We start from the raw sequence: 56,799 nt of genomic DNA on the forward strand, positions 1-56,799 counted from the left end.
GCGAAAGAAAACAAACGCCGCGCAGTATTTGAACTACATCAAGCTGTCGAATCGGCCTATTCCTGCGTGCTCCTCACCCTGACCAACTACAGCCCGCCGTCGCACAACCTCAAATTTCTACGCGGTCTCGCCGAGGATCGTGATCAGCGGCTGGTCGAGGCCTGGCCGCGGGATCAGCATCGCTTTACCGCCTGGTACAACGTTCTCAACGAAGCCTATGTGAAGGCACGCTATTCGAAGCACTTCGATGTCACCGAAGAAGCGCTCGCTTGGCTTATCGAGCGAACCGAACACCTCCACCGCCTCGTCGAGATGATCTGTCAGGAGCGGCTGGCGGAATTGGAATAGGGCTCAGCCCAGCTCCCACATGCCTACAGCTCGGCACGGCATGCGTTGAAATGAGATCAGGGCGCGATCAACCTCGGGATCGTGCCGCCCGAAGGCGCCCTCGACCATGCCCGAGACGTCCCTGCCGTCGGCGCCCCATCTTTGTGCAGTGTCTATGTTGCCGCGCTTCAGGGCTTCGTCAGCGACGACGAGGTCTGATAGACGTCCTGTTTGCAGGATGCATCAATTAGCGATCCGCCTGGTGCACTGGTTCTCTCGTTTGATGCAGGCGATCTCCGCCGTCGAGCATTCGGCAACTCCATTGACGACTGCGCAGTGCGAGCACTGGTCGGTGAATTCCAGGCAATCCGGATTGGCCCTGATGAAGGCCTGCAGGCTGCTATCCTGGGCCTGTTCCGGTTGGGCTGGAGCGTCAGCGCCGGGCGTATCCGCCGCGTGAGCAGCGGTGATCCCCGCGATGGCAAGCGCCAGGCAAAGCGCGACACGAATGCTGGACTGCCTCATCGCCTGCTCCTCCTCTAAGCACATCCGACGCGACGTGAAACGGCTCTCGGCCGAAACTGCGCAATGTCGGAGAGTGCCGCCACGACGCCCGCCGTGCAAGCGATCGCCAGCCGCCCTCACCCCAGTTCGTTGCGGATCGCCCGCATGAACACCTTGGCGCCGATGCCGATCAGATCGTCTGGAAAGTCATAGTCCGGATTGTGCAACCGCGCATGGTTTTCGCCGGCGCCGAGGAAGAACATCGCCGCTGGCGCCACCCGGCCGAAAAGCCCGAAATCCTCCGATCCCTTCATCGGCAGCACGCCCTCGCCCTTGTCATGGCTGACGCCCTCCTCGTCCATGGCGCGCTCGAGCGCGGTCACCGCAGCCTCCGCATTGCTGCACTGGTGGAACACGTCCTCGTAGCCGATCGTCACCTTCAGCCCCGCAGCCTCCGCCTCCCTGTGCCTCTAGTTCATCACGGTCGATCAGAAACATTCACGCCCCTCAGGTTCTTTATCCGGACAGAAACGCCAGTTTCCGGCTCCACTGCTCACGCCTCTGGACAACGCATAATCCTGGACTCCAAAAGTCTCCCAACCACGACCTTAGATTTCATTCGAGGAGCCTCAAGATCTACACAACCTACGGCTACATTTCGAAGTCGGCAATGGGCCCGAAGCGGAAGCCCGTAGTTAGCAAACAAGTCATTCCGCCAACGGTTCCATATAGCAGAGTTCCACCCTCGCGACCTGCGAGGAACGTAAAAGGTCGACCCGAAGCGGCCTTTAGCGGATTCGCAGTTAGCTGAAACTGAATAAACTGTCGCTACGGCCAAGTTCTCTCGACGAGAGGGCAACTATTGGTAACAGAGTCTGTAGCCGGGTCACTCCGCCAAGCTTGCTTTTCGCAAGCCAGCGATGAACTTCTCGGCATCCGCGGGGTCCCGGAATGGCAGGCGGCCGATATGCTCTACGGGGGAGTATCTCGGATTGATTCCTTTGAGCTCCCGCCAAACCTCGCGGGCCTCATCCAGTTTGCCCAGATGGCCCAACGCTGAGGCGAGGAAAGCGCGCGACAGGTCTGTGGTCGGACTGACGGCGATCCGATCCCTGAACAGGGCTGCCGCTTTTTCGTACTCGCCCATCACGAAATGGGCCGTGCCGAGAAAGTGCACGTACTGGTGCCCGAAGGCCGGATCGAGGCGCATCGCCCGTTCAGTGTACGGGATCGCCTTCGCCGGCGCTCCCGTATAGAGGTGTACGAGGCCCGCGAGGTTGAGCGCGGGCGCGTAATTGGGGTTGAACGACAAGGACCGATCGGCCTCATCAGCCCATTGCTCGTAATTTTTCTGGAAGAAGGCAACTAAAGCAGCGACATAGTGGCTGAAAGGGTCCTTGTCGTCCCTGGCGATCGCCTCGCTGGCGAAGCGCTCGGCCTGGTCGAGCGACGTCTCGGGCGTGTCGCTCCAGCGGTTTTGAAAATCCAGGACATACGCCATGCTCTGACCCGCATAAGGGGCGGCGTAGTTCGGATCGAGCTCGATCGCCCGGCGGAAGCACGCGGTCGCCTGATCGAACATCTCACGGTCTTTTTTGACGCCGCGGATCAGCTCACGCCCTCTCAAGAATAGATCATGGGCATCCATGTCCTTTGTGCCGCTATCAATGTTGCGCGATTTTTCCGCTTCGCTGAGCGTGACCTTCAAAGCAGCCACGATCTGCTCCGTAATATCGTCCTGGACCTCGAAGATATCGGTGAGTTCGCGGTCATAGCGCTCTGCCCAGATGTGGCCGCCGGTCGAACCGTCAATTAGCTGGGCGGTGACGCGAACCCGGTTGCCGGCCTTGCGAATGCTGCCTTCGAGAGCGAACTTGACGCCGAGCTCGCGGCAAACCTGAAGGACGCTGAACGCCCGGTTCTTGTAGACGAATGCCGAATTGCGCGCGATGACGAAGAGACCGGAGACCTTGCTGAGGTCAGTGATGATGTCCTCCGTGATGCCGTCACTGAAATATTCCTGATCGGCGTCGCGGCTCATGTTGTTGAAGGGGAGAACTATGATCGACGGTCTCTCCGGCAATGGCTGCTCCGCCTGAGCTGCCTTGGGCGTCGGCGTGATGCCGTCCCGCAGCCAGCGCCAGACGAGCACCGGCCGGTCGATGTTTTTGAGCTGCTGCTTTCCCAGGTCTTCGAAGCGCAACTCGAGTCGATCACGCACTTGGTCATACACCGCCTCCGAAACGTAGACGCCGCCTGCTTCAGCCAGCGCCTCCAGGCGGGCGGCGACATTGACGCCGTCGCCATAGATGTCCTCGCCATCAATGGCCACATCGCCCAAATTGATGCCGATGCGGAATTCGATGCGTTGCTCTTCCGGCACGGCGGCGTTGCGCTCAGCCATCGCCTGCTGCATCTCGGCAGCGGCGCGCACCGCCTCCACGACGCTGGCGAATTCGACCAGCAATCCGTCCCCCATGAGCTTGACGACGCGACCATGGTGATCCGCGATCCTCGGACCAATCAGGTCAGTCCGCAGCGCCTTGAGCGCCGCGAGTGTGCCGTCCTCATCAGTCCGGATCAGACGCGAGTAGCCAACTACGTCAGCGGCCATAATGGCGGCGAGGCGGCGTTCCACATCGATTTCCTCCCACCTGAGAGAGTAGTGGATCGCTAGCCGAGAATCCACGAAAGTGTTGAGCCGGAGCGTTCCGCAGACCCGAAGCGGCGTTCTCGGCGAAGCGCTGCTGGCTGGCCAATGTGAAGGCCAAAGTTCGACCCTGTGCAGCCGTCTGATATGCAAGGGGGCAAAGACTGCTTCGAGCCCGTCCCTGTCGTTGCGAACCGGCGAGGAAGATCGGCACTGGGTCGGATAAGGACGCTATGCAGAAGGGTCGAATCCGGATTGTCCCACTCCCCGCTTGTTAGGCGATCGGGACATGCAGGATGAGATGGGTTTTGATGAGTGAGCGCGAATTCAATTGGATTGTGGTTTTGTCGGAGGTTCATTAACTGTCGTCATTGCCCGGCGCGGCTCGATGGAAAGCCTTCCATTCACCTCCGTGTGGCAAGCCCTGTTCATCGGACGCTATAGTCGGCTGAGCAACTCCGACTTCTTGGCCTCGAATTCCTGATCCGTGAGAATGCCTTTCGCATGAAGTGCAGCGAGGCGTTCGATCTTGTCGAAGATGTCCTCATCCGACCGAACCGCCTCCGGCGCTGGATGTGCCGCTTGTTGTGGCTCGGCGGGTTCGGACGCGGGCGATGCGAATATCGACGGCGCAGCCGTGGCGGCGGATGTTCTTGTACCCGGCGTGTCCGCCGGTTCCTTGCCGCCCTGCCGCACCACATCCAGCTCCGAAATTTTCACCAGCCCATACTGAGACGTAAAGCTCAGCGACTGGTCGCCGCTTTGCTGCTGCGAGAACCCGCCAATGTGATGGTCCTTCGTGTCATAGACCATAACCCGGCCGCCGACATCGATCGCCAGCCGGCGGGTTGTCGGGAAAAAGGCATAGCGTAGGTCATTCTGCGCCCCGGTCGAGGCAGGATGTCCGAGCTCCTCGGGCCACCAGTTCCCAGCCGACAGCGCGCCAGGCACAAACAGGCTGACGCCGCCGCCCTGACCTTGATATTGGGACTGGCGCGACGTCTGCGGGCCCAGCAAATCCATGCCGTGCACCAAGGCCGCAAGCTCGGAACAAATTCCTGCCACGTTCGCCTTCAGCGCATTGTTGAACATGTCGCCGACCATGATCATGCCGCCCTGCGACCATTGCCCCATCCCACCCAGATCGGGATGGTTGAACTGGGCCTGCGTCCCCTGTCCGGCAATAATCGCCATCAGAAGGTGCTCTACCGCGCCGAAGCTTACCCCGTACCGCTCTGCAATCCCTCCCAGGGTTCGTCGGCCCGCTTCACTGAGATGCTTCATCGCAATCGCTTCCTTACTCCTCTCCGCAGAGGACGCATGTCTGTCGGTTTCGTCTTTAGATGGAGACCCCAGCGCCGCGGAGTCCGTCCATCAGTCGATCGAGCAGATTGGGACGCCGATAATACCCGTGCCAGCGGCCAAGCGGTAGCATGCATCGGGCGATATTCGAAATGACCGCTTAGGGTCGAAGGACTAACGAACCTCTCGCCTTGGTGGGCTTACGAGCCCTCAATTACTGGCGGTCTACCTTGCCCGCCAACACCTCGCTTGAGCATCTCGTTGCCGCGGCAAAACTGCACTGGCGCATCGAGCGCGATTATCAGGAGCTCAAGCAGGAACTCGGCCTCGGCCATTACGAGGGGCGAGGCTGGCGAGGCTTCCATCATCATGCCAGCCTCTGCATCGCCGCCTACGGGTTCCTCATCTCCCAAAGGGAGGCGATTCCCCCTCAGCGCCGACCGAAGCCAAAAACCGCCCGCAACCTGCCGTTCCCGAAGGTTATCGGCCCCGCGGCTCCCCCCATCTGAAGGCGTACCACACCCAATTGCTGCGATCTCCAACTTCCCCTACATTGACCAAGTGGTAAAAAGACGCGCGAAACGCGCAATCAATCAGAGGGGAACTTAATGCATAGCGATTCCTTCAATTTTGCCATTTCCAGAAGAACCCTGATCAAAGCTGTCGGCGCATCCGCCGTGGTGACCGCAGCGGGTCTGCCGAACCGTCTGCTCGCTGCGGACCCGATAAAGGTCGCGGCCATCTACACCGTTCCGGTCGAGCAGCAGTGGGTCAGCCGTATCCACAAGGCGGCGAATGCAGCCAAAGATCGTGGCGACATCGAATATGTCTATTCGGAAAACACCGCGAACAACGATTACGAGCGCGTCATGCGTGAGTATTGCGAGGCGGGTCACAAGTTGATCCTGGGCGAGGTCTTCGGCGTCGAGGATGCTGCCCGCGCGGTTGCCAAAGACTATCCGGATGTCGCCTTCCTGATGGGCTCGAGCTTCAAGCCCGATGCCGCCGTTCCGAACTTCTCGGTTTTCGACAACTATATCCAGGACGCATCCTATCTGTCCGGCCTTGTCGCCGGCGCAATGACGAAGTCCAAGAACATCGGCATGGTGGGAGGTTATCCGATCCCGGAGGTCAACCGGCTGATGAACGCATTCATGGCCGGCGTGAAGGAAGTGGCCCCGGATACCAAATTCCAGGTCGCCTTCATCGGCTCATGGTTCGATCCGCCAAAGGCCAAAGAGACCGCATTCGCCCAGATCGATGGGGGTGCGGACTTGCTCTATGCCGAACGTTTCGGTGTGTCCGACGCCGCCAAGGAGAAGAAGGTCTTGGCCATCGGCAATGTTATCGATACCCAGGCGGACTACCCGGACACCGTTATCGCCTCCGCACTGTGGCATTTCGAACCGACGCTGGACAAGGCGATCAGCGAAGTGAAGGCAGGCGCGTTCAAGGCTGACGACTACGGAATCTATTCCTTCATGAAGAACGGCGGCTGTTCGCTGGCGCCTCTCGGCACCTTCGACAGCAAGGTTCCGGACGCCATCAAGGCCAAGGTCGCGGAGAAGGAAAAAATGATCAAGGACGGTTCGTTCACGGTCGAGATCAACGACGCCGAGCCGAAGTCGTCCTAACCATTTCCTCGCGTTCATCGGAGAGATGGTCGGTAGTGCCGGACGAGGGATCACCCCTCGCCGACAGCGACCATTCTCTCCTTGGACGAGAAAGGAAGCCCCCCACAACTCGTCTTCCGGTCGCCGACGTGTCTAGCAAACCCGCTCTTCGTCTTTCCCGCATTAGCAAGCGTTTCGGCCCGCTCAGGGCCAACGACGCCATATCCTTCGACCTCGAGCAGAGCGAAGTCATCGCACTTCTCGGGGAGAACGGTGCCGGCAAGACGACTCTGATGAACATTCTCTTCGGCCACTATGTCGCCGACGAGGGAACTGTCGAGGCCTTTGGCAAGCCGCTTCCACCGGGAGATCCGCGTGCAGCCATTGACGCCGGCATTGGCATGGTCCACCAGCACTTCACCCTTGCTGACAACATGACCGTGCTGGAAAACATTGCGCTTGGTACGCAGAGCCTTTGGCGCCTGCGCCTTGACCGGACCGCAGCGCGACGGCGCATCGAGCAATTGTCCGCTGATTTCGGCCTCTCCGTCGATCCCGCGGCTACCATCTCCAGCCTTTCGGTCGGCGAGCGCCAACGCGTCGAGATCCTAAAAGCCCTTTATCGCGAGGCCCGCATCCTGATCCTGGACGAACCGACGGCCGTTTTAACCCCCGTCGAGACTGAGGCATTGTTCCGGACGCTGAAGCTGCTCGTCGCGAAAGGCCTGTCGATCATCTTTATCTCTCATAAATTACACGAAGTGATGGCTGTTAGCGATCGTGTGCTGGTTCTGCGTTCCGGCCAGCTCGTCGGCGAGCGCGAAACAAGGTCGACCGATCGCAAAGAATTGGCGGCACTCATGGTTGGCCGGGAGGTCAAGCCAACGACGGTCAGCCCGCTGAGACTGGGAGGGCCGCTGCTGGCACTCGAACAGGTCTCCGCAACGCCCTACAATGGGGCGGGCCTCGACCAATTGTCGCTCACGCTTACAGCCGGAGAAATCACCGGCGTTGCCGGTGTTGCCGGCAATGGTCAGGCTGTCCTTGCCGCCCTCATCGCCGGCATACGGCGTCCAACCAACGGCAGGATTTCCATCGCGGGGCAGGAAGTCTCCGACTGGTCGCCACGCGCGGCGCTCGCCCATGGCGTCGCCCGCATTCCGGAAGATCGCCACGCTGTCGGCAGCATCGGCGACATGAGTGTGACGGAGAATGTCATCGCCGAACGCTACCGAAGCCCTCGGTTCAGCCACATGGGCTTCCTAAAGTGGAAAGCCGCCGGCCGCTTTGCCGAGAAACTCATTGCCGACTACGACGTCAAATGCCCTTCGCCCGAAGCACGCATACGCCTACTCTCAGGCGGCAACATGCAGAAGCTCATCCTCGGCCGGGCCCTTGATGGCGACCCGGCGGTCATCCTGGCAAGCCAGCCGACACGCGGCCTCGATGTCGGGGCCGTCGCCTATGTTCACCGCATGCTGCTCTCAGCGCGAGATCGGGGCGCCGCGATATTACTCATTTCGGAAGACCTCGAGGAGGTCCTGGCATTGTCCGACCGCATCTTCGTTATGTTCAAGGGGCGCCTTTCCACGCCCTCTGCAAGGGGCGAACGCAGCATTCGGGAACTGGGGGAACTGATGGCAGGCCACAGCGGGGAGCGCGGCGATCATGCGGCTTGAACCGAAACCCGCGCCGTCCTTGGCGATCACCTTGCTGTTTCCGCTGGCGGCCATAGGCACCACGCTGGTGCTGACGTCGATACTGGTTCTCGCCGCCGGCGCTTCCCCACTGTCCGTCTTCTATCTTGTGGCGAAAGGGGCGGCCGGCTCACAGTTCGCCTTCCTGGAGACCTTGACCCGGGCGACGCCACTGATCTTCACGGGTTTGGCGATCGCCGTCGCCTTTCGGGCAAAGCTCTGGAACATCGGCGCAGAAGCCCAACTCTACATCGGTGGCGTCGTCACCGTGGCGCTGGGAACCGGCGCACTGTCCCTACCTTCGGTCGTTCTCATCCCGGTAATCATGGTCGCCGTCATGGCCGCAGGCGCGTTGCTTCTGCTCGGCCCCGCCGTGCTGAAGACGCGTTTCGGCGTCGACGAGGTGGTCACCACGTTGCTGCTCAACTTCATCGTCCTGCTGTTCGTATCTATGCTACTCGAAGGTATACTCAAGGATCCGATGGGGCTCGGCTGGCCGCAATCGCAGAAGGTCATTGCCGAAGCGCAACTGCCGCGCCTCATCCAGGGCAAGCGCCTGCACTATGGCTTCGTCATCGCCCTTGCTTCGGCCGTCCTCATCTGGGTCGTCATGAAAAAGACGGTTCTCGGCTACGAGATGCGCGCCGTCGGCCTCAATCCCGAGGGCGCTCGTTTTGTTGGCATTCTGGTTGACCGCACTCTGATGAAAACGGCGTTGCTTTCGGGGGGATTGGCCGCTCTTGCGGGTTTTTCCGAAGTCTCTGGGCTCAAAGGCAACCTGACGCTCGACCTGTCGCCGGGCTACGGCTACACCGGCATCGTCGTCGCTATGCTGGCCATGCTGAATCCGCTCGGCGTCATCGCCTCTGCCATTTTCGTCGCCGGCATCTTCGTCGGCGCCGATGCCATGAGCCGAGCGTCCAAGGTACCGAGTTACATAGCCGACGTCATGGTCGCCACCTCGCTACTGACGATGGTTGTCGCGATCCTTCTGACGCGTTTCCGGATCAGGTGGAGGTGACATGGACGCGCTCGAAATCCTCTTCACCGCCTCTTTCTGGGTTGCCGCAATCCGCATAGCATCCCCACTGATCTTCGCGACCATGGGCGAGTTGATCTGCGAGCGCGCGGGCGTTCTTAACCTCGGCATCGAGGGGATCATGACGGCAGGCGCTTTCGCCGGCTGGTTTACCGTATATTCCGGCGGCGATCTTTGGGCCGGCTTGCTGGTCGCTGCCCTTTTCGGTGCCATGTTCGGCCTGCTGCATGCGACGCTCACGGTACCACTCGGCCTGTCGCAACACGTCGTCGGCATCGGTGTTACGCTGCTTGCCACGAGTCTTACCTATTTCGTCTATCGCCTTGCGCTGCCCGAGGTGACGTCGCCGCCCAAAATCGAGCCGTTCCAGCCCCTGCCGATCCCGGGCCTGTCCAGCATCCCGGTCGTTGGCGAGGCGCTGTTTACCCAGACGCCACTGACCTATCTCGCATTCATCTCGGTTGCAGCCGTTGCCTGGATCCTCTATCGCACGCCCATCGGTCTAGCCGTTCGTGCTGCCGGCGAAAATCCGTCAGCGGTCGAAGCGCAGGGCATTTCGGTCACTGGCATCCGCATGGGCGCCGTTGTCGTCGGCAGCGCGTTGATGGCGGTCGGCGGCGCCTTTCTCACCACCTCGGCTTTCAACTCGTTCTTCTTCCAGATGATCAATGGACGCGGCTGGATTTGCATCGCACTGGTCGTCTTTGGCTCCTGGCGGCCAGGAAAGGCGCTGATCGGCGCCGTCCTCTTCGCCGCCTTCGATGCCTATCAGGTTCGCCTGCAGCAGATGTCGGGTGGCATCGTGCCCTATCAGCTTTTCCTGATGATGCCCTATGCGCTGTCGATCCTGGCGCTGATCCTGGTCGCACGTCGTGCCACATATCCCAAAGCTTTGATGATCCCGTACCAGAAAGGCGAAAGATGAGTTTTGACCTAATCGTAAAAGGTGGCACGCTGCCCGACGGAAACGTCGCCGACATCGGCATCAAGGGCGATAGGATCGCCGCGATCGAGCCACGCATCGATGCCGAGGCTGGTCGTGTCGTCGATGCCTCGGGCGACCTCGTCAGTCAGCCCTTTGTCGATCCGCATTTCCATATGGATGCAACGTTGTCCTACGGCCTGCCACGTATCAATGCCTCAGGTACGCTGCTCGAAGGCATCGCGCTGTGGGGCGAACTCAAGCCGCTCCTGACACACGCGGCCGTCAAGCAGCGGGCGCTAGCTTATTGCGACTGGGCGGTCTCGATGGGCCTCCTCGCCATCCGCACCCATGTCGATACATGCGACGACCGCCTTCTTGCGGTGGAAGCGCTGCTAGAGGTCAAGAAGGAGATCGCGCCCTATATCGACCTCCAGCTTGTCGCCTTCCCGCAGGATGGGTTCTATCGCTCGCCGAATGCGCGCGAGAACACCATCCGCGCCCTCGACATGGGCGTCGACATCGTTGGTGGTATTCCGCATTTCGAGCGGACCATGTCCGACGGCACGCGTTCCGTTACCGAACTATGCGAGATCGCGGTCAAGCGCGGCCTGATGGTCGACCTGCATTGTGACGAGACGGACGACCCGTTGTCGCGCCATATCGAGCAGCTTGCCTATGAGACCCAGAGGCTCGGCCTGCAAGGCCGGGTGGCTGCCTCGCACCTTACCTCGATGCATTCGATGGATAACTATTACGTCTCGAAGTTGCTGCCGCTGATTGCGGAAGCCGATATCTCAGTGATCCCCAATCCACTCATAAACATCATGCTTCAGGGGCGCCACGACACCTACCCTAAGCGCCGTGGCCTGACGCGAGTGCCCGAGATGCTGAAGGCCGGCATCCGCACCGGCTGGGGTCAGGATTGCGTGCTCGATCCCTGGTATTCCCTCGGTACAGCCGATATGCTCGACGTCGCCTTCATGGGATTGCACGTCGCCCAGATGTCCTCGCCCACAGACATGCGCACCTGCTTCGACATGGTCACCAAGATCAATGCCGAGATCATGGGCCTCGATCATCTCGGTCTGGCCGTGGGCAAATCCGCAAGCCTCGTCGTACTCGATGCGGGCAACCCCATCGAGGCGGTGCGCCTGCGCGCCGAGCGGATTTGTGTCGTCGCGAAGGGCAAGGTCGTGGCCGAACGCGAAAAGCGCGATACGGCCCTGTCCATCAAGGGCCGCCCCGCGACCATCAACCGCCGCCACATCTTGCCACGGCAATCGTGAGTTACGAATAAAACTCGTCAGGCGAGCAGTCAAAGTAGCCTACGCCGAGATCTCTTCCGCGTTGGCCCAATGGCCTCCAAGGGATCGATCAACGATGTCGGTGGAGAATTTTGACTTCTCCCAGAGCGGGAAATAAGCTAAGATTCAACCTGTTCGATATGTGGCACCGTGTGTTTCCGGACGACGCGATCCTCGCTGTGAGACCGTCCGGCCACATTTCCCCCGCCGGACTCTCAAAGGAGAGTCGCCATGTCGAAGCCATTGAAGAATGTACTGGAACCGTCAAACGAGGCGGATGCGCAACATGACGTCGCGGTGGCGGCGGCTGTGGAACTTGCAATGGAGTTTTACGGCTGCGACGCGGTGACCGCTGCGGCCAAGCGCGCGTTCGAGGCCAGGGACCTCAATCGCGAAAGCCATTACCGGTTCTGGCTGCATATCTTCAAATCCCTGAAATCCAATCCAAACCTGATCAACGAAATCTGCCAGCCGGGGTGACGGAGCGGCTGCCTGTGGCAGCGCGCATAAACCCAACGCTCGGCTTCATAGAGCTTGAGGCACTCAAGACCGAATCCGATGCAAGCCGTCCGCCAGCTCAGCGAATGCAACACGATTGATATGATTTCCGTATCAATACCGGGAAATCAATATTGGAGATCGCAAGACTGGCGGGCGCAATGTCACCGAACCGACAACACCAACAAAGGGGATCGTCATGAGGTACACTGCGCTGTGCGCGCCCGCGATCGTATCAATGGTTTTGGCTGCGAACGGCCACGCCGAAACGCTCATCGTCAACAGCTATGGCGGGCCGTACGAAACCATCATTCGGGAGCGGATCATTGAGCCTTTCGAGGCCAGGTTCGGGATCAAGGTAATCTACGACGCCGTCGGTTCGGCCTCCCAGGATTACGCCAAGATCAAGGCCACCAACGGCCGCCCTGGCTTCGATGTCGTCGTAATGACCGCTTCCCAATCGCTCGAAGGGTGCAAGGAGGGCCTGCTTGAGGAATTCTTGCCAGAGGAGGTTCCCAATCTTGAGCATCTGTCATCGGTGATTGCCGGCGTTGCTGGTCCCTGCGGCGCGGTTCACGAAGTGCAGTATCTCTCGCTTCTTTACCGGACGGACAAGCTGGCAGAGCGTCCAAATTCCTGGAACGCGCTTTTGGATGATGGCCTCAAGGGCAAGATCATCCTGCCGACATTCCAAAACGTGATGGCCGCCTACCTGATGGAGATCTTCTCGGTCGCCCATGGTGGAGATCTGCTCGAGAACGTCGATCCCGGCTTTGCCGCCATGGCCAAGCTCGCCGGGCAGTCGATCGGCTTTGAGCAATCATCCTCGGTCATGGAAACGTACCTCAAAGGGGGCGACGTCTGGGCGATGCCCTTCTGGAACGGGCGCGCGCAGCTGCTCGTCGATAGCGGTTTGCCGGTCGACTATGTTCTGCCGAAGGAAGGCTCGATCCCCTTGGTCGCAACCCTGAACGTGCCGAAGCACGCGGCGAACCGAGACGCCGCCATCAAGTTCGTCAACTTCTTTCTCGAGAAATCCAGCCAGGAGGCATGGGTCACCGGCTACAAGGTCGGCAGCGGTAGGATCGACATCGAGGTGCCCGCCGATATCCGTGCCAAGCAGATCACCACCGAGGCGGATCTGAAAGCCCTTCTATTGCCCGATCTCGCTGCGGTCGCGACACGGCTCTCCGCCTGGGGCGAACGATGGGAACGTGATGTCGTCGCGGCGGCCAAGTGAGGTAGATCATGGCCGTCATAATTTGCTCCACTCCGACAAAGCCGCTGCGCGCTGTGGTCCCTGTCAAGGGACTTCTGCCGCTCATAGCCCCATCGCTCGTCCTGGTGCTCTTCTTCGCGATTCCGATGGGCATGATGATCGGGATCAGCTTTCAAAGTCAAACGGAGGGCAGCCCGACACTTGCGAGCTATAGCCGCTTCTTCAGCAACGACCTGGTCCTTGCTGGCCTGGCCCGCACCGTCGTGATGTCCGGCCTCGTTGCGCTCTGCGTGACCGTCCTAGCCTATCCCCTCGCCTACTACCTGGCACGCGCCACGTCGCGTTGGCGAACGTTCATCTTCGCGCTTGCCATTGCGCCCGAATTGGCGGGGGTCGTGCTTCGCACCTATGGCTGGCTCATCATTCTCGAAGATCGCGGCTTCATCAATTCCGCGCTGATATGGACCGGATTGATCACGGAACCCTTGCCCTTGTCGAAGAACCTTTTCGGCGTCGTGGTTGGGCTTACCCACGTCATCCTGCCGTTTGGCGTGCTGTCGCTTCTGACGAGCCTCCAGGGTATCAACCCCAATCTGGAAAAATCTGCGCAAATTCTTGGCGCGTCACGTCTTGCTGTTATCCGGCACATCATCCTGCCGCTCTCCGTGCCGGGAATCGTAAGCTCTTTCTTGATTGGCTTCACCATGGCCGCAAGCGCATATGCGACCCCGGCCCTCCTTGGCGGCGCCGGCTTCAAAGTCATGGCCACAATGGTCTACGAGCAGGTGCTGTTCTATCTCGACTGGCCCTTCGCGGCGGTGATGGCGAACGTTCTGCTCATCCTGATGCTGGCCGCCGGCTTCATCGGATCCAGGCTGGAGTCGCGCCTCCACCAGAAACTTCACCTTTAATGTCGGGAGGCTCCAATGAACCGACTGCTCACATATCTGTTCAGGACGGCGCTTGCCGCCATTCTTGCCTTCATCACCCTTCCGCTGGTGGTCGTCGTCGCGGCCTCCTTCAGTCCAACTTCGGCCGTGACGTTCCTGCCAAGCGATTGGACCTTGCAATGGTACGCTGCGCTCTGGGACAGCCGTTGGCTCGATCCGTTTCTACTCAGCGTCGAACTTGCCGTCATCGTGTCGCTCGCAAGCGGACTGCTCGGCGTCCTTGGGGCCTACAGCGTCGCCTACGCAAAATGTCCGGGGCACACCGCCATCATGGCGTTCCTCTTGTCACCCATGTCGGTTCCGCAAATCGTCAAGGGCGTGGCAGTCGTCCTGTTTCTGTCCTCGATTGGACTTTACGATCTGCTCGGAACGCCCGGCCTTGTCATGGCTCACATCATCCTGACGTTGCCCTACGTCGTGCGCATGGCGGCCACCGCGATGTTCGGTTTCGACAAACGGCTTGACCGCGCGGCACGCATACTGGGCGCCAGTGTCACGCAGAGGATCCGATATGTGCTGTTGCCGCTGATCCGCTCCGGCTTCTTCTCGGGGATGACTTTCGCCTTCATCATTTCCTTCAACAACATCCCGCTCTCCGTCTTCCTGGTCAGACCCGGCCAGACGACACTTCCGATTACCGTCATCAACCATCTCGAATACAGCCTGGATCCGGTGCTTGCGGCAGTGAACGTCGCGTCACTCCTCTTCATCCTTGGCGCAATCATCCTTTTCGAAAAGATCGGCGGCTTCTCCGCCCAATTTCACGGGGGTAGCAAATGACCATCGATATTGAACTCCTTTCCGTCAGCAAGCAGTTTGGTGCAAACCGCATCGTCGACGATATCAGCCTTGCCATCCCGAAGGGAAAATTCGTTAGCATTCTTGGCCCGTCCGGATGTGGCAAGACAACGACCCTGAACATGATCGCCGGATTTGAAGCGCCCTCGAGCGGACAAATCCGAATTCGCGGTCGCGATCAGGAAGGCGTCCCGCCGGAAGCCCGGAAAATCGGGCTGGTCTTCCAGAACTACGCACTCTTCCCGCATATGACGGTCGCCCAGAATGTCGGCTTTGGCCTAAAGATGCAGGGCCGCCCCCGCGAGGAAATCGCCGACGGTGTCTCACGAGCCTTGAAAAGTGTCCATCTCGAGGGCTTTGAGGATCGGTATCCGAAGGAACTTTCGGGGGGCCAACAGCAACGGGTCGCGGTCGCTCGGGCGATTGCGCCCTCGCCGTCGGTGCTGCTTCTCGATGAGCCGCTCTCAAACCTTGACCTCAAGCTCCGGGAAGCGATGCGCGTCGAGCTGAAAGAGATCCAGGAAGATCTCGGCATGACCTTCATCTATGTCACACATGACCAGGAAGAGGCGATGGCCATGTCCGACCGGATCATCGTCATGCAGGGCGGAGTGGTCGCTCAGGAAGGAGCGCCCGCGGACGTCTACGGCCGCCCTAGGACCTCCTTCGTGGCGGATTTCATCGGCAAGTCCAATATCCTCCCCGCATCCGCAGAGCCCGGGGCCGATGGGAACCTGAAGGTATCCCTCGGCGCGGGAAAGGCGGTGCTCACAGCCGCGCGGGGAGACGACGTCGCTCCTGACAATGTGCGCTTCTGCTGCATCAGACCGGAGGCCGTCAGGCTCGCAGAGGCGGCAGGGGCTCTCGACGAGCCGGCAAACCGCCTGACAGGTACCGTCCAGAAGGTCGTCAATCTGGGCGCCTATATCGAGGCCTGGATGCTCGTCGATGGCGGGATCACCTTGAAGTCCATGATCCGCTCGACCCGCCTCGAGAAGCTCTCGGCCGGCTGCCGCGTAGACCTCGCCATCGCCCATTCCGCTGTCCAACTGCTGGAGCAATAGTGATATTTATTATCATCCATTATCAATGCGAAAGAATTGATATTGGAATGTCGATTTATCACTCCGCTAAGCTCGATGTGATCCCGAACCCGGGATCTTCCCACACGGAGGCGAAAGATACACATGAAAACAAGAGTTTCGGCAATCCAGAATGACAGCAACGTCTGCGCAGACATCGTCGGGTTCGATTTCTCCGGCTACGACGACGCGGACATTGCGGCGGTTCGATCCTACTGGCTGCAATATGGCGTCATCCGCTTTCGGGCGACCGATATCACAGACCAGCAGCAGGTCGACTTCTCCCGCCACTTCGGTGATTTCGTCATTCATCCCAAGCAATTGCAAGAAGGCGGACACCCGATCCATCGCGAAATCCTGGTGATCAGCAATGTGATGAAGGACGGCAAGCCGAGTGGCGCGCTCGGCAACAGCGAAGCGACGTGGCACACCGACACATGGTTCTACGAGCGCCCACCTGCCGGCGCCATCCTCAGGGCGATCGAGGTTCCCCCTTCCGGCGGCGACACGTATTTTCTGTCAACCTACCAGGCTTTCGAAACGCTCCCCGAGGAGCTGCGCAGGGCCGTTGAGGGGCGACAGATCTTCTTCCAGAATGTCTACGACAAGACGGGCAAATTGCGCCTCGGGAAAAGCGAACCGACGAGCACGGATTTTCGCGAGTGGAGTGGCATCGTCCATCCGTTGGTCAGAACTCATAGCGAGACGGGCCGCAAAGCGCTTTATCTTGGTGGGACGTCGGAAGGCTCGTGGATCGTCGGCATGCCGCTCGATGAAAGCAATGACCTGATCTCAAGGCTTTGGGAGCACACCACCAACACGCCTGAAGTCTTCGTCCAGAAATGGAGCGTGGGCGACATCGTGATGTGGGACAACCGTTGCACGATGCACCGGCGCGATTCATTCGACCCGAATACCATCCGGATTATGCATCGGACGACGACATCCGGCGAGCGCCCGGTCTGATTTGTGAACCATAGGGCAGATCGGAGTCTCGTCGATGACCCAGCCATACAAGATTAAGAAACAACCTGAAGCGATACCAGACACACTGCGAACACTGCTGGAGGGTGTCGAAACCGCAACCATCGGCCACTTCGAATATCTTGGATTTGTTGGGGCAGGAATTGCGCCGGTCTTTCCGGCCAAGGCCATTGGAACGGCAGTCACGGTCGCCGCGCCCGGCCGCGATGGAGCCGTCATCTACACGGCAATCGATCTGCTCCGCCCGGGAGATGTTCTCGTCATCTCCCGGGTCGACCGGGACGACGTTGCCTGCGTCGGCGGCGGTGTCGTTGCTGCTGCCCGAGCGCGTGGCGCCGTCGCCATTATCGTCGATGGTCCTTGCACCGACATCGAGGAGATCCGCACCAGCCGCTTCCCGGTCTGGTGTCGTGGAGTCTCGTCCAAGACGACCAGCCGCCGGCACCAGATCGGTGGCGCGATCAATGTCCCGATCGCCTGCGGCGGGGCGGCCGTGCTGCCCGGGCATGCGGTCCTGGCAGATACGGAGGGTGTCTTCGTTGCCGATCCCTCCGATATGCGCCGCATCGCCGACGTCGCCCTTGAGCGCCAACAGCGTTCCCTCAAGCTCCGGCCCTACCTTGAGGCCGGCCATTCCATCTTCGAATTGGATCGGATCGTATAATGAAGATTTCCCTCGTCCAGATGAACTCCCAGCCCGACCGCGACAGCAATTTGCGCGCGGCCGAGAGCCTGATGCTGCAGGCAATCGCACGCGATACACCCGATCTCATCGTTCTTCCGGAACATTTCGACTGGTCCGGCGGCGCGGCGGCGGAGAAACTGGCGGCGGCTGATCATATGCCGGGCGGCGACGCCTATCGCATGTTGCAGGCGGTCGCCGCCCGGCAAAAGGTCTGGATCCACGGCGGTAGCTTGCTCGAAAGGGTCGATGGAAGTTCGAAGATTTACAACACAACGGTCGTCTTCGACCCAGAGGGTAACGAGGTCGGCCGCTACCGCAAAGTTCATCTGTTCGACATCGAGGCGCCAGATGGCAAGATCTATCGAGAATCTGCCACCGTTGCGCCTGGAGAGAGCCTGTTCGTCTACGAAGCCGGCGGTTTGAGGATCGGCTGTGCCATCTGCTACGACCTTCGCTTCCCCCGACTCTTTGATGCGCTCGCAGACGCCGGCGTCGATGTGGTCATTCTACCCGCGGCCTTCACGTTACAGACGGGAAAGGACCACTGGGAAGTGCTCTGCCGTGCGCGCGCGATCGAGCAACAGGTCTATTTCGTCGCCTGTGGTCAGTGGGGAGGCTACACTGCAGCGGACGGAGATCGCCGTTTCACCTACGGCAACTCTCTCGTCTGCGACCCCTGGGGACAGGTCATAGCCCGCGCCGTCGATCAGGTCGGCGTGGTTTCCGCACACCTCGATCTCGACCGCGTGGCGGCAGTTCGCAAGCTCATTCCCGCCGCATCGCACAAGGTTTCGTTTGTCGATCAGGCACGCGTCTACCGAGGTAGCAGCTGCGGTGAGCGCTGCAACTCCTCCTGCAGCTCGCTTGTGCAGACCTTCGGGGCACCAATTTCTTCTAGTAGCACGTAGACAACGTCCCCCTGAAAATGGACCGGCAATCGCCATCATCGGGTAATCGGACACCAGATATGACCGCTTTCATCACGCAAACGCTCGGCAGCTACATCGCCGAGGAAGCACTCGCTCGTGTTCCGGGCGACGTCATCGACAAGAGCAAGCTCTGCCTCCTCGACTCCCTTGGCTGCCTGTTCGGCGGGCATCAGCTGCCGATGGCTGGCATGCTGGGAGTACTGCGGGCGGACGGCGAGGTCGCCCCCTCCTCCGGCACACCTGTCAGCGGCTGTGCCGCACCGGCGGCTGCCGCCTTCGTCAAGGCAACTTTGATCAATGCGCTCGACTTCGACGACATCTACGAGAAGGGCCACCCTGGAGCCACGGTGATTGCAGCAGCCTTATCGGTCGCTGAGCACACGAAGTGTTCGGGCACAGAATTACTCGAGGCCGTGATCACCGGCTATGAGGTGAGTTGCCGCGTTGGCATCTCGCTGGCTCACGTCCAGCCCAGAAAGGCGATTCACGGCCATGGGACTTGGCAGATATTCGGTGCAGCAGCCGCGGCCGCGAAACTCATGCGTCTCGACGCCGGGCGAGCGGCGCATGCAATCGCGATCGCCGCTGCGAATGCGCCAGTCGCGTCCGTCATGAAGACCGTCTACGGAGACACGCCATCGATGGCGAAGAACAACTTCGGCATGGCCGCGCAGATGGGCGTCATGGCCGCGCACCTTGCCGCTGCCGGCTACGAGGGGCCTTTGGATGTCTTCGAGGGTGAGACAGGATTCTGGCGGATGGCGGGCGCCGACGAGTGCCGTTTCGATAAATTGACCAAAGGTTTGGGGGCCGCCTACGAAATTCTCCGGGCTGGCTTCAAGCCCTTCAGTTGCTGTCGGCTCATCCAAAGCAGTGTCCAGGCTAGCCGCGACGTCGTCCGGATGGCCGGCATTGATCCCGCCGACGGCTTGCATGCCAAGCTGGTCGTGACCGCACCTCCGATCGTGTGCGAACCGCCATTTAGCAAAGTGCGTCCGCGGGACATGTGGGCGGCACAGTTCAGCGCACCGCACGCCATAGCCATGGCCGTATTCGGCGTCGAGCCCGGTCCCGACTGGTTCTTGGATGACTGGCTCAATGACGAGGTCGCCGGGCGGTTTCAAGACAGTATCGAGCTCAGGCCGCATACCATCCACGCCTCGCCTCGGGGCGCTCACGCCGCAAGCGCTTGGTTACAGTTGCGCGACGGGCAGAGTCTCGAAAAGCACGTAGACGTTGCGGAGGGAGAGGCAAGTAACCCCATGCAGAAATCAGCTCTCGAGGCCAAGTTCCTACGGCTTGCGAGCCCTGTCGTGGGAGACAGCGGCGCTTGCGAAGCCATTGATAACGTGTACGCGCTGGATAAAGCGGGATCGCCCCGGCCGCTCATCCGTTTATTGATCAGCTGATACCGGCATTTGTTCGCAAGCTAAGCCTGCAACCGCAAATCAACACTGTGGGGACGGAGTTCCCCACCGCCCTTCCCGCTGACCTGCATCACGACCTCAGCGAAGACGTGCGGGCAGCCAAATTCTCCAGTCATTCGCTGCGCACTTGGCCTCGTCGGCCGAAGTCGGCGAGCGCCACGTGCAAAAGCAGGTTGGCCATGCGCGTGCGGAAATGAACCGCAGGTACCCCCGCCGACGCGACCGATCTAGGGTCAATCTGACGAAGGCCTCGGGGCTGTAGGAATCTTACCCTGCCAGCATACGTGCGAGCATATTTCTGATGTGGTCCTGCGCGCCGTAGAAAATTGCCGCGACAACGATTGCGCGGCTATGCTCCACCGGAAGAAACCAAATAGCCGCCTTGTCCCGCCGAAGGAACCGAATTCCGGGATAACCATCGGGGCGCAGAGTCCCGATATAGGGCGTCTCGACGAGACGATCGATTTCAACACGCAGTTTGCGAATCCGTTCAGCAGTACGCTCCACCGCCCCGTCAGGCGCATCCCCAAGTTCGACATAGGCGTCGAACAGATGATCGAAGATCAACTCGAAATCGCGTTCGGCATCCTCAGAATATTCAAGAGTCCACACGAACAACCCGTCGCTTCCGCTCAATCATTGCCGCGACGCGGCTTTCCATTTCCGTCGCAGAAATCATTGGTCCGTTCAATCGCCGCTGGACCAATTCGCGGAGCGCTGCGGTTTCGACGGCCTCAGTTTCGGTTTTTTGGCGAAGCAGTTCCAGGCCATGTTGAAGAACGGAACTCATGCTGGAATACCGACCGCTCTCCACCAGCGAACGGGCAAACGAATCCTGCTGCTCGGTCAGCGAGATCGACGATTTCACACTCATCGGCTTATCTCCTTTGAGCCTAAGCTGCTACTCAGTAGCACATTTGTCAACCTGATGGGATGCCAGGCGGCAAGTGCCAAGGACGTCGGCCCGGATCATTTTCAATGAGGTAGCGCACTTAGTCGAGCGATCGGCGATTGCCGCCGTCGCGGGTGGCGACCCCGCCGAGCTTGAGCAAGAGCTTAAATTCCCTGGTCACTCGCTTACGCACGCGTCTAGCGTCTTCGGCGCGGATCGACGAGCGATATGTGCAAAGCAATTGGGGAACGCTCCGGACGAAGTGATTTGCAAATGCTGCCCCGACTGCTTCCATCGCTATCCCGCCCAGGCGTTGTAGCTTCGTGCGACCTCCCCTGCTCGCGCCGCGAAATCGCCAGGTCACAATCTTCGGTTCGGCTCTCGGCTTAGCGACAGAAGTCGTTCATTTAAGGACGACAAAAATGTATCCGAACCTTTCCTTTAATCCCTCCATTCCAGATGTGAAATTGTTCCCCGTCGCATGACGTCGACAATTCCACGGAGAACGGTGATGGAGAGCACACCCAGATACATTTCGCTTGCGGAAATGAAGCGCCTCGGCGTCCGTCTCGAGGCATCCGCGCTCCACGATGCCGCCAGAGCAGCTTGGTCCGACATCCGCTTGGGCCAGGCCCATGGCCTGAAATCTGTTTTGTCCTTTCCCGAAGCCGCCTTGTGGAACCAACCCCAGTTTGAAGCTTACCGGGATACGTTGCAAGGCGAGCGATTGGGCTGGAAGCTCTCTGCGCTCTCGAGCGTCGGGACCAGATACGCCGCCGTCAAGGTGGTCGGTGCCAATGCGATAAACCGTCGACTGGGACAGCCGCGTTCGACGTCGACGATCCTGCTGCTCGACAACTTCACGCTGCGCCCGCTTTGCGTGATGGACGGAACCGATATCTCTGCCGCAAGAACGGCAACCTATGCCTCAATGGCGCTTGAAATTTTCTTTCCCAAAACAGAAGAACTCACCGTTTTCCTTTTTGGAGCAGGCCCCATTGCCGAGCAGATCATCAGAGTGCTCGGTCATTTCGGACACGGCATCATCTCGAAAATATTCGTGCGCAGCCGCTCAGGCACTTCCGCGCACCAACTCGTTAAAAGACACAGACATTCACCTGGAATTCGGCTCGAAGCTGTCGCGGACAATCAGAGGCTGCGTGATTGCCGGTTCGTCATCACCGCTTCGAATGCCAGCGCACCGGTGTTTGAGAGCACAGAAATCTGCCCAAATGCCGTTGTCCTGCATCTCGGTGGAGACGAGACGCCGTCCGGCCATATCCAAAACGTTCTTCGGCGCGGATTGGCGCTCTGTGACGACGTTTCCATGGTGTCGCGGCGAAACTCCCAAAGCCTGGCGCTTTACTTCTCACGCATGGGATCGACATTGGAGCAGCTTGGCCCAGTGCTCGGTGTCTTGAACTTAAAAGATTTCTGCGACGCCGGCGGCGGATCGGAATTCCCGATCCTCATTACGTGCGTTGGCCTGCCTATGCTGGACCTTTACGTCGCCGCTCATGTCTACGAAACCTGGTTCTCGCCAGATGGGGGCATGGCGTCATCCGTCCAGTCATCTAGCAAGAACTGATGCCCGGCGTCCCAAGTTTTACGGAGGGGCGGATGTATGTCACCGAAATCCTCGCAGAGTATCTGGCGAACTATCCTTCCGATGCTCTGCCGCCCGACCTGAGGGTAAGTGCCACCTGCTGTATTGTGGATGCAGTCACCGCCTACGTCGTCGGCTGCGATGTACCGAGTGCGCGCGCAGCCCGCGCGGTCGCCCGGCACGACTTTGGAACCGGCCGGGCTTCGGTCTGGTTTACTGGTGAATGTCTCGGGGTCACTGCTGCGGCAGTCTGTAACGCTGCGTCAGCCTCCGCACTCGATTTCGACGACGGCCATCGCGCCGCGCGCGGTCATCCCGGTGCGGCTGTGATACCCGTAGCACTCTCCGTGGCATCTGCGCTTGGTTCATCCACCGATGAACTCCTGGCCGCAATCGCTCTCGGATACGAGATCGGAATTCGCATTGCCGTGGCGCAGAACCCGCAAGCGATCAAAAGCCGACAATCGGGACGTTGGACCGGCTATGCTGCTGCGGCCACGGCCGGCCGCCTCTACAGAACCGATCCCCCGGCACTCGCACACGCGCTCGCTGTGGCCGGAGTGCTCGCACCAAACCAGGAGGCAAACGGCAGCTCCGGCTATGCCAACCTCACCGGGAACGACGTCAAGGAGGGTATTCCCTGGAGTGTCGTGACGGGCCTGACCGCTTTGCGCCTCGCGGAGCGGGGATTTACCGGGCCGCAGGATTTGCTCGATCATGCGTCGCACTTCGACCGGCCAAGCATCATCGCGGACTTGGGTGATCCAGCTGAGATCTCGCGGGTCTATTTCAAACCCTATTCCTGCTGCCGCTACATCCATCCCGCTCTTGATGCCTTTGCGGCGCTTTCGGAAGTCGCGGACATCAGGACCGAACAAATCGCATCAATTGAAGTTCAGACCTTTCAATGGGCTCTCCGACTTTCAAACACCTTATCTCCCGGTACATTGACGGAGATCCAGTACAGTCTGCCTTATTGCATGGCGATTGCTGTTGTCGATGGACCTGCGGCGCTGGCGCCGGTCGGTAGTGCGCAGTTGGGCAGGCCGGACCTCCTCGAATTCGCCCGCAAGGTTCGTCTCTCGATCAATCCTGAGATCGACGCCCGTTTTCCAACTGAGACCCTTGCGCAGGTGTGCCTGCAAATGACCGACGGCAGATTGATCACCTCCGAGGTGACTTCGCCCCGCGGCGACAAGGCGCGCCCCTTAGCCTGGGACGATCTCATCGATAAGTTCTCGGTAGCGACGCGGGGCAAGTTTTCTCCCAAGGCACAAAATACCGTTCTGCAGGCTTTTGAGGCACTGAAAAAAGGTGATGCGGTTCCCCTCCTCCAGCGCCTGAGGATGCGACTGATCGACTGAAACCTCGACTTTGTTGGCTGTGGCAGTCGTATTCGTCGACGATATCTCATAATTGCGGCCGCGACTGAACATTGGCGGGGTCGGCGCGAGAGCCAAGCTCCGGCTGAAGCCGTCACATAAGCCGGCCATTCCTGACGACTATACAGCCTGCGATCACAACATGCCTGACGCGGCTCAGATTAACGTGGTCGACAACGATCAGGTCTGCACGCTTGCCTTTTTCAATCAGCCCTCGGTCACCGGCCATTTGCGCGAAGACGCGCGCGACATTCCCGGTCGCAAGGGCAACGGCCTCCGACGCAGACAATTGCTTCTTCCTGACCATTCGGTGGATGGCTTCAAGAATTCCATCCCAATGCCCGCCGGCAAAATCGGTCGAAATGGTGTCGACACAGCCCGCATCGATCAGTGCGTCAAGGTTGGAGGGATCGTTGCGCCAGCGCGTCCCGATACAGTCCAATGTCGAAACATCGATGATAGCCCCTTTTCTTCTCAGATTCTGGGCAATCGAGACTGCCTCGTCCGGGAGAAAGCTCGGGTGATTGCTATGACCGGCGACGAGACGTGCCTTCGGGTATTTCTCGACCGCGGCCATCAGACGCTTTGCAGATGGTGCCGCGTTGTGGAAGATCGCGGGATATCCGACCCGCTCGGCTTCGCGGGCGATTTCATCGAATCCGGCCAGCGAGAGGGCAACCGAAGGCATCACCGATCGCGTAATGATGTCGCGAACGTGATCCGCTTCGGTGACCCCGGAAAGACCGCAATGCTCCAGCTCGTCGGTCAGTTTCGAATTCGATAGGCCGTCTACCGGATCAAGATAGCGGCCAAGGACGGCGTTCTTCAAATGCCTCGCGGCAGCGGGTGTCACCTCGACCCCGAACTCCTGCAGGAACGCTTGCGGGATGAACCTGTATTCTTGCGCGCCACCACCCAGTGTCTGCCCGCCACCTGCCTCGCCAAGCGCGACTGCGCCGGAGGCCAACAGGTCATCTATCGTCGCGCTCAGGTGCCGTGTTGAAAGTCCCTTGCCGTCGACCACAAGCGCCGCCTCGATGTTTTTCGGAGTGTGAGCCGTGGAAATGCGGATATCCATGGCATGAGGTTCTGCCTCGTCGACATCTATTTCGTCCGTCATGGCCAGGCCGCAGACGTTGAGAAGGGTCGTTGTTCCCTGAAGGAGATGGCGGTTTCGGAAATAGGCAACATCTTCGCCTTCAAATGGCTTCGAGCCACTCGGCATGGAAGGCCCCCGAATACATCCATGCGCATGGGCATTGATGAGACCTGGCATAACGATGCCGCCAGCTGCATCGATGGTTTCTCGCGCCGCGATTTCAGCGCCCGCGGCAGCCTCAGCGACTTCGATACCGGCGATCCTTCCCTTCCGGACATACACGGCAGCCCGCTTGTGAAACGTCTTGCCGTCGCCGGTGATGAGACCTCCATTTCGGATTACCAGATCCATGACAGCTATTCCTTTTCGACAACCGGAATGCTGTCCTAGCCGCCGGTCGCTTCGCTCGGCCGATGCTGCTTATGCTGCGATTGCTCCTGACTGGAACCATCGAGCATGTAGCCGGACGATCGAACCGTTCGGATGAGATCAGCGCCATCGGCCGCGCTAAGCGCCTTGCGCAGTCGACCGATATGGACATTGACCGTCTTGGCGTCGACGAAACGACGCTCGGGCCAACCAGCTTCGATGAGTTGTGCGCGACTGCACGCCTGCTCGCGGTTCTCCATCAGGAACTGAAGCAAACGGAATTCGATCGGTCCCAAGTGGACGTTGAGGCCGAAACACTTGACGCTGTGCCTGTTGGTATTCAGTTCAATTCCTGCATAGGCGAGGATATGGCCGTCGCCCGCCGTTGGACCCGACGCGTGCGGAAGGAGGATACGGTCGCGAAGGAAGCTGAGCAGCTTGGTGGGAGCGATCGGTCTTACGAAATTCTCGTCAATACCGGCCTTCAGCAGATCGATAAACCGACTTTCCGCACCAGGTCCAATCAATCCGACCGTCGTGATCCCGAATGTCCGCGGCTCCTGCTTTAGCTTTATACAGGCTGCGGGAGCCCAATCTTCTCCCGATCGACAATCAAGGAGGATGGCTCCGACATCGTACTCGCCTGCAAAATGGACGATCTCCTCGACCCCGGAACAAAGAATGACCTGGTACCCCTCGGATTCCAGGATATGGACGAGTAGCAGATAGTAATCCGCATCGGTCGAACCGATCAGGATCTGCGGTCGCGCGGAATTCAAAGACCTCTCCTCTTTAGCGCAGCGTCAGTTGTGATCTGATCCCTCGTGAGGACCTCCATCGTTCTCTGCGGGCGGTGTAGCCGATTGCGTTCAATCGGCTGAAGACGCGGTTCCACGCCGTGCCGCCTCAAGCAGCGGAGTTGTAGTGCAGGCGTGTCCCTGGCGACAGGCAGCAGCGCGAATCCGATTAAGGCTCGCGGCGTCGGCAGGAAGAACTCCAGCTACGGCCATCGTGCTGCCAATGGGACACGGCCGGCCAAGGCGTTGCATCGGCCAGCCGGCGCGTTTCAAAATGCGTTCGAAACGCAGGTCCGTTGCCGTGACGATCTCATAATAGCCGTTCGCCATCGACCACTCGATTATGCCGACGAACATCTTAAGCGTCGTCCTGTGGAGAACTCCCCGCGTCCTGCCCTCGTCGAGCGCCGTGTCGACGCAAAAGCGCGAGCTTTCGACCATGCCTGCATGAGCGTCGAGCCGTCGCGATGAGAGGAGCTGCGGAAATGTATTGGCGAGCATCGTCGGTCCGGTAGCCGGGAGAAGCCTCGCGCAGCCCGCCACTGCACCTGTTGTAGAAACAGCCAGGATATAGGTCGGATTGTATTGATCGTAAGCATCGGCCTCACGATCGTCCCTTATGTCTACATCCCAGTCCAGCCTGTCGCCAAAGACTCGCGCACGCAGCCGATGCATCGAGTCGATCAAGTCAGCAAATTCTCCGCGCGCTGCGGCCGGCACAGCTAGTATCTCCATCTCCATTCTCCGAAGAAATCCTGCTTCAGACCACTGGACACGAGTTTCGGCGCTCAGGCGACTAATAGAATTAGTAGTCGAGCGTTCGACCAAAGCGTGCATGAATATCGCACGCATGAGTTGTTCGATGCCGAGCGAACTCGCAAACACCGGAATAGATGCTGTGCCACGAATGCGCAGCGGCGCAGCCGGCAAGGGGAAAAGAGAAGCACCAATGGCGCGGATTGGCAGCAAGGAGTTTCGATGTACAAGCATACCGCCGAGGCGTTCGTGCCGGTTCAACACGCAGTGAAGGTCACCCAAAAGGTCTGCGCCCGTTATGGCGACTATTGCCGCTCGATCGCCGCCACGGGCGTCGATCGATTGCTCGACTTCGGTGATGCACGCGCGATCCTGAGGCCGACAGATGAGGGCCTGCATTTCCGGATCGACGCGCAGGACGCCATAACCTTTTACGGGATCTGGACGTTTTTGCACGGAAGCCTGTCCACGGTGACAACATTTTCAGATGTAGGGGGCCCGGTCAGTCTTTCGGCGCGATGCGAGGATCCTTCGCAAGCGGGCAGAACCGGGAGGTCGAGAGGTAGTCCACCTGCGGGACCCGAAGAACCGCGGTCTTAAAAAGCGTCCCGTCACAGATGGCCGGTCCTGACCAGAGCTCGGAACAGCACTGCTTCAATGATGTGCGGGTTGCGCATTACATCGTCGCAGTAGATCCACCAGTGGAACAGGACTACCTTGCCTAAACACCTTGAAAGGTGCTATTAATAGCACCTAAATCAGCATCAAGGAACGGTCATATGGTACACGTGGTTTTGGCCGAGGTAACGGCCAGCGTATCGGAACTTAAGAAGAACCCCATGGGCACCGTAGCGGCTGGCGAAGGCGCGCCAGTCGCGATCCTCAACAGAAATGAACCGGCATTCTATTGCGTCCCCGCCCGAGCTTACGAGGCGATGCTGGAGCGGCTTGAGGACATTGAATTGAACGCGCTCGCCGACGTGCGAGCAAATGATCCGGTTATCAAGGTAAAGCTGGATGACCTATGAGCTGGGCTTCGTAGACGCCGCCTTGAAAGAGTGGCGCAAGCTCGACAGCAATACGCGCGAACAATTCAAGAAAAAGCTTGCTGAGCGTTGCGAAAACCCGAGAGTACAATCAGCAAAGCTCTCAGGAAGCAACGATCGCTACAAGATCAAACTGAGAAGCGTCGGTTATCGGCTGGTATATGAAGTTAGAGAGGCCGAAATCCTCGTGGTGGTCATAGCCATTGGTAAGCGAGATCGCGGTGAGATCTACAGGATTGCTGATCGGCGCCAGGCTCCAAAATAGACTCCATGACTTTATGCGCCAGGCGGATAAAAGGCTAAAGCTGGTAACGATTTCGCAGCGGAAATAATCGTGCTGCGGTCGCAGCGCTGTGGCAGCAAGAACACAGAAATATTCCCTTTTGTCGCAGAGCCCGTGGGCTGCCGTGACGCTTTCAATTATCACCGTCTCACGCGCCGAACTGCTGCGACTCTTTGAGCGATGTTGATGCCGCGCCAAGCAGCAAGGATCGACGGCCGATACACTTTAGTGGATGAAGCTCTTTGAATTGCCTCTACCGCTCGACACCACGCACCCAATTGATCGCCTGTCGTTGGCGCTCGGAAACGATCTTCTGACCGCTATCTGCCCGCACGATCTGCTGAAGAACCTTCAGCTTCTCCTGCATTGCCTCGAAAGCATGCCGTTGCGCTGTCGACACAAAGTTGAAAATGTCCTCGTTCCCACGCAGGACCGCATTGCGGCCGAAGCGCTCGTCGAGCGCCCTGCTGACGGCGATGAATTCTTGGGCGATGCGCTGATCGAGCAGACCCGCGGCGGCTTCGAGCTTGCCGTCCTTCTTCTTCATCTCCGCCACCAACTGCCGCAGCGCATCCTCAGCCGTCTGCGATAGACCGGGAATGGCGACCGCCATACGCTGGCGCTCTCCGACGATCGCCTGGGTTTCGGCCTCAAACGCGGTGGCATACGACGCTCCGAGGGAACGGACACAACCTGCTGCTTCTGGCACAGCCTGAAGCGCGGCCTTCCGCTCCCGGCCGACAGCAAGTAACTTGTCCATGATGCGGTCGGAGCCGCGCAGCGCGCCGTAGGCGGCCGGATCGTTGCTGACGGCAGCAGCAATCCGCTCACCGGCGACGCCCTTCGCGACAAGCTCCTCGATCTTGGCGACCGCGCCAGCCGGATCGCGCCAGACGCGCGTTGCCGCATCCACGAGGGCGGCGCGACGATGAATGTAATGGGGAACGGCAAGCGCCCTTTCCCGCGCTTCATCGGCGATCGGTGTCTTGAACTCTGTGACGGCGGCAAGCATGGGCAACACGGACACTGCCTCCTTTCCGAACTCGACGCATGCGCCGGCAACGACTTTCGAGCGATCCTGCTTTTCTGCGAGATGCTGCTCGTCGCTGAAACGCCTGATCGTCTCGAACAGGCGCACTAGCTTTTCACGGTGGTCAGTGGCGAGATTTTCCGGCATGCGCTCGGCAACATTTCGCTCGGCGATAGGATCGGCCTTTGCGGTGAAGGCACTCCAGCCGAAGCGCGCGGTCAGCGCCTCGTTGACGGCCTTGATTTCCTGGACCAGCAAGCGGTCCTCTACGGCATAAGAGAAGGCCGTCTTGTAGGCGTCGGTCCCGCCGCGCTCCCGGACCGCCTCGACTTCGACGAGACGCGCCATCGCCTGTTTCGAAAGCGCGGGAATGGACAATGACATATAAGCGCGCCGCTGCTGCTCGCGAATGGCGAAGCGCTCCGCCTGCCTGCGGAACTCGGTTGCATGCGCGCGCGCCAACGGCAGCAGTTCCGATAAGGTGGCCATGGCAGCATTGCGCTCTTCGCGGGCGGCACGGCCATCGACCATCAGGTCGGATCCCCGCAGTCGGCCAAGGCGGTCTGGTGCAAGGCCAAGATCCTCGGCAAGCTTACGGGGCTCGATGGCCGCGTCCGACGCCAGTGCATTCAGCGCGGACAGCGCGCCATCGGGGTCGCGATAGATATTCTCGAGCACTGGCCGTAGGATCGCCTCCCGCTCCTTCCACGGTTGCGAGGAGAGTTGCGCGAGACGCGCATCCTCTTCAACGCTGCGGGGGAATTCGGTGGCGGGTGGGATCAAATAGCTTCCACCCAACGGGTTGCCGGCAGCGAAGGATACTCTGCGTTCCTCGCTGTACGAGACGCTCCGTTCCCGTTCGATCGCGAAATCCAGCGCAATGCTCGCCCGCTCCCAGAGCTTCGCCAGCTGCGACTGCATCTTCGCAAGCCACGCCGACCGTCGCGCCGCCCCCTCCTCCAATTCCGCAATGACCCGGGCCAGCGTGTCGACGCCGCGCCGCCGGGCAAAATCACGGGCATGCTCCCGATAGCCTTCCTCGCTTTCGAAATCGAGCGTCGTCGTCTTGGCGCCAGATCGCCCAAGGCGCTCAACAAGCTGTTTGAACACATGCGGCCGATGGCTTTCCCGCTCGATCCTAGCCTTGCGCGCATCGGCAGGTTCGACTTGGGTTCCAATCCAGACGTTACGCTCGACTTGACGTACCTCGAGGCACTTCTTGCCGGTCTTTTCATTGGTGACGGGTACCTTTACCGTGACCGTTTCGACGCCATCCTTGCGGAGCGTCACAGTATCGCCTGTCGAGATTCCACCCTCCTCAAGTGCTTTCGGCAGGCTCACGCCCCAAAGTCGATGAACGGTCCCGTCGTCCGTCCTCACATCGGCGTAGGGGCTTTCCTTGGCATCATCATCATGCGGCCGGAACTTGGCCAACCCGGTGTCCACCAATTCACCAGTGACGCCGGCTGCATGGTCGACACGGGGCCTGCGCCCCCATTGCGGCTTCGGTTCAAAATTCTCGCGCGCAGCGTAGAGATCCGCGCGGTCACGATGCCTGGTCATCGCCACATAGGTCAGATGCCGGTCCATCATTCCGGTGGCGAGCACGAAGGTTCGGTCGACGGTCGAGCCTTGAGATTTGTGGATGGTCGCGGCATAGCCGTGATCGACATTGCTGTAGCTGTCCTCACTGATCACGACATCGCGGCCATTGTCGAGATGCACCGTCAGCAGCGCGTCTGCGCGTTTGTCGCCGGATGAAACGACCGTGCCAAGCATGCCGTTCTTCACATATTGGGGACCAAGGCGCTTCGCCCGCCGTTCAAGGAAGCGGGCGTTTTCGAGGAAGATGATCCGGTCGCCCGCGGCAAACTCGCGAAGCCCACGTGCCGTCCGGAATTGGCGCGCACCTGTCAGCGCGCCCTCGTCGATCATGACCTTGCGCAGGGCCTCGTTCAGCTTCCGAACGTCATCGTTGGTGTGGGCAAGCACAAGCAGTTCGTCGCCGCGAAGACGTCCCGGATACTCGCCCACGGCAGATTTCTGAAGTAGGTCACGGCGGGCATCGGCCCAATCGGCAACGATGCGGTCAATGATCTGGGCCCGGGTTTCGGTCTCGACAATGCGGCCCCTCTGCGCATAGGCGTCGAGGCCCTCTTCGACCTTGCCGCGCGCGAAGAGACGGGATGCAGCGCGTGCCCAGGCGTCCCGCTGCCGCCGCACGCCCGCAAGTTCCGCATAGCCGATCCGTTCGGTAATTGCCCGGAACGCCGCACCCGCCTGGATCGGCTGCAGCTGCATCGCGTCGCCGACCAGTACGGCTTTTGCACCTGCGTCCTCCACGGCTTTGAGGACACGCGCCATCTGCTGCGAGGAGATCATGCCGGCCTCGTCGATCACCAGCACATCGCCGCGACCCAACTGTTCACGCCCCCCGGCCCAGGCAAGCTCCCAGGAGGCCAGCGTTCGCGACCGGATCCCGGAACAGTCCTCCAACCCTTCCGCGGCCTTGCCGGCAAGGGCCGCGCCGATCACCCGTCGGCCATCGCTTTCCCATGCGACGCGAGCCGCCGAAAGCAGCGTCGACTTACCGGCGCCGGCAAGCCCGACGACCGACGCGATAGCATTATCGCGCGTGACATGACGTACCGCATTGACCTGTTCCGCATCGAGCCTGAAGGACTTTTCCGGATCGGCCGTTTCGACGCTTCGGACGGCAACAGCCACCTTGGCACCGGAAACACCGAAGCCCTTTCGCATCGACATAACCTCGGCCGACTGCGCCATGTCATATTCTGTGCGCAGGATCCGCCGCGTGGTGAATACCGCCGGCTCTGTCACCTTGCCCGTTTGGGTGTCGACCTGCTGCGCCTTCAGCAGCACCAGATCATCCGAGGCCATGAGCCGCGCGCGGATATTGGCGAAGTGCACTGGATCATCGACATAGCGGTGCAGCGCCTTGGCGATATCGCGCTCGTCAAAGGTGGAACGTTCGTTGCCGAGCTGCTTGAGGAGAAGCTCCGGATCGGCAAGCAGCCGGTCGGCCATCTCCTGCCGCCGCGCCAGGTCGGCCGGCGCGAAATACATCTCGGCACCCTTGCGCACGAGCGCCGCCTTCTCCGGACCAAGGTGTTTCTGCGCGATCCCATCGAGGCCTTGCTCGGCATAGGAGCGGCCGTCGAGGCGGATCTCATGGCCGGCCAGCGCCAGGTGGCGGTTGACCGTTTCCGCCCACGCGACCTTCCACGCCTTCATGGTTTCCTTGTCGCCGGCCCAGAGCTTGTAGACAATCTTGCCGTTCGGCCTGTTCGGTGTGACGACACGCAACGGTTCCCCATCATCGCCGAGAACTGGCACCTTCTTCGGCCCAAACCCCTCCTCCGTAAGAGGCCTGAGCGTCGTCATCAAGTGGATATGCGGATTGCCGTCCTTGTCGTGATAGACCCAGTCAACGACCATGCCCTTCGACGTGAAATTGTCCCGGACGAATTCGCGAACCAGGGCGATATTCTCCGCCCGCGTCAGCTCTTCCGGCAGCGCGATGATCAACTCGCGGGCAAGCTGTGCGTCCACCCGCGCCTCGAAGGCGTCGAGGGCATTCCAGAGCGCCTCGCTTGCCTTGGCAACGGGTTGTCCGTCGATCGCCATCTTCAGCCAGGCGGGGATCTGGTCTGGCAGGGCCAGCTCCTCATGCACCAGTTCACGCGATCCGCCGCGATAGCTGAAGGATGTCCCAGCCTGTTCGTCCATCATCCGGGCGCGATGGCGGTAGGCAGCCGCTGAGACGATGCTGCGTCCCGCGCCCCTGCTGATCACCTGTGCTCTGACGAACATGATCGCCACTGATATCTCCAAGGCCTCTCAAGCACGTCGCGCCAGCGACGTATATTGCGCCCTCAAACCGATCGGACCGAAGGGCCGATGCCGCTTCTCCAGAACACGGCCATTTGCCGGAATTCCGGCTGCGACGTTCTCGGGATAATGCAAATTGGCCTATTTTACTATCATAAAACAGATAGTATAATCAGTGCCGCTGAGATTGCTCCAACAAGGGAAGGACGCTGCAATGGCAGCAAAATCATCGATCACCGACATCGACGCCCAGATCGAGAAGTTGCGCGAGCGCAGACGCTCGATGATCGCAAAGTCCGCCGAGCGCTTTGCCCGCGCCGCCACGAAATCCGGGCTGGCGGAAATGGAAATCACCGATAAGGAGCTCGACGCCGTCTTCGAAGAAATCGCCGCGCGATTTCGCAACGAGGAAAAGAAGGGGGTGGCTCACGCACCTGCTTCGCCGCGTCGACAGCCAAATGGCGGGTCTGGAACGCCGGCGGAGGTTTCTCATGACGGCTGATCGCAAGCGCGAGGCACGCGAGAAGTTTTTGCTCGGCGGCATCGTCGTTCGCGCCGGTCTCTCAAAAGCCGATCGGGCGTTTCTGCTCGGCGGTCTCCTCGAACTGGCTAGAGTTGCTCCGGGCTCATCAGAACATCGGCGCTTGCGCGACATGGGCGAAGAGGCATTCAAGGCGCCTTCGCCGGCTGCAACTGAGACGCGAACCCGGGAGACGGCGGAATGGCATTGAAGGCAAAACCACATCCGAGCCTGTTGCTCATTCTGGTACCGATCGCCGTCACCACCTTTGCCGCCTATGTCGTTGGCTGGCGCTGGCCGGCGTTCGCCGGCGGCCTGTCCGGGAAAGCGGAATATTGGTTCCTGCGCGCGTCGCCTGTGCCGGCGCTGCTGTTCGGACCACTGGCAGGACTATTGAGCGTCTGGGCGCTGCCATTGCACCGGCGAAGGCCAGTCGCGATGGCGAGCCTCGCCTGTTTTCTGACGGTCGCCGGGTTCTACACGCTGCGTGAATACCGCCGGCTGTCGCCCTCAGTGGAAAGCGGTGCGCTATCATGGGACCGGGCACTGTCCTATCTCGACATGGTCGCCGTCATCAGCGCGGTCGTTGGCTTCATGGCCGTGGCGGCGGCCGCGCGCATTTCCACCGTGGTCCCCGAACCAGTGAAGCGCGCCAAACGCGGGACCTTCGGGGATGCGGACTGGCTGCCGATGGCGGCGGCAGGAAAGCTGTTTCCGCCGGATGGCGAAATCGTCGTCGGCGAGCGTTACCGGGTCGACAAGGACGTCGTCCATGAGCTGCCCTTCGATCCGAACGATCCGGCTACATGGGGGCAAGGCGGCAAGGCGCCGTTGTTGACCTACAGCCAAGATTTCGACTCCACCCACATGCTATTCTTCGCCGGCTCGGGTGGATACAAGACCACAAGCAACGTGGTGCCCACGGCGTTGCGTTATACCGGGCCGCTGATCTGCCTCGATCCTTCCACCGAGGTCGCGCCGATGGTGGTCGAGCACCGCACCCGTGTCCTCGGCCGCGAGGTGATGGTGCTCGATCCGACGAACCCGATCATGGGCTTCAACGTGCTCGACGGCATCCAGACATCCAAGCAGAAGGAAGAGGACATTGTGGGCATCGCCCATATGCTTCTATCCGAGAGCGTGCGGTTCGAAAGCTCGACGGGATCCTACTTCCAGAACCAGGCGCACAATCTCCTGACCGGCCTGCTGGCGCATGTCATGCTCTCTTCCCAATACGAGGGACAGCGAACCTTGCGCAGCCTCCGACAGATCGTATCCGAGCCGGAGCCCTCTGTTCTGGCGATGCTGCGTGACATTCAGGAGCATTCCGCGTCCGCCTTCATCCGCGAGACGCTCGGCGTCTTCACCAACATGACCGAGCAGACTTTTTCGGGCGTCTATTCGACCGCGTCGAAAGACACACAATGGCTCTCGCTCGACAGCTACGCCGCGCTCGTCTGCGGCAATGCGTTCAAATCGAATGACATCGTCTCGGGCAAGAAGGACGTCTTCCTCAACATCCCGGCATCGATCCTGCGCTCCTATCCAGGCATCGGCCGCGTCATCATCGGCTCGCTGATCAATGCCATGATGCACGCCGATGGCGCGTTCAAGCGCCGCGCGTTGTTCATGTTGGATGAGGTCGATCTCCTCGGCTACATGCGCGTACTGGAGGAAGCACGCGACCGCGGCCGCAAGTATGGTATCAGCATGATGCTAATGTACCAGTCAGTGGGCCAGTTGGAGCGGCATTTCGGGAAGGATGGCGCGACGTCGTGGATCGACGGCTGCGCCTTCGCCTCCTATGCCGCCATCAAGGCGCTCGACACGGCGCGCAACGTCTCGGCGCAGTGCGGCGAAATGACGGTCGAGGTGAAGGCAAGCTCCCGCAGCATTGGCTGGGACACGAAGAACAGCGCATCGCGCAAATCGGAGAGCGTCAACTTCCAGCGCCGGCCACTGATCATGCCGCACGAAATCACCCAGTCGATGAGAAAGGACGAACAGATCATCATCGTTCAGGGGCATAGCCCGATCCGCTGCGGGCGCGCGGTCTACTTCCGGCGGAAGGAGATGGATGCAAAGACCAAGGCGAACCGCTTCGTCAAACCGATGCAGTGACGACCGAAGCTTTACGGCAATGAGGCTTTCGCAAGCGTAAGGTCAGCGCAATCGGCTGACCTCCATGGCTGACTTGCTGCGACTGATGAATTCGCGCAGCAGCGGAAGGAAGAAGGCCTTGCTGAAGCGGCCGGTTGGCGGCTCGGGCTCAAGATAGAATGAATTTCCGATAATGTCGGTATGATAATGTCGGTATTAAGTTCATCGAAGATGATCCAAAGCCTGCGATCGGCATCGAGGCCGGCGCGGCGTTTTTCGATCGCCGGCACTTCCACGGCAAACCGCGACGCCTCCCGCTGCTTGGGGTGATGGGAAAGAAGAGAATCAAATCGCCCTGCGGCCGCGGCATTCTCACGCTGACGGCGACCGGCCGCTCCTGGCGTCCTTCTGTCTCTCCACGCCCAGCTTCTCGCGCCCATAGGTAAGGCTAGCGTATGACGCTTGCGGTCTGGATCAGTTCGTAGTTCATGACCGACCTGCCTCATCCTCGTCGGCATAGGCTTCGACGGCGTTTTCGAACTCGGCAAACAACTCATCGGGCGTCGTTTCGAAGGTCCCGACAGTGCGCCGGTCCGACTGCTTCATCAGCCGCAGATAATCTTCGATATTGAGGAGGACCAAACGGGGTTTATTCCGCTGGGTGATGGTCACTGGATGACGCAGGGCCTCGGCGATGATGTCGCCAGACTTAAGCGATAGGTCGCTGGTTGAATAGGAACCTCTTGATTTAGGCACGTGGCCCTCCTTACTGCTGTATTTGTTGCTAAATACAACATTTCCAACAATGCAGAATTTGTGGGGTGAGACTTTGTCGTTATCCTGCCGGCTCACGCTGGAAACGGCCCCATTCCCTCCGGGTCCGCGGGCCCCTTCTCTCTGGCGTCCTTTCTTACGCCAGCAAATCCGGCGTCAAGGACGGCGCGGCCTCTCCCAATTTACAGCAAGCGACAAAATCGCCCCCCGCCGCTGGCGAGTTGCGTGCCGCTGTCCTTGACCCTTCTTTGCAACAGAGTGATCGATCTCCGTCATCAACGAAAGGAAATCGCATCATGACAACCGATCGGAAACGCATCTACACCAAGCTTGCCGTTTCCGGCTCGTCGCCCTCGCAAACCAGTTCGGCTGCGAGAGCGATTTTCGCGGGAGCTTCACGATCGCCTGGTTGAAGGGCTCGATGCGGCATTCGATCGGGTCCCCGCCATCATGGGAACGAAGTGTGCTCTTTGGAGAGGATGAATTCACCGAACATCGCCTCGAGGAATTGAATCTCTGACAGCCCTGCGGCGGGTCGAACTGGCCGCACCATCGTGCGAGCGGGGACGTGACCGGGGCGGAGACTGTTTGCGGGCTCTCTGAGCGAAGCGAACAGCACTCGCTCGGCTCGCCCGAACAACGATCTCCAGCCTCGCCGATCGATCACGAAAGTGAGTCGGAGGGGGCGAACCGGTTCATAACTGTCGTTGCACGCGAAAGCCGGAACGGGCGTTTCTTCCGCCATGCTCAGTCAACCCCGTCAGTTCTACATCGAACGCACAAACGCGATGAAAAACATGGCGCGCTTCTACGCGCTCGCGATCGAGCCGACGCTGCTCGGCACGGCCTTGTGCCTGACGCGACACGATGGGGACGCATCGGGACGGTTGGGCAGGCCATGGTGCATCACTTAGATAGGGAAGAGGATGCAGTGCGCATGTTCCTCCAACTTCTACGGCTGAAACGGGCGCGCGGCTATAGACCGAACACACGTGTTCGACGTGAACACATGGCCCGCGGGTTGCTCGCAGCGACCGTGCCCTGATCCTTGCCGGTGATCATTGGTACGAAGCGGAGCTTCGGGTCGGCGCGCCGGTCGATCCGGCGTGTCGGCCCAGGCGAGAAGGCAAACGCCGCCCTCAGAAGGGCGGCGCGGCGTCAATGGTGCCCTCCTGTTCGGCGATCGCTGCCGCCAGTTCGGCCTCAGCGATTTCCAGTTCCGCTTCGATCTGGCGGCGTTCGGCCGGATCGGCATTCTTGAGTTCCCGGCGCAGCTGTTCGATGTGGATTTCAAGGGTAATCGTCATCGTCGCCATCTCCTTGGATAGTGTGAAAGATGACGCCCGGGGGTCGTGAGGATCGGGCCGGGTCAAGGATCGCGTCAGCGACCGGCGGAGCCGGCGAGCGGAGGAACCGATTTTCTGATGGTGCCCCTTCGGGGCAGCGGCTGAAAATTGGAGGGGCCGCGATGTCCTTGAGGCGGCGCGATCCTCACGGCAGACTTGCGTATCTGAGCAGACATGTTTTCGTCTCGTGTGGCACGACAGGAGGAGCAAAAGCGGGCTCGACGCCCGCTTTTGCTCCTGATGCTGCGCGAAGCGATCAGACCGCGAAACGGCGAAGGCGGCCCCGATCGCTCGGGGCCGCTCGCTTGACTCGTCAGTTCGGATTGTTCCAGAGGATCACCTTCTTGCTCGGATCGCCGCCAGGTGCCTGTGCGAGGTTGCCGAATATCACGCCGATCTCGGGGGCCTCCAGCTTCACTGAGAGGTATTCCTCGCCGGTCTGGCGGGCAATGCGGTTCCAGGCTGCGCCAATCTCGAAGCCGGTCTTGCGGTGGATGACGCGGTAGTCGGGGGCTTCTTCGCTCGACTTGCTTGCGTTCGGGACGATGGCGATCGGGGCATTGACCCGGATGGTCGCGAAGACGCCTTCGAGGATGCCGTCGTTCTTCTGCGTCAGGGTTGCGATCGTGGTGGCCATGGTTCTGTCTCCTTCGGTTGCTCGGGACCATTCCCGATGGCGCACGAAGAGACGGCCGACCTGCTGCGGTCAGCTCGGCTGAAAATTTTGCAAAATTCTATTTTCCGCCAAGACAAAAGAACCGAAATCGAATTTTGCAAAAATTTCGGGCGAGTCTTACCCCGTTTAGGGGTTGGCCGCGAAGGCAGGCGGTCGTCTATACGAGCGACATAAAACGGGAATGGTTCGGGGCAACTGAAGGACGCGACAAACCATCATAGCCGCCCGGCCCAGCGCTGCGGGGGTATCGGTCACGCATCCCTTGGACGTTTTGCCTCCAAACCAGTCAATTGCGTACACTCGCCCGCTCCCAACTACAGCAGGCGGGTGAGTACGTCCCCTGTCCGATATCATCCCTTTGATGATCCGAGAGGTCAGCCGCGGCGACGGTATGCCGCCTCCAGACACTGCGGCAATACCGGGTGAAGCTGTTCGCGTGGGCATCAGATGAGTGATCTTTTCCCCACTCGTCCGCCCGCGCCCGGCCATCTGAGCCGTCGATGTTCGCCAGGCACATCGCCACTGGCAAGCGCGCATCCGAGCATCGGAGCCGGCTTGGTCAGCGGAACCAAGCCGGTCGGAGATCACGAGACAACAGGATCCGCGCAAGTCACGAACGGAATGCCATAGAGTGCGACATTCTGATCCTGGGAAACGAAATGCGCTCCCTCCGCCATAGCCTGCGCCATGAGAAGATGATCGAAGGGATCACGGTGATGAAGCGGAAGAGCCCTAAGAGCGATAAGATGCGCATCTGTGATATCCAGCCGATCGAAGCCCTGACTCGGCAAGATCGCAAGAATCTCTTCTATATCGGCATCAAGTTTGCCGATCCGCAGCTTCACGGTGATTTCCCAAGGGAGACCGCACTGACGAGGACGTCGTTCTCAGGATCGCCGATAAGGCCTCGCGCATGATCCCCGAGCTTCTCGTCGTCGTTCAGCCACCACAACAAGGCATGCGTATCGAGCAGCAGCCTCACGTCCCATCTTCCATGGACTTTAGAATATCCGCCGGCAGGCTGTCGAAGTCATCGGCAACTTTGATCTTTCCGCGCAATGCACCTGGCTTCCGTATGACGACGTCTGACGACGGCGGGCCGATTTCCGCAACGACCTTATGATGGGACGTCAGGACGAACCTCTGCCCGTCTTCGACCTGCTTGAGGAAGGACGTCAGGTTGCCGCGAAATTCCCGCACGCCGACGCGGCGGGGCGTTGATGTCTGCTGCGGGGATTGAGGCATGGCGAGGCTCCGTTTTCAGCGGGAAATGTGTACACAATTTTTAAGAAATGCAAGCGTCTCGCGCCGTGTGGAGAGACGGCGACTCCGGCCGGCATGACGAGGGCATCTCTTGTCGTGAGGCGGAAGGGCGCGGCCTCACTCGCCTGCACGTCGAGACGATCGCGGTTACCACCAACAGCACCGCGATATCTCGATGCACTGGCCGGTGCGGAGATCGACCAAGGCGATCTTGCCACGTCCCGTCTCGGCACAATCGCTGTCGCCTTGACAGACGCTCGCATGCTCCGATCCGTCGGCCCTACGCAATTGTGGGGCCGGCGTTCGCTTACTCCGTCCGATTGACGCGTCGTCCCGATTTGCGCGACGCCTCGCAAAAGGCTGCGGCAATCCTCATCATGAAGACCTTGCTGAACCGTCCAAGCGCTGGTTCGTCCGGCTCGATGTACCAGGATCGTTCGGCGACATCGTAATTGTATTCGTCGACAACGATCCAGCAGCGCTTGAAGTCGCTGAGGCCCGCCCGCCGGCACTCGATATCGGAAACTTCCAAGGCGATCCGATCGGGCTGCGGCGGTTGGGTCGTGATCGCGAGAAGCGCCAGATGGATGAGTCCGTCATTCGCGCCACGACAGCGACCACGACGCAGGTCGGCCGGGTCTTCCGGCCTTCGGTTTCGCCGCGCTCGTGCTGCCACGCCCAGAGATAGGGATAGACAATCACCTGACCGGGCAGGAACTCACGACTCATCATCATACCCCTCGCCGCGCGCGAGCCGCTCGATCTCCGCGGCGAAGAGTTCCTTATGTTCCTCCGGCATATCCGAAGCGCGATGGGCGCTGCGCGGATCGCCGCCGGTGCGCATCCGCTCGTAATACTCATAGCTCATCAGCACGAAGCGAGGTTTCCGGTGCTTGGTGAGAACGACGGGTTCGCGGCTCGCGGCGTCGGTGACATCGCCCACCTGCTTGTTGAGATCGCCTGTCGTGAACTGACGCATGGTCATACTCCTTTGTCGTTCTCCATAATATCCATCTTTTCCAGATTTGCAAGAAAATGGCACTTAGCGCCATCTCCTGCAGCCTGCGAGACAGGGGGTGCTAGTGACATAGTGCCCGGTCCGGCGAAGTCGCCGGCTGCACCGTTCGAACCTTGAAACTGCTTGCGACACATGACCTATGTTGAACGACAGATGACGCAGGAGAAAGACCTTGGCCATCGCTACCGCAGTCACCTCGACAGACATCCGCCTGCTCCGATCCGTCCGTCCTAAGCAATTGGGCTGGCATCACTTGACGTCGGTGGGTTCGCGCTGGCAGGAGCTCAAGGCTCGGCGTCATAACCCCTCGCCGTTCGCCAGCCGGTCGATCGCAGCGGCGAAACGTTCCTTGTGTTCTTCTGGCATCTCGGAGACACGATGGCCGCGTCGAGGATCTCCACCGGCTCGCATTCGCTCGTAATGCTCGTAGGAGGTCTGGTCGCTATAAGCTGGCTCGCTCGTGCCAGCGCCACCCGAGAATCTAGTGCGTCGCGTCCGCCAGCCAAAGGCGGAGGTCCTGAATGGAGCGCATGAGGATCGATGGATTGTCCCGGGAACCGATGAAGCCCCAACCCTGCCAATAGCGTTCGGCTTCAGCATCGATCGCCCGGACGACAGCGGCACGGCCGCCGACGATCTCGGCTCCAGCGATACAGCGGCGCAGCGCATCCTTGACCAGTCCGCTGCCGATACCTTGTCCGGCGTAATGCTGATCGACCGCAAGCTGTCCAATGAGGAGGCAAGGAATGGGGTCCGGAGGACGCCCGGTGCGGATCGCACGCGGCGCGCTGTTTGGCTGGATCACGCTTGGTGCGATCCCGTAATAGCCGATAACGGCGCCGTCGTCGTGAACGACGAGAACACGGGTGAAGCCGCGCGCCTGATTGGTCCGCGCAAAGCCGGTCAGCCACGCATTGAGGGCCGGCTTGCCGCAGTCAAATGCCTCGAGCCGGTGCGTGTCATCGAGGAGTTCGATCCCTGAAAGCGCCACCTAGCGTTCCCAAGGCGCTGACCGGCGCAGCCGCTCAGCCGCCTTCGGCGGAGGAGCGGCCGGCGGGGCGGAGATCGCCTGCATGAAGGCATCATAGGCGTCGGGCGAGAGGCGGATGACAGTTTCGTTGACAATCGCCGCCTGCGCCTCGTGCAACGCGGCGCGGCGCATAAACTCAGTGCGTGAAAGGCCGAGTAATTCCGCGCCACGATCGATGATCATCAGGTCATCGTCGCGGAATCGCATTGAGACGGGTGTTTCCTTCCGGGGAGTTGTCGTAGCCATGGCTCGCTCCTGTGCTGCGAGTGTATATACAATTTCGTAACGCGGATTGCAATACCTCTATTCAGGCACCGTGCCAGCCGCTCGCGGCCGGCCGCGCTTCGCGCGGCGGGTTTCCAGCGCGCGCGACGAACCCGACGGTCGGGTTCGTCGTCCCCAGTGATAGAGGAAAGACGGCGCAAGAACAGAGGGAAAACGGCGCTTACGCGCCATCTCCTGCAGCCTGCCAGACCGGGATGCCGAGTCGGCGAGCCTTATCGGCTAGATTGCCGGTGATGCCAGAGCCGGGAAAGATGACGACGCCTGATGGAATGACCGAGAGCATGTCGTCGTTACGCCGAAAAGGTGCCGCCTTGGCGTGCTTCGTCCAGTTCGGTTTGAAGGCGATCTGCGTCACCTTGCGCGCCTCGGCCCAAGAGGCGGCGATGCGCTCTGCACCCTTCGGGGAGCCGCCATGCAGCAGCACCATATCAGGATGTTTTGCCAGGGCCTGATCGAGTTTCGCCCAGATCCGTTCGTGATCGTTGTAGTCGATGCCGCCACCGAAGGCGATCTTCGTGCCGGCCGGGATCAGCACCTCGGTCTCGGCGCGACGGCGGGCGGAAATAAAGTCGCGGCTGTCGATCATCGCCGCGGTCATGTTGGCATGGCTGACCTTGGAGCCTGTCCGCGGCCGCCACGCGGATCCGGTCTGGGCTTCGAAGAGATCGGCTGCATAGTCGCGCATGAACTCGAAGGCGTTGCGGCGCTCGAGGAGCGTGACACCCTCGGCGATCAGACGCTCAAGCTCGACGCTTTTCACCTCCGAGCCGTCCTGCTCGCTCTGCCCGGCGCGCTGCGCATCCTCGTTGCGTTGAAGCTCGCGCTGTATGCGCTCGCCGGCGCGGTGGAAGAGGTTGACCGTCGACCAGAGCAGGTCTTCGAGATCGGGCTCCAGCCGCGTGTCGCCAAGCATCTCGAACATGGCGTCGAAGACCGCGGTCAGCGCCGACTGGACAACCGGCTCTTCGGGCAGCGGCCTCGGGTCCGGCTCGTCCTGGAAGGGGCGATGGCCGTAGATCTGCATCTCGTAGATGAAACGGTCGGTCGGGGAAGACGCATGGTGGGGTTCGAAGGCGTCGTCGAGGGGGAGGGTAAGGTTCATGATGGTCTCCGTCGGTTGCGGCCGCGCCTCTCGCGGCCTGACGGCGATCCCTCTCCATGCGGTGGCGGGGCGGAACCGCGGCGCTTGAGCGCCGCGGCCCAGCGAAGCGCCGGGCGGCGGAAGAAGGGTTTCTTGACTCGCGAGGAATGACGGGCCGCTTTGCGGCCCGGCAGGGGAAGAAACCCGACTGACCCGCTGAAGGCCCGACCGCCGCATGGTAAGGGTCGCCTCTCGGCAGGCCCGTGGGCGCGCGCCACACGATCGGCGACCGGTTTGGACCGGTCTTCCCTGCCACGCGGCGCCACACCCGCTCCCGCCTTCCCGTCCAGCCGCATCACGAGGGCAGAAAGGCCAGAGCGTCTTCCGGTGCGAGCTGGGCTCTCACATGCCAAATGAGCCGCTCGGGCCCGAGCCGGCGCAGGTCCTCGTTGAAGTCGCCGAGTTCCGGGGCGAGCACAAGCGGCAGGACCCCGAGCGCCTGCGCACGGCGGCTCAGTCCCTCGATAGCGTGTCGACCTGCGGCATCGGCGTCGGCACCGATGTAAAGGCGCAGGCATCCATCGGGCAAGCGGAAGGCGGCGAGGTGATTTGCGGTCAGCGCCGAGACCATCGGCATGCCCGGCATCACATGCGAGAGGGACAGAATGCTCTCGAGCCCCTCGCCGGCGACCATCACCGGAACGGGGCCATGGACCGGGAAACGGAAGCGCACTGCGTTGCCGAGCAGATTGCCAAGAGCGCGGCGGGGATCCTCGACCTTCGCCTTGCCGACGCCGTCCGGATCGAGCCCAGAGGACCCGAGATAAGTGCGATGGACGCCGGTGATCGCGCCGGAGGGATTGGTCACGGCGGCGATCAGGGCCGGATAGCTCGACGTGCTGCCGGTGACGAGGTCCCGGTAGTAGCAGGACGGATGGAACCGCAGGGCCGGATGCACGGAGGCCCGCGGGATGGCGCGCTGACGCAGATACCGGTCGGCAAGCGTGCCGGCGAGCGGCTGCGTCATGCGGAACAGGCGCTTTGCCCGTTCGCCTGCCGGTCTATCGACCGGCGGCTCGGTGTGGGCGTCGCCCCTGCGGGACGACGCCGGATCGGGGAGGCTTAGGAAACGGCGCGCCTCCTCTGCGACATCACGGAAGTCCACCAAGCCGCAGGTTTCTCGAACGAGGTCGAGCAGATCGCCATATTGACAGGTTGCTGCATCTGTCCACCGCCCAGCGCGCGGGCCGGAGAGATGGACATAGAGCGACTTGCCCTTGCTGTTGGCGACATCGCCGACGATCCAGTAGTTGCCGGCCCGATGGCCGGCGGAGAGGTAGTAACGGCAGACGGCCTCGGCGTCGCGCGCGAGACGATCGGCCAATTGAGAAGCGGACAGCATGGCGATCACCCCCGTGCAGTGTCATGGACGATGGGATGCCGTTCGACGAGGCGAGAGAGGATCCGCGCTCCTTCCTCGGATGCTGAAATGAAGAACCTGAGCTTCGACCGGTCGGCACAGAGACGATCGTGAAGTGGGGAACTCCTTGCCGTCCGGCGCCACATGATCGTTCGGGCCTTCAACTCCGATGACGATCCCAGGGGCCCGGACGGGACGAGGCTCTCTCACTCGCTCGCTTTGGTCGGCCCTCCCCCAATGCGGCCCTCCTCTCACCTCCCGGGGCGGCGCGTCCGACCGTAATGGCTCGCGGTATCGCGCGGCCGAACGGCTCTTGCGTCGCCACCGAAAGCAGGATAACCGACCTCTGTAATGTTATTACATATTCATCACCAAACATGACCCGAAACCGGATAACCGAAAAGGCTCCAAGAATGCAGAAGATGATCAAAAGACTCGGCTACGCACTCAGTGTTTCGTCAGCACTTCTTTTCGCGGGACAGGCTCTTTCCGAGGGGACGTCGGGCGCCCAAACATCATCCGGGCATGATCACGCCCATAGCCATTCCCATGGTGCCAAAGGGTTTGTGTACGAAGGGTATTTCGAGGACGATCAGGTAAAGCCGCGCGCGCTTTCGGATTGGGACGGCGATTGGCAGTCCGTCTATCCCTATCTGGTCGATGGGACGCTGGACCCGGTCATGGCGGACAAGGCAAAACACGGCGGCAAGAGCGCCGACGAATATCGCGCCTACTACGACGCTGGATATAAGACCGACGTCCATCGGATCGTCATCGAGGGCAGCAACGTCACGTTCTTCCGCGGAAAAGAGTCTATCAGCGAAAACTATGAAACGGACGGCCATGAAATCCTCACCTACAAGAAGGGCAATCGCGGTGTCCGCTACGTCTTCAAGAAGACCGGTGGTGATGGTACCGCGCCGCAGTTCATCCAGTTCAGTGACCACATCATCGCGCCGGAGAAAGCGGGCCATTACCACCTCTATTGGGGCAATGACCGTGCCGCCCTGCTGAAAGAAGTCACCAACTGGCCGACCTACTATCCGTCACGTCTGAACGGCAAACAGATCGTCGACGAAATGCTAGCGCATTGAGCTAACGTCGGCTGACGGGCCGGAGTGCCCAGATGCCTGAGTTCCCCGGCTCGCGAGGAACCGATCCCGATCAGCCTCGCCACGCCGAACGCGAAACACGGATGTCGTCATCGACGACGCCGTTCACCCCGGCCCATTGGGTTTTAGCCGAGCTGCGTTCCTCCGGCGCGCGCCGACGGCGGTCTCCGCGACCAACCCCGAAGGGCACAAATCTGCAACGCTATAGGTTTTTTACTATCTGTTTTTTGATAGTAAAATGGACGCTACCCGTGTACCTTCGGCTGAAAGCAAGGGGAGAACCAAAGTGCGAAACTTCACGATCGGCGATCAGACGCTGGACGAATCCTCGCCGGAGTTTCGGGCGCTGCTTCCGCATGCCTATGAGCAGAGGCTTCGGCCGATGTGCATGTGCAAGGAACCCCCGGTTGCGATGTATATCGCGCACCTGGAGGATCAGTATCTCATCAAGCGCATGCCGCTTTCGGGGCGCGACCACGATCCTGCGTGCGCCTCCTATGAGCCGCCCTACGAACTTTCCGGTCTCGGTCCCCTGATCGGCAACGCGATCCAGATCGATGCCAGCGGCAAGGCCGACCTGAAGCTGGATTTTTCCCTGACAAAACGCGGGCCACGATCGGCGCCAGGCGCACCGGCTGAAGCAGCGGAGCCAAGCGTCCGCAGCGAGCCCAAGAAGCTGTCGCTCAGGGCGATGCTGCATTATCTCTGGGAGGCGGGCGAACTGACGGAATGGCGCTCGACATGGGCGGGCCGGCGCGGCTGGGGCCGGGTGCGCACCAGCCTCATCAATGCCGCCTCGCAGATGACCGCAAGGGGCGGTCCGTTGAGCGACATGCTCTTCGTTCCTGAGGTTTTTCACGCCGAGGACAAGGACGGGATTGCTGCCCGGCGCGCCGCCGCGCTCAAGGGTGTGCAAGCGACAGGTTCGGGACCGCGCAAGCTGATGATGATCGTCGCCGAGGTGAAGGAGTTTTCCGCAGCCCGCGAGGGACACAAGATTGTCGTACGGCATCTGCCCTTCCCGCTGATGATCGAGGATGGCGCCTGGCGGCGCCTCGCAGCCCGCTATGAGACCGAACTGGAGTTGTGGAGCTCGAGCGAGGCATTCCATCTGATGGTCATCGCCACCTTCGGCATTTCGACCGCCGGCATCGCGTCGGTCGAAGAGGTCTCCCTGATGGTGGTCAACGAGCATTGGCTGCCATTCGAGGATATCCACGAGTTACGGCTTTTGGAAAAACTCAGCCACCTCAAGCGAAAGAGCGTCAAGGGCCTGCGTTTCAATCTACCCCGCGATGCGCCGATCGTGTCGGTGACATTGCCGGAACAGAAACCCGCGCCCGTTGCGATGTTCATCGTGCCGGCAAGCGCCGGGGATGAATACGAGCAGGCACTCACCGATATGATCGACGCGAGGCCGGAGATCGCACGTTGGGTCTGGAGGGTGGCCGAGGGCGAGATGCCGCGACTTCCTTGATACGGGAACACGGAGTTGCGGGGCGTTGACAGGGCGAGACGAATAAGAACACCTGCGCCATTATCTGCCTTTTTCAATCGGACCATCATGAAGCCTGAAAAGAAACCGTTCGTCGTCGAGATCAAAAATCGGCGTCGCCTGTCCCGAAAAGAACATTCGATTTGGGGAAAAATCGACCTGAAAGCTGCTGGCGATCAGGTCGGCGCTGAGGATAGATCCGGCGAGCATGATGCGCCGATGCAAAATTCCGATGTTGCGGCCGAGAAAATCGCCGAGATCAACGTCTGATCGCGTCATAGACCAGCTTCGGAACCGCCCATCCGTTGACGTAGAAATATCGCTTCGCCTTGAGACTAGCGATATAGGCGTCCTGGGCCTTGTAGGAGGCGAGCCGGTTGAAGTGCGTCCGGGAATAATCGATCATTCCGTCCCCTTCGGTCAACTCCAGCGGACCTGCCGCCGCCAGTTCCTCTATATGGGAGCGGAGCGATTTGACGACGCCGTCAAATCGGTACTGCCTGTCCAGGACGGCGTTCAGGCGGCCGCTCTGCATTGGAGAGAGTGCTTCGGTCTTGAACATGCGATTGCCTTTCCGTGAACGCGAAAACCCGGCGCGATGGCCGGGTTTTCATTGGAACGAAGGAGAGATTCCGCGCGAAGAGCGTAGTCAGGCCGCGCGTTCAAGCAGCTTTCGGGCCTTGCCCTCCAGTTCGAGCCGCGTGTCCTGATGGGCTTTTCCTCGAGCAAGCGCCGTGATGCCCTGGACAAAGTCGAAGATGCTCTCCGGCGGCCTCCCTTCTTCGGAAAGCACCGTCTCGATGATCTTGCCGGTTTCGGCCTTGGAGAAGCCGCGCTTGCGCAGGAAATCCGAGCGATCCTCGTCATTTCGCGCAACCACCCGTTCACGTGCAGCGCGAATGCCGGCGATGAAGGGTGCGGGCGAGGAATTGGCGAAGTTCGTCAACGCCGGGGCGGCTTCATGGGCAAAACGTTGTGCCGCGAACTTCGAGTGCCGGATGGTGATTTCCTCGAAATTTTCGGTGCCGTCGGGTAGGGGCGAGGGTTCCCGGTGGGATGATCCTCTACCCCTCCCACGGAACCGGACGTGATAGTTTCCCATCATCCGGCTCCTACGTTTGCATTCATACGATCCAGTCTTGCCTGTAATCGTCCGGCATGGTGGGCGACATGGCAGTCACGGCAGAGCACGACGCGCTTTCGCGTGCGCGCAGCCTTGACGTGGGTCCACAGAGTGGTGCCCCGCATATCGCTCATTTTGCGGACGTGATGTATCTCCACCGGCACATCTTTATTTCCGCACGCTTGGCATACCCTTGCCCGGAGCCGATCAACAAGATCGGTTCGACCGTTGAAGTGGATATGCATCTGCATTTGGTGGTCGACGTGCCGAGATGCCGAAGCAGGTTCGACATTTTTGAGGCGGAACATCTGCATGAAGAGCCGTTTGTGACGGCCATCATACCACAAGCCGAGGCGATCCCCGTTTCGGAGCCTCTCCGCTGTCGTCTTGACCGAACATTTGTGCTTCCGCGAGAGGGTCTTCATGAGGCTCCACCACCAAAGATGGTAAAGCCGTCCGACCTGCTGTTTCCAGAGCGTGCCGAGCTTGTAATATTCGGCCAGCCCTCGCATCATGGCATTGTATCCGGTCAGGATCGCAACGTCTGAGTTATTGATCACTTCGCAGCGCGCTTCGCCCCGGTCGGCATAGAGATTTCCGAGACGATTGCGTTCTGCAAAGCGGGCGAGCTTTTCCATCGGGACATGAAGTTGCATGCGATCATCCGCAATTCGCACGGTGACGGCACGTCCGCCAATCACAGTGCGCCTTGTACGACCATCGCCGTACGTCTTCAGTTCATATCCGAGGAACATGGCCCCCTCGTCCGCCTTCCTGATTCCGCTTTTCTCCGCGGACACCTCCAGCTTCAGTGTCTGGGCCAAAAAGGTTTTGACCTCATCCATGATGCTGCGGGCATCCTCCTTGCTGCCGATCACGCCGATCACGAAGTCATCGGCATAGCGGCAGTAACGGAGGCGGCGATAGTTCGGATCGAACGGATCGAGGGACGGTGCTTCTGACCGTCGCCGCTCCCATTCCCTGATTTCTTCGAGCAGCCGGGGAATTTCTTCCTCGTTGCCATTGGCACGCCGTCGATCGATCATCCTGCGGCGGATCTGTATCCTTTTCGAAGCTTCCAGATAGGCAGCACTGCGCCGCCGTTTCTGGCCCCTATCGAACCGTTCCTTCACCTTCGCCATGAACAGATCGAGTTCATGGAGGTAGACGTTAGCGAGGATCGGCGAGATCACACCACCTTGCGGGGCGCCGCTGAAAGTCTTGTGGAACTTCCAGTCTTCGAGATAGCCGGCCTTGAGCATCCGCTGGATCAACTGCAACAATCGATCGTCATCGATACGCCTGCGCAGCAAACCAAGCAGAATGTCGTGATCGATGTTGTCGTAGTATCCAACGATATCGACCTCGACCAACCATTTCATGCCATGCCATGTGCGCCTGATTTCGGTCAGGGCTGTGTGGCACGACCGCCCCCGGCGGAAGCCGTGCGATTGTTCCGAGAAGATCGGCTCGTAGACATGTTCGAGCAAAATCTTTACGGCCGCCTGCACCAGCTTGTCGTCCGCAGTGGGAATGCCCAACGGACGTTTCTTTCCGTTGGCTTTGGGGATGTATCGCCTGCGCGCCGGGGAGAAGCGGTACGATCCGTCCATGACCCGTGCGATAATCCCTTCCATCCTTTCAAGCGAGAAGCCGTCAAGAGTGTTTTCGGGATCAGCGCCAGGAGTCAGTGCCCCCTTGTTGGGGGCGATCTGCTCATAGGCTCTTTCCCAGAGGGTTGGGGCCGAGAGGAGCCTGAACAGGCCGTTGATACGTTTTCCCTGACGAGACAGGTCGATGATTGAGCCCAGTCTCTTCTCTACGGTGTGCGGTTGCATCAGCATACCTCCGTTATGAAGTTGAAAGACCCAGCAAACGCGCCGCCCTTCACCCGCGCAGAGGGGATTCCCCATCCGGTTGCCCGGTCGGTTTCACCCATACCCGTCCATCTGATGATGATGGTTGTCCCGGGCATTACCCCGGGCGTTTGGCTAATATGGCGGCTCCGTCGCCCTACGGGACATCGAGCGATCCCCGCTTAGGCGATCCCGTGTTTACACGATCAATGAGAAGCGACGTGGTTAGGTGGCCCGTTCGATCATTGGCCCTTCGACGAAGGGTGGGCCGTGCGACCAAGTTTAGGAAGACGCTATGGGGTAGTCTTCCCTTCGCACGGCACGACGCGTCAACCATTGCTGCGTCATGACCCGCAAAATGTCCCTGATCTGGGCTTCACGCAATCCAGCATTCACCATACACGTCTTGCCCTGACGTCCCGATAGCCTACAATGATTTCGACCCGGATGACGCCTTTTCCCGGCATGCTATTGTCCCCTGCCGGTTTCCCGGTCGCAGCCATTTCTGGCCAAGGTAAGTCGGGTGGGCATCAGGCTGTTCTTGGTTTCCTGAGAAGTCTCCTTCACTCAATTGATCGCGCCGACACGGCGCACCCAAAGATTGCGATTGGCACAAACTGCCCTGAGATAGAAGGATGCGATGCCGAGCGTCTTGGACCCGACTTCGGAGTTCCAGGCATAGAAGCCGCGGAAGTAGAGGTCCGGCTCGCCGTTCGGTAGGCGGCCGGCCTCGATCGGGTGGGTGTCGTCGACGAGGAACAGGAACACATCGCGGTCGCTGGCGTAGAGCGTGGTCGTATCTTTCGTGATATCGACGAACGGATTGTGGGTCATGGTCGACCAGTCGAGCACGCCCGGGACCTTCCAGATCGTATCGCCGGTTCCGTTGCCGGCGATGCTCATCACGGCGGCAACCAGATCCTTATCCCAGATGCGGCCATACTCGGGGCCGGTCACCGCCCGGAGCTCGAGACGGCCGTCATCCATCTCCAGTGTTTTGACCAGTTCGGCGTTGTTGTTCAGGAGCCCGTGCTGAAGATTGATCGCCGCCAGAGGTGCCGGCAGTTGCCGCATATAGCTCGCAGGCGCACCGACCAGGCTGCAAAGCTGACCGTAGCTCCAATGCGTCGGCGCAATCGGCTCACGCCCGCCGGGAACAATCAAGGCGAGACGCTCGGCATTGTCACGGGTGGCTTCCACGCGGATCTCCGCGCTTTCGACGGTTCGAACACGGGCGCGATCGGTTCTGGCGCTGACCGCGCGATGAAGATCGGAAAGCGACAGGTAGCGCTCATCGGCGGGGCGGGAGAACCATTCGGACGAGACGCGGCCAAGGCGTTCGCCGCGGGAAATATCGACCTTGAAGCCGGACGAGACCGGCCGCGGGCTGGAAATGATGGTGTTCATGCTCAAGTCTCCTGAAACGAAGAAGCCCGGCTGATCGCTTGCGCGATAACCGGGCTGGTGGGGTGGAAGATGGCTCGCCGCCGAAGCGTCTGTCCGACGCGGCAAGCAGGCGGGACGCTCAGGCGCGCCACCCGAGAGTGGGGCGTATTTGTTTCTCAATCGATCGCGTGGAATATCTCGGCAGCTTCCGGATGGTCGGCGGAATAGGCGTAGAGACGGCCGTAGCCTTCAGAGAGATGTTGGGACTGATACTGGAAGGAGAGATGGGAGAAGGCGAACAGCGTGGCGATGATGCCGGCGGCCTCTGCGGACACCTCCCCCTGAAATCCGGTGATCTCGCCGGTGATCCGAAAGCGTGATTTGGATTGCGGAGCCAGAAACAGCGGCTTGCCCTCGTGTTCGTAGAAATCCCAGAAGCCGCCGCCATAGTCGAGCGGGCTCAGCCGCTCCATCAAGCTATAGACCGCATTCTCGGCGACGATCAGGAGCGAGTGACTGAACAAAGTGGGAAGGAATTCCTGGCGACGCTCTTCGGGGACGATGGTGGCGCTTTGGCGCGCAATCACGGATGTCGACATCGATTTATCTCCAGAGAGGTGACAAGGTTCAGACCGGGCAACCCTCTCTCCATCGCCCGGCTTCACCCCTCCTCCGGCCCCTCCCTTCCTCCACCCGCGGACAGCCGCCCCTCCCCGGCAAGACATGCTTTGTCTCCACCGGTCAGAATCAGAAAGGCCCGACACGACGGCCGGGCCTCCGATTGACCGATGGATTTGGGAGCGCTTATTCCGCCGCTTCGCGATGCGGGCCGTCGCCACCCGCACGATCGATGGATGCCTTTTCGGCATCCGCACCTTCCGGCAGGAAGGCCGGCAATTTGATGCCAGCACTTTCCCCGGCATTGTCATCGATAATCCCGTCCGCATCCGCTACAGGGACAGAAGCGACCTCGACCGGGGTCTCGTCGACCGGGAGCCGCAGCACTTCAGGGAGCCATCCACTGCCTTCCAGCAGCCGGGCGGCCTCACGCGCCATGTCGGGCTTCTTGAGGTGATCGATGAGCTGCGCCGACTGTTCGCCTTTCGCCTCGCGGACAGCTTGCAGGATATGGGCCTTTGTGACGCGCCCGAGATAGTTGTCTACCGTCGGCGTCCAGCCTGCCTCGACCATGCTGAAGCCGATCGAATGGGCAAGCTGCATGGCATGTGCGACTTCCCTCGAGCGCCGGTTCCAGGTCTGGACCGTGGCGTTCAGCGACAGCGAGACGCAATGGGCAAAGAGCGCCATGCGGCTCGCCTCGTCGAGGGCGATCAGATAGTCCCATACCTCGTCGGCATTGCCGGGAAGATCATGGCCCCAGGACTCCTGCCGCTCACCGATCTCCTTCGCCCAGACCGTATCGCCGAGCCCCTGCGTCTGGCTGAAAGCGGTCTGCTGCGCGGTGATCTCCAGGCACGAGTCCGACCCGCGTCTGTAGAAGGTTTTCAGGACGAACACGTGCAGGGCGGCCACAAAGGCCATCACCGGATCATTGGCAAGCGCATTCCTGAGCGCGACAGTACGGGCGGCTGTCAGATCCTCGATGAGGCGGTCGGAGAGCGGGCGAATTTTCCCGTCATCTTCCTCCGATTCCTCGATACCGACAGGCTTGCCGTTGATCGAGACCCCGCCTGTTGCAGGAGCCGCAACGACACCGTCACCGCTTCTGCCGTTGTCGTCGCGATCATCGGCCTCGCCGCCATCCGTCTCGACCATAGGTTCATCTTCGGGCCGGACGAACCCGCGTTGGATATTCAGCTCACCATTGACACCAAGCGAGATGAAGGCGCCACCGCGGGCGACCTCTTGCCTGTCGAAGACATAAGGCCGATCGTTCAGGGCATCCAACGCGTTACCGAGTTCCTCAAGCCGGGCTTCGGTTTCCTCGGAATAATCTTCCGCCGCCGCATATTCGGCATCGAGCTTGTCATATTCCGCCTTCAGGGCATCATAGCGCACAAGCTCCTCCTCGGTGTACTCGATCCGTTCACCGTAGAAGCGGCGAAGGCCGGACGTGTGGCCATAAGGAAAGTCAAGGGCGGCATCGACCCATTTCCAGCCCTCGTCGGTCTTCAGTGCTTGGGCCTCGGCGCTCAGTTTTTCAAGCACGAGCTGTTCGAGCAGAGCTGGGTCCTGAAGCCATCCGCCGTTATCCTCATCGAACAGGTCGCGCATCACCGCGCCGCCTGCGGCTTCATAGGCGCTGATGCCGACATACACGGCGCGTCGATCCGATGCCCGGACCGCGGTTTCGGTCAGCATCCGGCGGATATAATAGGCGTCCTGATTATGGGATCGTGAGATCGCGTCCCAAATTTGCTCCTGCCGGACGTGGTCATTGGTGATCGAAAATGCCATGACCTGGCCGAGCTTCATCTCGTCATTGGCATAGAATTCGAGCAGGCGCGGCGAGACGGAGGCCAGTCGCAGCCGCCGCTTCACCGTCGCAACCGAGATGTGGAAGCGGGCGGCGATCTCTTCCTCGTCAAGCCCCTGCTCGCGCAGCGCCATCATACCGCGAAATTCATCCAGAGGATGGAGATCGAGGCGCTTGACGTTCTCGGCAAGCGAATCCTCGACTTCCAGGGTTTCGCCCTTGCTGACGATGCAGGGTATTCCGGCGGTCTCGGACAGCTTCTTCTGGTTGACCAGCAGTTCCAGCGCACGGTAGCGACGGCCGCCCGCCGGAATACGGTAGATGCCGGTCTCTTTGCCGTCGCTGTCAACTTCGGCACGGACGTTGAGGCTTGTCAGCAGTCCGCGATGGGCAATGTCTTCGGCAAGCTCCTCGATCGATACGCCCGCCTTGGTCTTGCGCACGTTGTGCTGGCTGAGAACGAGTTTGTTGAAGGGAATGTCACGCCCGGCGTTGAGCGTGATTTTCTGGATGGCCTGTGCCATATCGTTTCTCCGTAACGGGCTGGCCGGAGCCTCTCTCCAACAACCGCAACCCGCCGCGAACGCCCCCTTCCCCCTCTCCCTCCTTCTGCGTCCGCAGCCTTCGCCGTTCCGGCTGGCTTGCAAACCTCAGGTGAGGATCTTCCACTCGGCCACCGACATTTCAGGACAAATTCAACAGGATGTCATAGTTTCGGGTCGGAGCTGTACGCACTGCTTTGGGCATCCCCCTGCTACCGGTTGGCGCCGCCGGAAGGCATCGAACTCCTTGACCTTTGCGGCCGGCAGGGCCTGTGGCGCATGCAACAGTCGGAGCGAAAGGCTTTGGGGCCGTCGTGCGAGGCTTCGAACTTCCCGATCACCAGGGGGCAATGAGCATAGGAGGCGGGGCGCACCGCCCAAAATCGCGGCCGCAACCGAGCAGCCGTGCCATAGCCGCCCGCAATGCCACTTCGCTGTTTGCAACGTTCTCCGCCCTTCATCAGGGGAACAATACGCCAGCACTTGCATCCATGTCGCGGGATGGCTTCGGGTTGCAGCGGCAACAAGGCCTGATTGCGCCCAACGGCAGAGTGTTGAATTCAATCAGTAGTCGCATGGTGAGCAAATTATCGTGAGAGATGAACTATATTGAGTCACCAACACCTCGCTGGAGGTAGCAGCGCGCGCTACTGGAAAAAACACCGGCGGACGTGTCCGCCGGGTCCGGTTTTCACCCTCGTGAGACGTTATCAGGCGCGCAGTCTCTGCTGAGAATCCGCCGTTTCCGCCTGTTCCATTTCGCGTTCGCGCCTGTTGTAGCGGATCGACGACCAGAGCGAGATGCCGATGAGGGCAGCCCCACCGAGGCCGGTGATCACCTCCGGAATGTGGATCAGGGTCTGGAAGTACATGACCACCGAAAGGATCAAGATCGCGTAGAATGCCCCGTGTTCCAGGTAGCGGTATTCGCTGAGTGTACCCTTTTCCACCAGCATGATCGTCATGGAGCGCACATACATGGCGCCGATACCGAGGCCAATCGCGATGACGAAGAGGTTCTGCGTCAGCGCGAAGGCGCCGATGACGCCGTCGAACGAGAAGCTGGCATCAAGCACTTCGAGGTAGAGGAAGGCACCGAAGCCGCCCTTTGCCGCTGCACTCATGGTTTCCTGTGAGGCGTCGAGCAGGCCGCCGACCACCTCCACCACGAGGAACGTCAACAGACCGTAGATCGCCGAATAGACGAAGGTGTGAACCTCCGCCGGGTCGAGCAGGGTCGAAAAGCCGAGGATGAGTGCCAGAACGAAAGCGATCTCGATGCCCTTGATGGTCGCAAACCGCGCCATCTTGCTCTCGACCCATTTGATCCAGTGCACGTCCTTCTCATGGTCGAAGAAGTAGGTCAGACCGACCATCATCAGGAAGGTACCGCCGAAGGCGGCGATCGGCAGATGCGCGTCGTTCATGATGCGCGCATATTCCTCGGGCTTGCTTGCGGCGAGAACGATCGCTTCGATCGGGCCGATCTTCGCCGCGATGACGACGATCAACAGCGGGAAGACGATGCGCATGCCGAAAACCGCGATGATGATACCCCAGGTCAGGAAGCGATGCTGCCACTCGGGCGTCATGTCCTTGAGTTTGTTGGCATTGACGATCGCGTTGTCGAAGGACAACGAGATCTCCAGCACCGCAAGCACGGTGCAGATGAAGAAGACCGAGACCATCCCACCGACGGTTCCGGTCGACTGCCAGCCGAGCCAGGCGCCGAGCACAAGCCCGACCGCCGTGAAGATGAAGGCCCATTTGAAATAGCCGAGCGCGCTCGCGTGCGATTGAGGCTGTGTCATCGACGAGCCTCCTTCGCGCGAACAACGCGGGATTCGGTGAAGAAATTTGGTTTCAAAACGGAAATGCGCACAGCCGAAGGGGCACATGCGTGAGGCATGAGATCAGTTTTCATTGGAGCTAATCCGCCGGCTAATTGCTGGCGGTACCGACATCACGAGAGCGCCGTAAAAACTCTCGCCAGAGGGGCCCGGCACCAGTGTTCCTCCCGCGTCTGATGTCTTAAGGGCGGGAGCGTCTTTTTACTTAGCAGCGTGCCGGCGAACGTCAAGGGGGCGTCTGTCGCTGCGATCAACAAACGGTTGTTACAGAGCGGTGTCTTGGTTCGGCGCCTGAACGCCCAAACCGATTCATTCGCAAAACTTATCGTTCCATATGCAGACGGCAATGGATCGAGGGGTCGGAATGTGTCATGGCGTGCGCAACTTGCTGAAGGCCTCAACATGACTGTGATCACCGCCCCCGTAACCGCCCCGAATGC

50 protein-coding genes and 10 pseudogenes (2 of these 60 cut by a window edge) are annotated in these 56,799 nt (G+C 60.4%); 31 read left to right on the forward strand and 29 right to left on the reverse strand.

The genetic code is table 11. The features are described from left to right. A protein-coding gene (locus AC0C6X_RS17625; RefSeq protein ID WP_472954371.1) for a nucleotidyltransferase and HEPN domain-containing protein crosses the window boundary here: on the forward strand, positions 1–348 show its 3' portion. 546 nt of this gene lie to the left of the window's left edge; 348 of the gene's 894 nt are visible here — the last part of the coding sequence; its start codon lies off the left edge, out of view; it ends in the stop codon at positions 346–348. 222 nt (positions 349–570) lie between these two features. Here AC0C6X_RS17625 and AC0C6X_RS17630 read toward each other — a convergent pair whose 3' ends face one another. From AC0C6X_RS17630 to AC0C6X_RS17645, 4 genes and pseudogenes are all read right to left on the reverse strand, one after another. Next, positions 571–852, reverse strand: a complete 282-nt coding sequence (locus AC0C6X_RS17630) for a hypothetical protein (RefSeq protein ID WP_472954373.1) — start codon at positions 850–852, stop codon at positions 571–573. 116 nt (positions 853–968) lie between these two features. After that, positions 969–1,292, reverse strand: a pseudogene (locus AC0C6X_RS17635) (M20/M25/M40 family metallo-hydrolase); the annotation flags it as partial. Positions 1,293–1,717: 425 nt separating this feature from the next. Beyond that, complete coding sequence (locus tag AC0C6X_RS17640) at positions 1,718–3,475, reverse strand: adenylate/guanylate cyclase domain-containing protein (RefSeq protein WP_472954455.1); 1,758 nt, start codon at positions 3,473–3,475, stop codon at positions 1,718–1,720. Positions 3,476–3,919: 444 nt separating this feature from the next. Next, positions 3,920–4,765, reverse strand: a complete 846-nt coding sequence (locus tag AC0C6X_RS17645) for an SHOCT domain-containing protein (RefSeq protein ID WP_472954376.1) — start codon at positions 4,763–4,765, stop codon at positions 3,920–3,922. A 233-nt stretch (positions 4,766–4,998) separates the two neighbouring features. Between AC0C6X_RS17645 and AC0C6X_RS17650 the strand changes: the two are divergent. From AC0C6X_RS17650 to AC0C6X_RS17725, 16 genes and pseudogenes are all read left to right on the forward strand, one after another. Beyond that, positions 4,999–5,351 (forward strand): annotated as a pseudogene (locus AC0C6X_RS17650) (transposase); the annotation flags it as partial. 40 nt (positions 5,352–5,391) lie between these two features. Continuing rightward, positions 5,392–6,417 carry a BMP family protein gene (locus AC0C6X_RS17655; protein WP_472954379.1) on the forward strand — a complete coding sequence of 342 codons (1,026 nt, stop codon included), beginning with the start codon at positions 5,392–5,394 and terminating at the stop codon, positions 6,415–6,417. Between the two features lie 128 nt (positions 6,418–6,545). Further along, positions 6,546–8,075 (forward strand): ABC transporter ATP-binding protein, encoded by a 1,530-nt coding sequence (locus AC0C6X_RS17660; protein WP_472954381.1) that lies wholly within the window; start codon positions 6,546–6,548, stop codon positions 8,073–8,075. Next, entirely contained in the window at positions 8,065–9,114 is a 1,050-nt protein-coding gene (locus AC0C6X_RS17665) for an ABC transporter permease (RefSeq protein WP_472954384.1), read from the forward strand. Before AC0C6X_RS17660 ends, AC0C6X_RS17665 begins: the two co-directional genes overlap by 11 nt. A gap of 1 nt (position 9,115) precedes the next feature. Then, on the forward strand, positions 9,116–10,057 hold the full coding sequence (locus tag AC0C6X_RS17670; protein ID WP_472954386.1) for an ABC transporter permease: 942 nt from the start codon (positions 9,116–9,118) through the stop codon (positions 10,055–10,057). Next, on the forward strand, positions 10,054–11,343 hold the full coding sequence (locus AC0C6X_RS17675) for an amidohydrolase family protein (RefSeq protein WP_472954388.1): 1,290 nt from the start codon (positions 10,054–10,056) through the stop codon (positions 11,341–11,343). The genes AC0C6X_RS17670 and AC0C6X_RS17675 overlap by 4 nt, the downstream gene beginning before the upstream one ends. 249 nt (positions 11,344–11,592) lie before the next feature. Continuing rightward, complete coding sequence (locus AC0C6X_RS17680; protein ID WP_173519930.1) at positions 11,593–11,841, forward strand: hypothetical protein; 249 nt, start codon at positions 11,593–11,595, stop codon at positions 11,839–11,841. Between the two features lie 217 nt (positions 11,842–12,058). Continuing rightward, positions 12,059–13,099: an ABC transporter substrate-binding protein gene (locus tag AC0C6X_RS17685; RefSeq protein ID WP_472954390.1), complete on the forward strand. Its 1,041-nt coding sequence runs from the start codon at positions 12,059–12,061 to the stop codon at positions 13,097–13,099. A 125-nt stretch (positions 13,100–13,224) separates the two neighbouring features. Continuing rightward, positions 13,225–13,989: an ABC transporter permease gene (locus AC0C6X_RS17690; protein WP_472954458.1), complete on the forward strand. Its 765-nt coding sequence runs from the start codon at positions 13,225–13,227 to the stop codon at positions 13,987–13,989. A gap of 15 nt (positions 13,990–14,004) precedes the next feature. After that, complete coding sequence (locus tag AC0C6X_RS17695; protein WP_472954392.1) at positions 14,005–14,808, forward strand: ABC transporter permease; 804 nt, start codon at positions 14,005–14,007, stop codon at positions 14,806–14,808. Next, complete coding sequence (locus AC0C6X_RS17700) at positions 14,805–15,890, forward strand: ABC transporter ATP-binding protein (RefSeq protein ID WP_472954393.1); 1,086 nt, start codon at positions 14,805–14,807, stop codon at positions 15,888–15,890. The genes AC0C6X_RS17695 and AC0C6X_RS17700 overlap by 4 nt, the downstream gene beginning before the upstream one ends. 123 nt (positions 15,891–16,013) lie before the next feature. Next, positions 16,014–16,874 (forward strand): TauD/TfdA dioxygenase family protein, encoded by an 861-nt coding sequence (locus AC0C6X_RS17705; protein WP_472954395.1) that lies wholly within the window; start codon positions 16,014–16,016, stop codon positions 16,872–16,874. A 34-nt stretch (positions 16,875–16,908) separates the two neighbouring features. Further along, entirely contained in the window at positions 16,909–17,556 is a 648-nt protein-coding gene (locus AC0C6X_RS17710) for an RraA family protein (RefSeq protein ID WP_472954397.1), read from the forward strand. After that, positions 17,556–18,485 carry a carbon-nitrogen hydrolase family protein gene (locus tag AC0C6X_RS17715; protein WP_472954399.1) on the forward strand — a complete coding sequence of 310 codons (930 nt, stop codon included), beginning with the start codon at positions 17,556–17,558 and terminating at the stop codon, positions 18,483–18,485. Before AC0C6X_RS17710 ends, AC0C6X_RS17715 begins: the two co-directional genes overlap by 1 nt. A gap of 59 nt (positions 18,486–18,544) precedes the next feature. Next, positions 18,545–19,915, forward strand: coding sequence for an MmgE/PrpD family protein (locus AC0C6X_RS17720; RefSeq protein ID WP_472954401.1), 1,371 nt, complete (start codon positions 18,545–18,547; stop codon positions 19,913–19,915). Positions 19,916–20,001: 86 nt separating this feature from the next. Next, a pseudogene (locus tag AC0C6X_RS17725) lies at positions 20,002–20,195 on the forward strand (integrase); the annotation flags it as partial. A gap of 5 nt (positions 20,196–20,200) precedes the next feature. On the opposite strand, the gene AC0C6X_RS17730 reads toward AC0C6X_RS17725, so the two are convergent. Next, positions 20,201–20,551 (reverse strand): type II toxin-antitoxin system RelE/ParE family toxin, encoded by a 351-nt coding sequence (locus AC0C6X_RS17730; protein ID WP_472954403.1) that lies wholly within the window; start codon positions 20,549–20,551, stop codon positions 20,201–20,203. Next, complete coding sequence (locus tag AC0C6X_RS17735; RefSeq protein ID WP_247960063.1) at positions 20,532–20,807, reverse strand: type II toxin-antitoxin system ParD family antitoxin; 276 nt, start codon at positions 20,805–20,807, stop codon at positions 20,532–20,534. The genes AC0C6X_RS17730 and AC0C6X_RS17735 overlap by 20 nt, the downstream gene beginning before the upstream one ends. Before the next feature lie 529 nt (positions 20,808–21,336). Here AC0C6X_RS17735 and AC0C6X_RS17740 point away from each other — a divergent pair. Next, on the forward strand, positions 21,337–22,413 hold the full coding sequence (locus AC0C6X_RS17740; RefSeq protein WP_472954406.1) for an ornithine cyclodeaminase: 1,077 nt from the start codon (positions 21,337–21,339) through the stop codon (positions 22,411–22,413). A gap of 32 nt (positions 22,414–22,445) precedes the next feature. Next, complete coding sequence (locus AC0C6X_RS17745) at positions 22,446–23,795, forward strand: MmgE/PrpD family protein (RefSeq protein WP_247960062.1); 1,350 nt, start codon at positions 22,446–22,448, stop codon at positions 23,793–23,795. Between the two features lie 112 nt (positions 23,796–23,907). Here AC0C6X_RS17745 and AC0C6X_RS17750 read toward each other — a convergent pair whose 3' ends face one another. The 3 genes from AC0C6X_RS17750 to traI all read right to left on the reverse strand — a co-directional run bounded on the left by AC0C6X_RS17750 (position 23,908) and on the right by traI (position 26,813). Beyond that, positions 23,908–25,263 carry an amidohydrolase family protein gene (locus tag AC0C6X_RS17750; RefSeq protein WP_173519941.1) on the reverse strand — a complete coding sequence of 452 codons (1,356 nt, stop codon included), beginning with the start codon at positions 25,261–25,263 and terminating at the stop codon, positions 23,908–23,910. A gap of 35 nt (positions 25,264–25,298) precedes the next feature. Continuing rightward, positions 25,299–26,060 (reverse strand): winged helix-turn-helix transcriptional regulator, encoded by a 762-nt coding sequence (locus AC0C6X_RS17755; protein WP_472954408.1) that lies wholly within the window; start codon positions 26,058–26,060, stop codon positions 25,299–25,301. Between the two features lie 90 nt (positions 26,061–26,150). Further along, the gene (traI, locus tag AC0C6X_RS17760; RefSeq protein ID WP_472954461.1) at positions 26,151–26,813 is read right to left on the reverse strand and encodes an acyl-homoserine-lactone synthase; all 663 of its coding nucleotides are present in this window, start codon (positions 26,811–26,813) and stop codon (positions 26,151–26,153) included. Between the two features lie 243 nt (positions 26,814–27,056). On the opposite strand from traI, the gene rctB reads away from it, so the two are divergent. From rctB to AC0C6X_RS17775, 3 genes are all read left to right on the forward strand, one after another. Next, positions 27,057–27,434 (forward strand): SMa0974 family conjugal transfer regulator, encoded by a 378-nt coding sequence (gene rctB, locus AC0C6X_RS17765; RefSeq protein ID WP_432704714.1) that lies wholly within the window; start codon positions 27,057–27,059, stop codon positions 27,432–27,434. A 179-nt stretch (positions 27,435–27,613) separates the two neighbouring features. Beyond that, complete coding sequence (locus AC0C6X_RS17770; RefSeq protein WP_173519943.1) at positions 27,614–27,862, forward strand: type II toxin-antitoxin system Phd/YefM family antitoxin; 249 nt, start codon at positions 27,614–27,616, stop codon at positions 27,860–27,862. Next, positions 27,852–28,145, forward strand: a complete 294-nt coding sequence (locus AC0C6X_RS17775; RefSeq protein ID WP_173519944.1) for a type II toxin-antitoxin system RelE family toxin — start codon at positions 27,852–27,854, stop codon at positions 28,143–28,145. The genes AC0C6X_RS17770 and AC0C6X_RS17775 overlap by 11 nt, the downstream gene beginning before the upstream one ends. Before the next feature lie 271 nt (positions 28,146–28,416). Here AC0C6X_RS17775 and traA read toward each other — a convergent pair whose 3' ends face one another. Next, entirely contained in the window at positions 28,417–33,036 is a 4,620-nt protein-coding gene (gene traA, locus AC0C6X_RS17780; protein ID WP_472954412.1) for a Ti-type conjugative transfer relaxase TraA, read from the reverse strand. Between the two features lie 223 nt (positions 33,037–33,259). On the opposite strand from traA, the gene AC0C6X_RS17785 reads away from it, so the two are divergent. Genes AC0C6X_RS17785 through traG form a run of 3 tightly spaced genes read left to right on the forward strand, consistent with a single transcriptional unit; the run spans position 33,260 to position 35,686 of the window. Then, positions 33,260–33,547: a TraC family protein gene (locus tag AC0C6X_RS17785; protein WP_173519946.1), complete on the forward strand. Its 288-nt coding sequence runs from the start codon at positions 33,260–33,262 to the stop codon at positions 33,545–33,547. After that, positions 33,537–33,776, forward strand: coding sequence for a conjugal transfer protein TraD (locus AC0C6X_RS17790; RefSeq protein ID WP_173519947.1), 240 nt, complete (start codon positions 33,537–33,539; stop codon positions 33,774–33,776). Before AC0C6X_RS17785 ends, AC0C6X_RS17790 begins: the two co-directional genes overlap by 11 nt. Then, positions 33,767–35,686 (forward strand): Ti-type conjugative transfer system protein TraG, encoded by a 1,920-nt coding sequence (gene traG, locus AC0C6X_RS17795; protein WP_173519948.1) that lies wholly within the window; start codon positions 33,767–33,769, stop codon positions 35,684–35,686. Before AC0C6X_RS17790 ends, traG begins: the two co-directional genes overlap by 10 nt. A 42-nt stretch (positions 35,687–35,728) precedes the next feature. Here the strand turns inward: traG and AC0C6X_RS17800 are convergent. Then, positions 35,729–36,155 (reverse strand): annotated as a pseudogene (locus tag AC0C6X_RS17800) (hypothetical protein). Continuing rightward, entirely contained in the window at positions 36,152–36,421 is a 270-nt protein-coding gene (locus AC0C6X_RS17805) for a type II toxin-antitoxin system prevent-host-death family antitoxin (RefSeq protein ID WP_472954414.1), read from the reverse strand. Before AC0C6X_RS17805 ends, AC0C6X_RS17800 begins: the two are co-directional and overlap by 4 nt. 314 nt (positions 36,422–36,735) lie before the next feature. Between AC0C6X_RS17805 and AC0C6X_RS17810 the strand changes: the two are divergent. Together AC0C6X_RS17810 and AC0C6X_RS17815 are read left to right on the forward strand one after the other, a co-directional pair. Continuing rightward, positions 36,736–36,944: pseudogene (locus tag AC0C6X_RS17810) on the forward strand (hypothetical protein); the annotation flags it as partial. A gap of 238 nt (positions 36,945–37,182) precedes the next feature. After that, a pseudogene (locus AC0C6X_RS17815) lies at positions 37,183–37,484 on the forward strand (WGR domain-containing protein). Positions 37,485–37,578: 94 nt separating this feature from the next. On the opposite strand, the gene AC0C6X_RS17820 reads toward AC0C6X_RS17815, so the two are convergent. The 10 genes and pseudogenes from AC0C6X_RS17820 to AC0C6X_RS17865 all read right to left on the reverse strand — a co-directional run bounded on the left by AC0C6X_RS17820 (position 37,579) and on the right by AC0C6X_RS17865 (position 44,540). Beyond that, positions 37,579–37,746 (reverse strand): hypothetical protein, encoded by a 168-nt coding sequence (locus AC0C6X_RS17820; RefSeq protein WP_173518220.1) that lies wholly within the window; start codon positions 37,744–37,746, stop codon positions 37,579–37,581. 352 nt (positions 37,747–38,098) lie between these two features. Beyond that, positions 38,099–38,422, reverse strand: coding sequence for a DUF736 domain-containing protein (locus tag AC0C6X_RS17825; RefSeq protein WP_173519950.1), 324 nt, complete (start codon positions 38,420–38,422; stop codon positions 38,099–38,101). A 623-nt stretch (positions 38,423–39,045) separates the two neighbouring features. Beyond that, a pseudogene (locus tag AC0C6X_RS17830) lies at positions 39,046–39,443 on the reverse strand (type II toxin-antitoxin system VapC family toxin). Beyond that, the gene (locus AC0C6X_RS17835) at positions 39,440–39,706 is read right to left on the reverse strand and encodes a type II toxin-antitoxin system Phd/YefM family antitoxin (protein WP_173519953.1); all 267 of its coding nucleotides are present in this window, start codon (positions 39,704–39,706) and stop codon (positions 39,440–39,442) included. Before AC0C6X_RS17835 ends, AC0C6X_RS17830 begins: the two are co-directional and overlap by 4 nt. A gap of 325 nt (positions 39,707–40,031) precedes the next feature. Continuing rightward, positions 40,032–40,453 (reverse strand): annotated as a pseudogene (locus AC0C6X_RS17840) (hypothetical protein). Continuing rightward, positions 40,443–40,703 (reverse strand): type II toxin-antitoxin system prevent-host-death family antitoxin, encoded by a 261-nt coding sequence (locus tag AC0C6X_RS17845; protein WP_173519954.1) that lies wholly within the window; start codon positions 40,701–40,703, stop codon positions 40,443–40,445. The pseudogene AC0C6X_RS17840 and the gene AC0C6X_RS17845 overlap by 11 nt, the downstream one beginning before the upstream one ends. Before the next feature lie 520 nt (positions 40,704–41,223). Continuing rightward, entirely contained in the window at positions 41,224–41,733 is a 510-nt protein-coding gene (locus AC0C6X_RS17850; RefSeq protein ID WP_173519955.1) for a GNAT family N-acetyltransferase, read from the reverse strand. Further along, on the reverse strand, positions 41,734–42,018 hold the full coding sequence (locus AC0C6X_RS17855) for a type II toxin-antitoxin system TacA family antitoxin (protein WP_173519956.1): 285 nt from the start codon (positions 42,016–42,018) through the stop codon (positions 41,734–41,736). A 199-nt stretch (positions 42,019–42,217) separates the two neighbouring features. After that, positions 42,218–43,159 (reverse strand): DUF2493 domain-containing protein, encoded by a 942-nt coding sequence (locus AC0C6X_RS17860; protein WP_173519957.1) that lies wholly within the window; start codon positions 43,157–43,159, stop codon positions 42,218–42,220. Positions 43,160–43,493: 334 nt separating this feature from the next. Next, a complete protein-coding gene (locus AC0C6X_RS17865; RefSeq protein WP_173519958.1) occupies positions 43,494–44,540 on the reverse strand; it encodes a DUF7146 domain-containing protein in 1,047 nt (348 codons plus the stop codon). Positions 44,541–44,971: 431 nt separating this feature from the next. On the opposite strand from AC0C6X_RS17865, the gene AC0C6X_RS17870 reads away from it, so the two are divergent. The 3 genes from AC0C6X_RS17870 to AC0C6X_RS17880 all read left to right on the forward strand — a co-directional run bounded on the left by AC0C6X_RS17870 (position 44,972) and on the right by AC0C6X_RS17880 (position 47,435). Continuing rightward, entirely contained in the window at positions 44,972–45,652 is a 681-nt protein-coding gene (locus AC0C6X_RS17870) for a ZinT family metal-binding protein (RefSeq protein WP_247960048.1), read from the forward strand. 304 nt (positions 45,653–45,956) lie between these two features. Beyond that, positions 45,957–47,147 carry a DUF1173 domain-containing protein gene (locus AC0C6X_RS17875; protein WP_472954419.1) on the forward strand — a complete coding sequence of 397 codons (1,191 nt, stop codon included), beginning with the start codon at positions 45,957–45,959 and terminating at the stop codon, positions 47,145–47,147. Positions 47,148–47,234: 87 nt separating this feature from the next. Further along, positions 47,235–47,435 (forward strand): hypothetical protein, encoded by a 201-nt coding sequence (locus tag AC0C6X_RS17880; protein WP_247960046.1) that lies wholly within the window; start codon positions 47,235–47,237, stop codon positions 47,433–47,435. Here the strand turns inward: AC0C6X_RS17880 and AC0C6X_RS17885 are convergent. From AC0C6X_RS17885 to AC0C6X_RS17915, 7 genes and pseudogenes are all read right to left on the reverse strand, one after another. Next, complete coding sequence (locus AC0C6X_RS17885; RefSeq protein WP_472954422.1) at positions 47,425–47,727, reverse strand: hypothetical protein; 303 nt, start codon at positions 47,725–47,727, stop codon at positions 47,425–47,427. The genes AC0C6X_RS17880 and AC0C6X_RS17885 overlap by 11 nt on opposite strands. 87 nt (positions 47,728–47,814) lie before the next feature. Continuing rightward, positions 47,815–48,192 (reverse strand): annotated as a pseudogene (locus tag AC0C6X_RS17890) (DUF932 domain-containing protein); the annotation flags it as partial. Between the two features lie 74 nt (positions 48,193–48,266). Beyond that, a complete protein-coding gene (locus AC0C6X_RS17895) occupies positions 48,267–50,126 on the reverse strand; it encodes a reverse transcriptase/maturase family protein (RefSeq protein ID WP_472954424.1) in 1,860 nt (619 codons plus the stop codon). Positions 50,127–50,738: 612 nt separating this feature from the next. After that, positions 50,739–51,551: pseudogene (locus AC0C6X_RS17900) on the reverse strand (DUF932 domain-containing protein); the annotation flags it as partial. Between the two features lie 155 nt (positions 51,552–51,706). After that, on the reverse strand, positions 51,707–52,129 hold the full coding sequence (locus tag AC0C6X_RS17905) for an antirestriction protein (RefSeq protein ID WP_247960043.1): 423 nt from the start codon (positions 52,127–52,129) through the stop codon (positions 51,707–51,709). A 205-nt stretch (positions 52,130–52,334) separates the two neighbouring features. Further along, the gene (locus AC0C6X_RS17910) at positions 52,335–54,491 is read right to left on the reverse strand and encodes a ParB/RepB/Spo0J family partition protein (RefSeq protein ID WP_472954426.1); all 2,157 of its coding nucleotides are present in this window, start codon (positions 54,489–54,491) and stop codon (positions 52,335–52,337) included. Between the two features lie 728 nt (positions 54,492–55,219). Beyond that, complete coding sequence (locus AC0C6X_RS17915) at positions 55,220–56,320, reverse strand: DUF475 domain-containing protein (protein WP_173519966.1); 1,101 nt, start codon at positions 56,318–56,320, stop codon at positions 55,220–55,222. Between the two features lie 441 nt (positions 56,321–56,761). Here AC0C6X_RS17915 and AC0C6X_RS17920 point away from each other — a divergent pair, with 441 nt between their 5' ends. Beyond that, on the forward strand, positions 56,762–56,799 hold the 5' portion of the coding sequence (locus tag AC0C6X_RS17920) for a DMT family transporter (RefSeq protein ID WP_173519967.1). Its footprint extends 871 nt past the window's final position; the window shows 38 of its 909 coding nt (coding positions 1–38); it begins with the start codon at positions 56,762–56,764; the stop codon falls past the right edge of the window.

The sequence above is a fragment of the Ensifer sp. VA4 genome (assembly GCF_055710065.1).

Excerpts from the sequence above, each read along its gene's own strand:
- AC0C6X_RS17630 (WP_472954373.1), bottom strand. The coding sequence starts at position 852 with ATGAGGCAGTCCAGCATTCGTGTCGCGCTTTGCCTGGCGCTTGCCATC.
- AC0C6X_RS17645 (WP_472954376.1), bottom strand. The coding sequence starts at position 4,765 with ATGAAGCATCTCAGTGAAGCGGGCCGACGAACCCTGGGAGGGATTGCA.
- AC0C6X_RS17655 (WP_472954379.1), top strand. The coding sequence starts at position 5,392 with ATGCATAGCGATTCCTTCAATTTTGCCATTTCCAGAAGAACCCTGATC.
- AC0C6X_RS17665 (WP_472954384.1), top strand. The coding sequence starts at position 8,065 with ATGCGGCTTGAACCGAAACCCGCGCCGTCCTTGGCGATCACCTTGCTG.
- AC0C6X_RS17670 (WP_472954386.1), top strand. The coding sequence starts at position 9,116 with ATGGACGCGCTCGAAATCCTCTTCACCGCCTCTTTCTGGGTTGCCGCA.
- AC0C6X_RS17675 (WP_472954388.1), top strand. The coding sequence starts at position 10,054 with ATGAGTTTTGACCTAATCGTAAAAGGTGGCACGCTGCCCGACGGAAAC.
- AC0C6X_RS17680 (WP_173519930.1), top strand. The coding sequence starts at position 11,593 with ATGTCGAAGCCATTGAAGAATGTACTGGAACCGTCAAACGAGGCGGAT.
- AC0C6X_RS17685 (WP_472954390.1), top strand. The coding sequence starts at position 12,059 with ATGAGGTACACTGCGCTGTGCGCGCCCGCGATCGTATCAATGGTTTTG.
- AC0C6X_RS17690 (WP_472954458.1), top strand. The coding sequence starts at position 13,225 with ATGGGCATGATGATCGGGATCAGCTTTCAAAGTCAAACGGAGGGCAGC.
- AC0C6X_RS17695 (WP_472954392.1), top strand. The coding sequence starts at position 14,005 with ATGAACCGACTGCTCACATATCTGTTCAGGACGGCGCTTGCCGCCATT.
- AC0C6X_RS17700 (WP_472954393.1), top strand. The coding sequence starts at position 14,805 with ATGACCATCGATATTGAACTCCTTTCCGTCAGCAAGCAGTTTGGTGCA.
- AC0C6X_RS17705 (WP_472954395.1), top strand. The coding sequence starts at position 16,014 with ATGAAAACAAGAGTTTCGGCAATCCAGAATGACAGCAACGTCTGCGCA.
- AC0C6X_RS17710 (WP_472954397.1), top strand. The coding sequence starts at position 16,909 with ATGACCCAGCCATACAAGATTAAGAAACAACCTGAAGCGATACCAGAC.
- AC0C6X_RS17715 (WP_472954399.1), top strand. The coding sequence starts at position 17,556 with ATGAAGATTTCCCTCGTCCAGATGAACTCCCAGCCCGACCGCGACAGC.
- AC0C6X_RS17720 (WP_472954401.1), top strand. The coding sequence starts at position 18,545 with ATGACCGCTTTCATCACGCAAACGCTCGGCAGCTACATCGCCGAGGAA.
- AC0C6X_RS17735 (WP_247960063.1), bottom strand. The coding sequence starts at position 20,807 with ATGAGTGTGAAATCGTCGATCTCGCTGACCGAGCAGCAGGATTCGTTT.
- AC0C6X_RS17740 (WP_472954406.1), top strand. The coding sequence starts at position 21,337 with ATGGAGAGCACACCCAGATACATTTCGCTTGCGGAAATGAAGCGCCTC.
- AC0C6X_RS17745 (WP_247960062.1), top strand. The coding sequence starts at position 22,446 with ATGTATGTCACCGAAATCCTCGCAGAGTATCTGGCGAACTATCCTTCC.
- AC0C6X_RS17750 (WP_173519941.1), bottom strand. The coding sequence starts at position 25,263 with ATGGATCTGGTAATCCGAAATGGAGGTCTCATCACCGGCGACGGCAAG.
- traI (WP_472954461.1), bottom strand. The coding sequence starts at position 26,813 with ATGGAGATACTAGCTGTGCCGGCCGCAGCGCGCGGAGAATTTGCTGAC.
- rctB (WP_432704714.1), top strand. The coding sequence starts at position 27,057 with ATGTACAAGCATACCGCCGAGGCGTTCGTGCCGGTTCAACACGCAGTG.
- AC0C6X_RS17770 (WP_173519943.1), top strand. The coding sequence starts at position 27,614 with ATGGTACACGTGGTTTTGGCCGAGGTAACGGCCAGCGTATCGGAACTT.
- AC0C6X_RS17775 (WP_173519944.1), top strand. The coding sequence starts at position 27,852 with ATGACCTATGAGCTGGGCTTCGTAGACGCCGCCTTGAAAGAGTGGCGC.
- AC0C6X_RS17785 (WP_173519946.1), top strand. The coding sequence starts at position 33,260 with ATGGCAGCAAAATCATCGATCACCGACATCGACGCCCAGATCGAGAAG.
- AC0C6X_RS17790 (WP_173519947.1), top strand. The coding sequence starts at position 33,537 with ATGACGGCTGATCGCAAGCGCGAGGCACGCGAGAAGTTTTTGCTCGGC.
- traG (WP_173519948.1), top strand. The coding sequence starts at position 33,767 with ATGGCATTGAAGGCAAAACCACATCCGAGCCTGTTGCTCATTCTGGTA.
- AC0C6X_RS17820 (WP_173518220.1), bottom strand. The coding sequence starts at position 37,746 with ATGACGATTACCCTTGAAATCCACATCGAACAGCTGCGCCGGGAACTC.
- AC0C6X_RS17825 (WP_173519950.1), bottom strand. The coding sequence starts at position 38,422 with ATGGCCACCACGATCGCAACCCTGACGCAGAAGAACGACGGCATCCTC.
- AC0C6X_RS17835 (WP_173519953.1), bottom strand. The coding sequence starts at position 39,706 with ATGCCTCAATCCCCGCAGCAGACATCAACGCCCCGCCGCGTCGGCGTG.
- AC0C6X_RS17845 (WP_173519954.1), bottom strand. The coding sequence starts at position 40,703 with ATGCGTCAGTTCACGACAGGCGATCTCAACAAGCAGGTGGGCGATGTC.
- AC0C6X_RS17855 (WP_173519956.1), bottom strand. The coding sequence starts at position 42,018 with ATGGCTACGACAACTCCCCGGAAGGAAACACCCGTCTCAATGCGATTC.
- AC0C6X_RS17860 (WP_173519957.1), bottom strand. The coding sequence starts at position 43,159 with ATGAACCTTACCCTCCCCCTCGACGACGCCTTCGAACCCCACCATGCG.
- AC0C6X_RS17865 (WP_173519958.1), bottom strand. The coding sequence starts at position 44,540 with ATGCTGTCCGCTTCTCAATTGGCCGATCGTCTCGCGCGCGACGCCGAG.
- AC0C6X_RS17870 (WP_247960048.1), top strand. The coding sequence starts at position 44,972 with ATGCAGAAGATGATCAAAAGACTCGGCTACGCACTCAGTGTTTCGTCA.
- AC0C6X_RS17880 (WP_247960046.1), top strand. The coding sequence starts at position 47,235 with ATGAAGCCTGAAAAGAAACCGTTCGTCGTCGAGATCAAAAATCGGCGT.
- AC0C6X_RS17885 (WP_472954422.1), bottom strand. The coding sequence starts at position 47,727 with ATGTTCAAGACCGAAGCACTCTCTCCAATGCAGAGCGGCCGCCTGAAC.
- AC0C6X_RS17895 (WP_472954424.1), bottom strand. The coding sequence starts at position 50,126 with ATGCAACCGCACACCGTAGAGAAGAGACTGGGCTCAATCATCGACCTG.
- AC0C6X_RS17905 (WP_247960043.1), bottom strand. The coding sequence starts at position 52,129 with ATGTCGACATCCGTGATTGCGCGCCAAAGCGCCACCATCGTCCCCGAA.
- AC0C6X_RS17910 (WP_472954426.1), bottom strand. The coding sequence starts at position 54,491 with ATGGCACAGGCCATCCAGAAAATCACGCTCAACGCCGGGCGTGACATT.
- AC0C6X_RS17915 (WP_173519966.1), bottom strand. The coding sequence starts at position 56,320 with ATGACACAGCCTCAATCGCACGCGAGCGCGCTCGGCTATTTCAAATGG.